Here is a 56675-nt window from a genome sequence, read left to right as displayed (position 1 = left end):
GTGGGCCGCATGCGGGGGCTGTCCCTGCCCGCGTTCGGGCGACTTCCCGTGCGGCACATTCACAGTGGCCCGCGACTGCCCGGAACCCCGGGCGGCTCGCTACCGCTGCGGCATCTGCTCGATGACGCGCCCGTCGCGAGCGATTCGGCGGAATCGGCCGCGGATCCGACCGCCGAAGCGCTGATCGTCTTCACCTCCGGCACCACCGCCGCCCCCAAAGCCGTTGTGCACACCCGGGGTTCGCTCGGCGCGGGCCTGGCCGCCATGGCCGGGCGCAGCAGCCTCGGACCCGGCACGCACCTGCACACCGAACAATTGATGATGGGACTGCCCGCGCTGCTGGCGGGTGCGCAGTGGTCCATGCCGCGCTACCCGCGCTTCGGCACCCATATCGAACCGATCGGATTCGCCCGGAACTTCCCCGGCGCGACACACGCCTTCTTCACCCCCGCGGATCTGGCCGTGGTGCTGACCGCCATCGAAACCGGGAAACTCACCGCGCCCAGCGGAATACGCGAAATATCCCTCGGCGGAGCACCCGTCACCACCGCACTGCTGCGCCGCGCCCGCGCGGCGCTCCCCGGCTGCGAATTGCTCGCCATCTACGGTATGACCGAAATCCTGCCGGTGGCAATAACTTCCGGCACCGACAAACTCGACTTCGACGGTGCGGGCGATCCCCTGGGCGCGCCGGTGCACGGCGTCACCGCCACCCTCGCCGAAGACGGTGAACTGATCCTGTCCGGCCCCAACCTCTGCCACGGCTACCTCGGCGAACCACCCCTGACCGAGATCCGCACCGGCGACCTGGCGCGCCTGGACGGCGACACCCTGATCCTCATGGGCCGCCAAAAAGACATGATGCTGCGCGGCAAAACCAATATCTACCCGGGCCTCTACGAACCAGCCATCAACGCCATCCCCGGCGTGCGGCAAGCCATCATGATCGGCCTCCCCGACGAAATCGGCGACGAACGCATCATTCTCGCCATAGTCCCCGATCCCGATGCGGCGGATATCGTTTCGCGCCTGCGCAAAGAACTCCCCACCCTGATCGACATCTCCGCCCTCCCCGACGACATAATCCTCGTCGACGAAATCCCGGTCTCCGGCCGCACCAGCAAACCCGACCGCGCCGCCCTGCGCACCCGACTAGCCGCCCGAATCAACTGAAATACGCTGCCAAGGAACCCTTTCCGCGCACCATCCCCTCGTCATCCCGGCGCGTTTTTGGCCGGGATCCACACCGATCAGCGCACCACCAAATGTGTGGATCCCGGCCAAAAGCATGCCGGGATGACGGGGAGGTAGCGCTATACCGCAGGGCGCGAAATGATTTCGGCGATGACGCGGTCGGCGAAGCGGTCGGCCTGCACGGCGTCCAGCACTCCATCGACGTAGCAGAAGGCGATCCGCATCTCCTCGTGGGCGGTCACGATCGCCACGGTGAGCGCGCTGACGCAGGAATTTGTGGCGGCCACGGTCAGGCCCGAAAGCCCCAGGCCATCAATCTCTTCCGGGAAATCCAGGCGGCCCAGGTTGGTGACCGATACATTCCATGGTGCGCGGCGATCCACCATTTCGACAATCCTGGTGCCTGTCTGCACGGTGCGCGGGGTGCCGAACCGCATTCCGGCCACGGTCGACAGGTGTCGCCGCTGCCGCACGCCGCGCGCAAGCTGTCTATTCACCGATCGCGCCGCCCGCCACGGTGAGTTCCGCGCCCCATACCGCACGAAGGTCGTGAGCACGGGCGCGTAATTGCCCAGCTCGTCCGGCTCCGGCTGCGGGTCCAGCAGGCCCCGAAAGTCCACCGGTGAGCCGATTCCCGCAATTCCGCGCGCGGATCCCGACGCTTCCCCGATCGCTCGTGCGACCGCCGCCGCCAGTACCCCGTGCACGGTCACTCCGGCACGGCGGCAGTCGTCCGCGAGCACCGCCAGGAGTTCGGCGGGCACCTTTCGATGGACTACCCGGGTCAGCCGATCCGGCAAGGCCACCGGAGCGCTGCCGCGCAGCCGTCGCGGGCGCAGGACGAGGGCCGCCGCCTGATCCAGCAGCGTCGTGTAGGCATACCGCCAGAATCCGCGTGCCGCAGCGGGAATCAGATCATCCGACGGCGCGATTGCGGGTCGGTCCGCGACCGGTCGGCCGATCTCGTCTCGCACGGCGTATTCGATGATCTTGCGCAGCACGGTCATCAGGGAGCGACCGTCGACGATGATGTGCGAGATCGTCAGGACGAGGTCGTGGTATTCACCGGAAGTGCCGGGGGCATAGGCGATATCGGTGAGGCGCGCGAAGCCCGCGGACACCTCGATCGGTGTGATCATTTCGGTGTCGATCTGGCGCTGCCAGGCGTCGTGCTCCGCGCAGCCGAACTGCCGCAGCGGAATTCGCGGCTCATCGAGAGGTTCGGCACGCGGGTGCCCGTCACCGGTGTCGACGACGCCCATGCGCAGTAGCGGGTATTCGGCGAGCACCGCCGCGGTCGCGCGTTCGATCTGCTCCGTGGTCAGCCGCCCGTGCACCCGGACCCTGCCGACGCAATTCGCCGGGGAGATGCGGTCGATGATCCAGAACCAGCGTTCCGAGGGGCTCAGTTCGCGGCCGGAATCGGTTGTCGTCGTTGCCGTTCTGCTCGCAACCACCGTAGAGCCTCTCGCCGCGCCTGTCCGGCGAGACTAGTGCGAGGTGGCGGGGTTCGCATCCCGTGCGGGCGAGCGGCCGCACCGGGCCCGGAAACGGGACAGCGCGGGCACTCGCATCGAGTGCCCGCGCCGTGCCGGTGAGCGTTGCGGTCAGCGACCGCCGGGAGCCTGTGGGGGGACGGGGGCGGCGGTCACCACGGGTGCCGGTTCGCCCTGGATGGCGGACATGGACTTCCAGGTGGCCCAGTCGATGGTCCAGTCGTAGAGGTCGCCGTCGGCGGCCGAGAGGTTGATGCGGGTGCCGGACACCTCCACCGGATCACCGTAGAGCGCGGTCGGGAAGTAGGACTGCGCGTCATTCGTGCTGAGGTTGATGCAGCCGTTGGTGACGTTGGTATTGCCCTGCGCGGCAGACGATTCCGGGTTGGCGTGAATGAATTCGCCATTGTTGGAGATGCGCACGGCCCAGCGTTCGCGGGCATTGGTGTAGAACGGCGGATTCGACATGACGAAGTCCTCGTACTTCTCCGTCACCACGTGCACGCCGGAGCGCGTCACATTGCGATCCTCGTTGCCTTCGCCGTAGCTGACCGGGAAGTCGAAGACGACCTGCCCGTCGCGGATCACCTGCATGCGGTGACTGGTGGCGACGGCCTTCACGATCTGCGAGCGGCCGATCTTGAAGTCCGAGGTGATATCCGCGGCGCCGAACGAGCCCGCACCCATATCGAGGCCGTAGAGCTTCGCGCCCACGTGCACGGCGGTGCCGGGCACCCAGTACTCGCGCGGCCGCCAGTGCGCGCGGGAGCCGCCGTTGTCATCCGGCAACCAGGCCCAGGAGCCTTCGGCGGCGGGCGTGGTGGTGACGGTGAGCGCCTTCTCGACCGCGGCCTTGTTGTCGATGTGCTTGTTGAATTGCAGGATGATCGGCGCGGCGATGCCGACCTCCTGACCGTCGGCGATATTGATCGTCGCGTTCACCTCGGTCTTGGGATTGACGGTGGTGAACTTCGCGTCGATCGGCACCGGCTTGTTGTCGGTGCCGGTGGCGGTGCCGGACCAGGTGTAGGTGATGCCGTAGCCCAGGGCCTCGTTGACGGTGAACTTACTGTGGTCCGGGCTGAATTCGCCGGTGACCTGCTTACCGTTCGGGTTGGTCAGGGCCACCTGGTCGATGCGGCCGCCGCTGACGGAGACCGATACGGGTGTGGTCGGGTTGACATTCTGTGCGCCATCGCCGGGTTCGGGGGTCACCTTGGCGGCCGGAGCGGCAGGTTTGTCGGGGGTTCCGCCCTTGTCGGACGTGCATCCGGCCACCAGCGCCACCGCGGCCAGTAGCGCGGCCAGTACAGCCGTCGCCCGCCGGACCGGGAATCCTCGTCTACTCACTTCCTCGACGTTACCCCCGCAAACCGAGTCCTCCAGCCGCCGAAACCGTGGTACCTGCCACCCCTACAGGGCGACTCCCACTGTGACAGGTTCGGGTTCGAGGTGGATTTCGAAGCGTTCAGCAACTCCCTGGCGAACTTCGCGGGCGAGTTCGGCGAGCTGCTCGGCAGTGGCAGCACCGCGATTGGTCAGAGCCAACGTGTGTTTGGTGGACAGTCGCGCGGGCGCGCCCGTACCCGGAAAACCCTTGGCGAAACCGGCGCGCTCGATCAACCAGCCCGCCGAGAACTTCACCCCGCCGGCCACCGGCCATGTGGGCACCGTCACATCCGCGCCGAGGTGCGCGGCGATGGCCGCCCGCACCGACTCGACCCGATTGTCCGGAACGATCGGATTGGTGAAGAACGAGCCCGCACTCCAGGTGTCGTGATCCGCGGCATCCAGCACCATGCCCTTGCTCGCGCGCAGCCGCAGCACCTCGGCGCGCACCAGCTCCGCCGGACGCGATTCCCCCTCCTGCGCGCCCAGCGCGACCGCCAATTCGCGATAGCCCAGGGGTGCGCTGGAACCGTCCGCGCGCAACGCGAATTCGACCGCAAGCACGACCGCGGCGTCACTGTGCTTCAACACCGAAGTGCGATAACCGAATCCGAGTTCGGCGGGTTCGGCCCAGCGGATCTCCCCGCTCGCCCGATCCAGCAGCCGCACCCGGCGCAGCAGCGACGCCACCTCGACGCCGTACGCGCCGACATTCTGCACCGGTGTCGCCCCGGCGGAACCCGGTATGCCGGAAAGGCATTCGAGGCCACCGCGCCCCGCCGCGACCGACTTCGCCACCACCGCATCCCAATTCGCGCCCGCCTCCGCGATCAGGAAGTCGTCACCGAGCTCGACGCCGTCATTGGCGATGCGCACCGCCACGCCCGGGAATCCCGCATCGGAGATGAGCAGATTCGAGCCGCCGGCGATGAGCAGCACCGGAATACCGGCCGCGTCCAGGGCCCGCACCGTCGCCACCAGCGCCTCCGTGGAGGCGCAATCGGCCACGATCGCCGGGCCGCCGACCCGCAGCGTGGTCAGTTCGGCCAGCGGCACCGCGGCCCGCAGGCTCGCGCCGGTCCCGGCCAACCGGTCCCGGACGTCGTCGAAGGACACCACCCCAGTAGTACGCACAGGCACAGACGGTAGCCTGTCCGACCATGGCGACACCTCTGGCCTTCACTGCGCACTCGACCCATTCCACCGCCGCCGTGCGCGCTGCCTTCGCCAACGAGCAGTACTGGAAGGACCGCATCGAAGCGGTCGGCGGCCCGAACGCGCGCATCGAATCGATCAGCATCAACGGCGATGACGTGCGCGTGGAGATGATCCAGGCGATCCCGGCGTCCGAGCTGCCCCCGCAGGTGACCGCGGTCCGCCCCGGCGATCTGGTCATTCCGCGCACCGAAACCTGGAACGGCCAGGGCGGCACCGTGGAAGCGCACGTGGACGGCGTTCCGGCCACCGTGAACGGCAGCCTCACCATGCGCGAGGCAGGCACCGGATCCGATTTCACCGTCGACGCCACCATCGAGGTGAAGATCCCGCTCTTCGGCAAGAAGATCGAAGCCGCCATCCAGGGGCATCTCACCGAACTGCTCGAGCGCGAAGCCGAATTCACCGACGGCTGGCTGAGCTCGCACTGAGCGATTCACCCCGACACCGCCCTCGGTTCCCGATGCGATTGCCACGAGTTCGCAGTGAGATTGCCCGAGTTCACACGGACATGTCCCGCACGGCAGTAGTCTGACCGATCGTGCCTCGTCGACTGGACTACTCCGCGCGCTATCCGCTGCACACCACCAAAGAGGTGTACGCGGCGCTGCAGAACCGCGACCTCTGGGACGCGCGGATCGAGGAGATGCGCAAACACTCCCCCAACGATCTCGTGCGCCTCGAAACCGGCGATAACGGCATCGAGGTGGAAACCCGGCACGTACTGCCGCGCGAAAGCCTGCCCGATCTCGCGCAGGCCGTCATGCGCAAGGACATGACGATCACCCGCACCGAGCGCTACAGCGCCTTCGGACCCGAGGTGACCGGCGAATACACCACATTCCTGCCCGGCGGCCCCGGCACCCTGGAGGGCACCATGCGGCTCTTCCCGACCGAGACCGGGTGCACCCTGCGCACCTCCTCGTACGCCACCGTGCAACTCCCGTTCCTCGGACGCAAGCTCGAACAGCTCATGCTGGTGAACCTGATCGACCTGTTCCGAGCCGAGGCCGAGGTGACACAGCGCTGGCTGGATCAACAGCATCGCGTCGCCTGATCAAACCGATCGGGGCGATCACCCGCGGCACCACCGGTATCAACCGGCTGCGCCGCGGGGACCGCTGGCTCATGCACGACCCGTTGGTCACTCGACGTTTGCTGGATGCCCCGAACCCCTTGGTCGTCGACCTCGGCTACGGGGCCAGCCCGGTCACCACCCTCGAAATGGCGCGGCGACTGCGCACCATCCGGCCGGATCTGCGCGTGACCGGACTCGAAATCGATCCGGCCCGCGTGGTGCCCGCGCAGGAGAATGTCACCTTCACCCGCGGCGGCTTCGAACTCGCGGGCCTGCGCCCGAACCTGGTGCGCGCCTTCAACGTACTGCGCCAATACCCGGAATCCGCTGTCCCCGAAGCCTGGTCGACCATCCTCGCGGGCCTCGCGCCCGACGGCCTGCTGCTCGACGGCACCTGCGATGAACTCGGCCGCCGTTGCGCCTGGGTCCTGCTCGACCGCACCGGACCGCTGTCATTGACCCTGGCCTGGGACCCCTTCACCGTCGACCAGCCCTCCGATATCGCCGAACGCCTCCCGAAAGCCCTGATCCACCGCAACATCCCCGGCGAACCCATCCACGCCCTGCTGACCGCCGCCGACCGCGCCTGGTCGCACGCCGCGCCCCTGGCCCCCTACGGCCCACGCGTCCGCTGGAGGCACGCCGCGAATCTCCTGCGTCAGGAGGGTTTTCCGCTCCGCCCCTACCGTCGCCGCCTCCGCGACAACCTCCTCACCATCCCCTGGTCGGCCGTCGCACCCCTGCCCGACTGATCTCTACGGGTTCCCGATGCCGAAGGCATTCGCCGCGCGATCCCGCAGTTCCTGCACGGTCCCGGATACCACCGCGGGCGCGACGAGCGAGCGCGGCGCGAACGGCTGCCGCCACAACCCGCCGTGCGCCGCACCCGCGGTGAACAGCGCCTCGGGATTCGCGGAAGGCTCGGGAACGGGGGCCATGAGATCGCCGACGAGCTTGGCGGCCAGCAGGATTCGCGCGGTCGCGGGATCGAAGACCTCCACGCCGAAATGGCCGACGGTGCGATGCGCGGCCGTGCGCAATGAGCTCCGGTGCACCGAGGTGGTCCACGCGGGCGGGGCGACCGTGTAGGAGACCGTGTGGCCGCCCGCGTGCGCCGAGACCGCGCGCCAGCGCGGCAGGCGTTGCGCCAGGGCGTAATCCGGGCCGCCGAGGTACGGCAGATTGTCGAACAGACCCCAGCGCGCGCCGTCGGCGTCGACGATCGGGCGCAGATAGTTCAAGCGGTACAGGGAGTTCGGCGAGAGCCGATGCAGGATGTCCTGCGCGGCACCGCGAATACCGCGCCGCGCCAATTGTTCCCGCGCCGCGAGCACCACCGATTCGGGAACGGCGTAGCAGTCCGCCGATGAACCGTGCAGCGCCAGTGCGGCATCGGGCCGCTCATGCAGCAGATGCTCGGCCAGCACGTCCGAGGCGGCCGCCAGGCGCAGTCCGGCGGCCCCCGGCAGTCCCGCGTACAGACCCAGCGCGAGCCGCGCGTCGGTGTGCGCGACCAGCCATTTCGCCAGGGTCGGAAAGAATCTGGTGATATCCACGCCCGGCCCGTCCGCGGCGACCGGAAATCGCATGGTCCCCGCACCGGCACTCGCCATGGCGCGCAATCGATCCCAGCGCGCCCGGCCCGGCCGGTCCACCGCGAGCACCTCCGCGCCCCAGGCCAGCAGCGGCCGCAGCGGGCTCAACTCCGCCGCCGCGCCGATGATCGACAGCCGGAATCCCGGCAGCCGCAACCACTCCGGATGGTCGATCACCCGACGCAGCACGGCAACGAATCCGGGTTCGAAGATCCCGCGCCGCTCCCAGTCCTCGAGCTGCCGCCGCAATTCGTCCTCGAACAGCACCTTGCCCTGCCACGGCAGCTCCAGTCGCGGCACCGCCGCACCGGTCCCGGAAACCTGTTCGGTCTCCAGTCGCGACCCCTGCGCCACCGCCGTCACATCGACCGCGTCGAGCGCGGTCACGGTGCGTCCGGCGGCGAATCGCAGCATGGTGCGCACCGAATGCAGCCCCGCCGCGGCGATTCCGAGTGAGGTTTCCGGCGCGCTCACCGCCAGCGCCGTCATGGCCCGGAACACGCGCCGATGATCATGCCGCCAGTCCCGGCACGTCTCCACCGACTGCGCCAGATCCGCGTCGTACTCGCGCACCGCGTCGGCGACGACCGCCGCCGAGAACATCTCGGCGATCCGCTCGGGCGGTCCGGGTGGAAAAGCCAGATCCCACATGCCATTACGGACCGTCCCCATACCGGTCACCCTGCCACGAAACCGGCGCGCGCAAAACTCGAATCAAGCCGAACGAACAGCGAATTCTGTAAAGCCCGCCCGGGCCCTCCCACCAGCTCGAACTTTCAGACGCGGATCAGGGCGCGGTGCAGGCGGGCGGCGGTGGGGGGTGGGAGAGCGTCGCTGGCGGAACGGATTTCGGCGCGGGCGCAGCGGTGAATGGCGACGGCGTCGGCGACGACTTCGTCGAGGGCGGCCTGGCCGATGCCCGCTTCGGCGAGATCCAGCACCGTGCGCAGCGGGGTGGTGACCAGGAAGGTGCCCGCGGATTCCACATCCTTGCGGGCGAAGGTGCGGCGCAGCACCACCAGGCGCGGGGAGAGCGGAAAACGGCCGATGCGCGCGGACATGTGCACGAACCGCGGGCGCAGGCGACCCAGACCGTGCAGTTCGGCGGCGCTGTGGTGCGAGACGGCGGCCGCGCCGTCGAACCACGCCGACCACATGGCGTATTCGTCGAGCGGCCCGTCCGGCCAGCGGCCCAGGCGGAGCAGTCCGACGCCCGCGCGGAGCACCGATCCGTCGCGGAGGCCGTCGCGTATGCGCGCCTCGCAGCCCGTTTGCAGCACCTGTCGGGTGGTGAAGTATCCGGCGTGCCGACCGGCCAGCTCTTGCAGCGCCTGCCAGCCGTGTTCGGGGTCCGGCTCCGCTGCGGGGTTCCCAGCCATGCACTCAGGCTACGCCGACCTCCTGTGTGTTACGTCACAATCAGCTCGGACTCCACCGACACCTCATCGGAAGCACAGAGCTCACACAGAAAGCTCGGGAAGAATCGGCCGCATGAGTTCGAACCCCACCTCGGACGACGCGAAGCGCCCGGAACCCGACACCGAGACCTCGCGCGCGAATGGCACCTCACCCGCACACCCGGGCGCGGCGAACTACGAGATCCCCTCCGGCGCAGCCGATTCCGGCGCACCGGCAGCCCGTCTCGACAAGCCCGAAACCGCCGAACCGCAGACCGAGATCCTAGGCGGCGCGCCCTATCCGGCGGGCGCGGGCGGCACCAACGACACCACCAAGGTGATCGGCGGCAACAACGCACCACAGGCCCCGGCGACCCCGGAGGGCGATGCCCCCACCACGGCTTTCAGCAAGCAGAGCGGCGAGGCCGAGCCCGCTGCCGGAGCGACCGAATGGTGGCATGAGGGCCAGGCCACCGAGCCTGCCACCGAGGTGATCGATCAGCGCACCCAGGTCATCAACGGTCAGGGCGGTGATCTCGCGAGCGGAGCGGCCCAGGGCGGTTACCCCGATGCCGGTCGGAGCGGCGCGAATCCGACCGAGGTGCTCGGAACCACCGGTTCACACCACACCCAGGTACTGGATCCGGGCGAGGCGGCCGCGTACGCGGCCGGTGCCGCCACCGTCGGCGGCACCCCGCCGCCACCGGGCACGCCGCCGCCCACCGCGAACAACACTGGCGGGGAAGGCGGTTCGCCGCGCAAGAGCCGGAAGAAGCGGACGCTGCTGATCGTCGGACTGGTGGCCGCGCTGATCGTGGTCGGCGGTCTGGCCGGTGGCGAGGCGTACGCCCGGCGCACCGTCGAGAACTGCATCAGCTCACAGTTCGAGGCGCAGATGGGCTCCAAGATCGACGTCTCGTTCGGCGCGAAACCCATGCTGCTCACCATGTTCGACAACAAGGTCGGCAAGGTGACCGTCGACAGCGACGACACCAAGTTCGGCCCGGCGGTCGGCATGGTCGTGCACGCCACCTTCCACGACATCGAGGTACAGGATCAGGGCCGCGCGGGCGGCACCATCGGCAGCTCCGAAGCCGAGGTGGACTGGAGCAATGACGGCATCGTGAAAACGCTGGGCGGCTTGGTATCCGGCGCGACCTCCGATCCGAGCGCGGGCACGCTGAGCTTCAATGTGCTCGGCGGCCTGGCGCAATTGCAGGTCAAGCCGAAGATCGTCGGCGACAAGGTGGAGGTGGAGACCATGTCCGCCTCACTGCTGGGCTTCGGCCTGCCCACCGATTTGGTCTCGGGCATCGTGGAACTCATGACCGAGAGCCTGCAGACCTACCCGATGGGCTTGCAGCCCACCAAGGTCGAGGTCACCTCGACGGGAATCCACGTGAGCCTCAAGGGTGGCAAAACCACCTTGGAGGCAACCGATTCCACCGGCAAGACCACCAATGTGACCTGCTGACAAGCACTTACCGCAACGCCCGGACGGCCCGACGCCGTCCGGGCGTTCGCGTCTTCAGACCGGAAAGCCTTGCAGGACTTCGCGGGAGCGTGAGAGACCCAGGCGGGTGGCTCCGGCGGCGATCATCTCGGCCGCCGCCTCCGAGGTGCGGATGCCGCCGCTGGCCTTCACACCCAGTCGCCCCCCGACGGTGTCGGCCATCAGCCGCACCGCGTGCGCGCTCGCGCCCCCGGCGGGGTGAAAACCCGTGGAGGTCTTCACGAAATCGGCTCCGGCCTTTTCCGCGGCCCGGCACACCTCGACGATCTGTGCATCGCTCAGCGCCGCCGATTCGATGATCACCTTCAGCACGGCCCGGTCCCCCACGGCCTCGCGCACGGTGATGATGTCGCCGAGCACCGCGTTGTAATCGCCCGCGCGGGCCGCGCCGACGTCGATCACCATATCGACCTCGTTCGCACCCTGCTCCACGGCGAGTCGCGCTTCCGCGCCCTTCACCAGCGAATGATGTTTGCCGGAGGGAAATCCCGCCACGGTCGCGACAATCAGCCCGGGTGCGCGCACCGGCAGCATGGACGGCGATACGCAAATCGCCAACACGCCTAGTTCCCGGGCCTCATCGATCAGCGCGTCGACGTCCTGAGCAGTCGCTTCTGGTGCGAGCAGGGTGTGGTCGATCATCGCGGCCACGTCTCGACGGGAAATCTCAGCCATGAGCATGGAGTTTGGCATATGCGTGGCGAATTTCATTGCGGGCCGCCACCGCGGTCGGCCACACTCGTACTTGTGCTGATCCGTCGTGAACGAACCGGCGACAACGCCGCGATCGACGCGGTACACCGCAGCGCCTTCGCACGCGAGTTCGCGAACGCCAATGGCGACCGCCCGCCGGGTTCCCCCGCCCCCACCGCCGACCCGGTCGAAGTCGGCCTGGTCCGGCAGCTGCGCGATAGTTCCGGCTGGATGCCGACCCTGTCCATGGTGGCCGAATCGCACGATGACATCGTCGGCCACGTCTGCCTCACCCGCGCCGGGGTCGGCCCGTTCCCGGTGCTCGCCCTCGGCCCCATCGGCGTCCGTGCGGACGCCCAGGCGCACGGCATAGGCTCGGCCCTCATGCACGCCGCCCTGGGCGCGGCGGACGCCCTGGACGAGCCCCTGGTGGGTCTGCTGGGCAGCCTCGACTACTACCCGCGCTTCGGCTTCGTGCCCGGCGTCCGGCTCGGCATCACACCCGACCAGGCGGACTGGACCTCGCATTTCCAGATCCGCGCCCTGGCCGCCTACGACCCGGAGATCAAGGGCGAATTCCGCTACGCCGACCCCTTCTACGAGCTGTAGCAGCGCTTACTGCGACTATTACCGGTATGAGTTCCACCCCGGCAAACCCTGATGACCGTCGCTACGTGCTGACCCTGGGCTGCCCGGACCGTCCGGGCATCATCGCCCGCATCACCTCGTTCATCGCCGATTTCGGCGGTTCGATCGTGGAGGCCGGATACCACTCCGACCTGGATACCGGCTGGTTCTTCACCCGGCAGGCCATCAAGGCCGCCACCGTCCCGTTCGATCTGGACGAACTGCGCGAGCGCTTCACCACCGTGGCCGCCGAACTCGGACCCGACACCGAATGGGATGTGCTGGACACCGGCGTGCGCCGCCGCGCGGTCCTGCTGGTCAGCAAGGACGCGCACTGCCTGCACGATCTACTGGGCCGCGCGGCCAGCGGGGAACTGCCCGCCACCATCGAGGCCGTCATCGGCAATCATCCGGATCTGGCGGCGATCACGGAGGCGCACGGCATCACCTTCCATCACGTGCCGTTCCCGAAGGATCCGGCCGAACGCGGCCCGGCCTTCGAGGAGGTCCGCAAACTGGTCGACGCGCATGAACCGGACGCGGTGGTGCTGGCCCGGTTCATGCAGGTGCTGCCCGCCGAACTGTGCGAGCACTGGGCGGGTAAGGCGCTCAATATCCATCACAGCTTCCTGCCGTCCTTCGTCGGCGCGCGCCCGTATCACCAGGCGTTCGCGCGCGGCGTCAAGCTGATCGGCGCGACCTGCCACTACGTGACCGCCGAACTCGATGCCGGGCCGATCCTGGAACAGGACGTCACCCGCATCGATCACGCCGACACCGTGCACGATATGGTCCGCCAGGGCCGCGATATCGAACGCGTGGTGCTGGCGCGCGGCCTGCGCTGGCATCTGGAGGGCCGGGTGCTGGTGCACGGCCGCCGCACAGTCGTGTTCTCCTGAAACGCTTTTCGCCCGGACATCACAATGCCCCCGCCACGCCGTTGTGGAGGGGGCATTGCTGCTATCCGGAAAAAGCCTGTCAGCCCGCGACCGCGACCAGCCCGCGGCGACCCATGCGAATGGTGCGCTGCAATTCGGCGTTGAATGCTTGCGGCGCTTCGATATTCACCAGGTGACCGGTGGGCAGAATGACGTAGCGGTCGAGGTAACCCGCATCGGCGAGGGTGTCGGCGATTTCACGAGAATGGATTTCGGGCAGCAGACGGTCCGCCGAACCGGCGATGACCGTGGTCGGCACCGTGAGATTGGCTGCCGCACCGTGCAAGTCGAGATGCAGCAGGCCACGCGCCACGGCGGCGCGCACCGACGGACGACAGGACCGCACGATGGACAGGCCGAAGTTGATCTCATCGGCGGTCGCGGCCGGAGTCATCAGGCGGTACTTGGCGATCGCGCCGACGGCGGAACCGCCGGGCAGCGGCAGCGGCGTTCCGAACATCAGCTTGGCCACCCAGCTCGGGGCGGGCACCAGATCGTTCAGGAACGGAATCACGGTGGCGCGGTTGGGAATCTGCCGCGCGGCGGTGGTGGCCAGCAGCACCGCCGAAGCGCGCTGGGCGACCTGCTCCGGGTAGTGCTTCGCCCACGCCTGGATGGTCATACCGCCCATGCTGTGCCCGACCAGGGTCGCGCGCTGGCCGGGGCGCAGCACCGCGTCCAGGATCTGCGCGAAGTCGTCGGCGAGCTGTTCGGCGCCGAAAGCCCGTGTGCCGCTCTCGCTCTCGCCGTGGCCGCGCTGATCGAAGGCGATCACGCGGTAGTCCCCGGCGAAGGCGTTGATCTGCGGGTTCCAGTATTCGAGGGCGCAGGACCAGCCGTGCGCCAGCACGATGACCTCGGCGTCGGCCGGGCCGTAGGCGTGTACGCGCAGGCGGGCGCCGTCGTGGGTGGTGACGGGGATGACCTCGGCCGGAACGGGCGTATTCAAGGTCTCGGTCGCGTAGGTGCGGGACCGTAGCGAGCTGCGGAAGGGCGCGGTCATCATGTCCGCACCGGCCTCAGGAAGCTTTACCAGCATGAGCACTCCTTTGTGTTCCAGGGCACAGTACCGCGCTAGCAGTGGTGCTTGCTAGAGCAAGCGGCGGGTTTTTTCGAACCCGCCGCATTGCGCCCCGTCTTTCCTGGGATACCCATCCGCCGCAACCACATTCGCCATTTCGGAGGCGGCGGACCGGAAATCTGCTGTTACCTAGAACACATCCTGGCGAGGTTTTGTGCCCGGATGAAGGGCCCCCAGGGGTGGGAAACCCACACCTGTCGCCTACGCGCCCACGACCGCCGCGGGAATTCCGAAGGCGGAGCGGGCAACCCGCGCGAGTTCGGCGTTGAACTCCTGGTACGCCTCGACATTGCCGAGATGACCGGTCGGCAGAATCAGGTAGCCGTCGAGACTGCCCGCCTCCCGGAGCATTTCGGCGATCCGATCCGAATGCACGACCGGGGTCATGTCATCGGCGGAGCCCGCGACGAGCGAGGTCGGCACGGTGAGATGCACCGCGCCGCGCCCCACATCCAGATGCGAGAGCAGCGTGCCGAACCGGCCGCGCACCCGCGCCGGGCAGGACCGCACGATGTCCTGCGCGAAGGTCGCCACATCGCCGGCCGTGGCCAGACTCATGATCTGCCGCCGGAACAGCCACTGCACCGGTGCGATCGGCGGGAACACGATCGGCAGGCTCAGGCCCAGCAGGCCCATCTTGAAGGGCAGTTTCAGGAAGCCGCGATTGAACAGCGGCACCACGGTGGTCTCGGCGATGAGCTGTCCGGCGGCGGTATTGGTGAGCAGCACCGCCGCGGCGCGCTTGCGCACCTGCTCGGGATGCCGTCCGGCCCACGCCTGCGTGGTCATACCGCCGAGGCTGTGGCCGACGATGACGGCGCGCTGGCCGGGCTTCAGGGACGCCTCCAGCACGGCCTGCAGATCATCGGCGAGCTGATCGGTGCTGAGCGGCGCGGTGCCCGCTTCGCTCTCACCGTGCCCGCGCACGTCGTAGGCGATCACGCGGTATTCGCCCGCGAAGGCGTTGATCTGGGGATTCCAGTATTCGAGGCAGCAGGTCCAGCCGTGCACCAGCACCAGCACATCGCCGTCGGCGGGGCCGTAGGCGTGTACGCGCAGGCGCGCGCCGTCGGTGGTGGTGACCGGAATGGTCTCGTACGGACCGGCCGGCGGGTTCAGGTCCGCGTTGGCATAGGTCCGGGTACGCAGGTTCGCCCGGTGCGCTCGCAGCATTGCTCGCATGGGGACACACTCCTTTGTGTTACTGCTAGATACAGTAACTCCGCGAGAGCGTGCTTGCTAGTGCAAGCACCCGGAAAAATAAAAAATCGGCCGCCCTCCCCTGACCAGGGAAGACGGCCGACGAAAGGCTCCGGGTACAGCTACCAGCGCGGCCCGCGCTGCACCTCATCCACCTTCGGCCGCACATCCGCCAGGTACACACCCGTCGCGATCACCGCCGCGAGGCTGAGGAAATTGACCGGATTCCGCGTGAGCAGCAACCCGCCCAGCGAAGCCACCAGAATCGCCAGCCACACCGGCTTGGTCAGCTTGTCGACCGCCGGGAACGCGTCCGAACGCTGCCGCAGCGCATGCACCAGGGCGAACACCACCATGCCGAACTCGAGCAGCAGTAACGCCGACAGAATCAACCCGGGAATTCCCATCACCCCACCCATCATACGAGGGCTGTCGCGCCCATTCCCGCTACTCGCGGCCGACACGACGACCGCGGCCCCCGCGCAATGAATGCGCGAGGGCCGCAGGTTGTTTCAGCGCCTGTTACTTCTTGGCGGCGGGCGCGGCCTTCTTGGCCGGAGCCTTCTTGGCCGGAGCCTTCTTCGCGGGGGCGACCGGCTCGGCGACCGGGGCCGGCTCGGACTCGGTGGTCACGCCGACGACCTCGGCCTCGACGGTCTCCTCGACCTCGGCGGCCGCTTCCTTCGCGCCACCCAGCAGCGGGGCGACCTGATCGGACACCTTGCCGATGACGTCCTGCGCCTGGTTCACCAGATCGGTGTACAGCGACTCGACCTGGCCGAAGCGCTCCTCGAAGGCCGGGTTGCTGGTCTTGATCTTCTCGACGGTCTCCTCGCCGCGGGCGGCCAGGTCGGCGTAGAGGTCCAGCAGCTGGTGGTAGTACTGGTCGACCAGCTTGCGCAGCTCTTCGGGGGTGGCCTTCTCGCGCAGTCCGGCGAGGTCCTCCGGCAGCTCGGACGGCAGGGCGGCGATGCGCTGGCGCACCACGTCGACCTGGCCCTTGGCATCGGCCGGCAGGTTCGCGAAGCGCTCGCGGGCCTCTTCGACGCGGCCGTTCACATCGGCGGCGGCCGCACGGGTGCGGACCTTGTCGATGGTGTCGAGCACGGAGGCGTAGATGGCGTCGCCGGCGCCGACCGTCGCGTAGATCGGCTTGGTCACGGTGGCGGTACGGGTGGGTTCAGTCATGATGTTTCGTTCTCCTGGCGTGGCGGAACTTCGGTAGTACGGATCGGAACCTCGTTGTCCCTGAGGGCATTCGCGCCCTCGATTCCCCCGGGAGCGCCCCCCAATTGGTTCGTCGCGTCCCCTCTGTCCTCGTTCTGCGCATTTTCTCGGCGGAACGATTCATAGATGTCCAGGAGGACCTGCTTCTGCCGCTCGGAGATTTCCGTATCGGCGAGCAGTGCGTCCCGGACCGGGCCGTGCGGCCTCTGTTCGAGGTACCCGGCCCGCATGTACAAGACCTCCGAGGACACCCGCAGACCCTTCGCGATCTGCGCGAGCACCTCGGCGGACGGGTTGCGCAGTCCGCGCTCGATCTGGCTGAGATACGGATTGCTCACCCCCGCCAGCTGGGCCAGCTGACGCAGGGAGACCTGAGCGGCCTCACGCTGCGCGCGGATGAAGCCCCCGATGTCGTGCGCCGCGTTGGCTACGCGGCCCGCTCGTTCGTCGGCGGCGGACGTCTCCGCCTGTGTGCCGTCGATCGATTCGGGAACCTCGGGATCGTGTGTCATCACTGACCTTCCGGCGGTTGTGCGGTCAATTCTAAAGGGGGGTGCTAACTCTTGCAAGCGCTCTGCTAGCACCGTTGCGGCAAACCGCCGGCGGTACCGGGATCAGCCATTGAACAGCAAATTTGAAACGGCGTAGATCGCAAGGCCCGCCAGGGAACCGACGACCGTGCCATTGATGCGGATGAATTGCAGATCGCGACCCGCCGCCAATTCGATCTTGCGGCTGGCCTCGTCGGCATCCCACCGGGCAACGGTATCGCTGACCAGCGTGGCGAATTCATCACCGTAGTTGGAGACCAGGTATCGGACACCGCGCTCCAGCCACCCGTCCACCTTGTCACGCATACCGTCATCCGACGACAAGCGCTGGCCCAGGTTCTGCACATTCTCCGAAACCTTGCGGCGCAGCGTGGAATTCGGGTCCTCGGCGGACTCCAGGATCATCCGCTTGGCCGCGCGCCAGGTCGCGTGTGCCAGGCCGGTGATCTCGGCGCGGCCCATGAGCTCGGCCTTGACCCGCTCGGCCTTCTTGATCATGACGTCGTCGTATTGCAGATCGTTCGCGAAATCCTCCAGGAAGCGATTCGCCGCCAGCCGGATCTCATGATCCGGTTGCGTGCGCACCTTCCAGGTGAACTCCACCAATTCGCGGTAAATGCGTTCGGCCAGCATCGAATTCACGAACTTCGGGGCCCACGAGGGCGCGTCCCGGTTCACGATGCGGTCCAGGGTCTCCTGCGAATCCAGGGCCCACTGGTGTGCGCGCTCGGCCAGCAGGTCCAGCAGCGGCGCCTGTCTGTTGTCCGCGATGAGCTCCTTGAGCACCTTGCCCAGCGGCGGACCCCACAGCGGTTCGGCGACGCGTTTGACGATGGTCTGGTCGATGATCTGCTCGACGTCCTCATCGCGCAGCACGCCGATGAACGCGCGCAGCATGGTGGCGCTCTCCTCGGCGACGCGTTCGGCGTGCTCCGGATCGGCCATCCAGCGGCCCAGCCGGAACGAGATCTGCGCGGAATTGAGTTTCGTCACAACCACATCGGGTGAGAGGAAATTGGTGCGCACGAAATCGCCCAGGCCCGCGCCGAGCTGATCCTTCTTCTTCCGGATGATGGCGGTGTGCGGGATCGGCAGGCCGAGTGGATGGCGGAACAGCGCCGTCACGGCGAACCAGTCGGCGAGCGCGCCGACCATGCCCGCCTCGGACGCGGCCCGCACATAGCCGACCCAGTCGCCGCCCGCGCCGCGTGATTCGGTCCAGCGGCAGAACAGGTAGATGACGGTGGCGGCGGCGAGGAACGCGGTGGCGATGGCCTTCATCCGCCACAGGTCCTTCGCTTTGCCTTCGTCACCCAGCAGGTCGGCGAAGGCGCCACCCGGTGCGGGGGCGGGCTGCGACGCACGCCCGCTCGATTCGAGGACCTCGGCGGTGCCGGCAGGTTGCTCCATATGTTCCATTCTGCTGCTTCCCGGAAATTACTCCCGGCCACCGGGCCGGTCCCGAACGTCGGCGATCCGGCGCGTGCGAGGCTTAAGCTGAATAGGCCCAGCCCACAACACGAACCACGGGAGTCACGCTGTCCACCCAAAGAGCCGTCGACGCCGGCGCCAGAGCCGACGGCGCCACCCCTCGACCGGGTCGAGAGGACGGACGCAAAAGGCGCTGGCAGCAACACAAGATCGACCGCCGGGAAGAGCTCGTCGACGGCACCCTCGCGGCCATTCGCGCCCGCGGCGGGGATGCCGGGATGGATGAGATCGCCGCGGAGATCGGCGTCTCCAAAACCGTGCTCTACCGGTATTTCTCCGATAAGCAGGATCTCACCCGGGCCACCATGGAACGGTTCATCGAGACCACGCTGATGCCACGCATCTACGAGGCGATCAGCGATGATCTGGATGAGTATCAGCTGGTCCGCAATACGCTCGCCGCGTACGTGCACACCGTCGACGCCGATACCGACGTCTACCGCTTCATCATGGGCAACGGCGCGTCGACCGACACCTCGACCCTCGCCGATTTCGAGAAATTGTTCGCGCAGGTGGTGTCGGCGGTCATCATCGACAAGGCCTTCGACCGCAAGGTGCAGACCGAGGGCGCGATGCTCTGGGCCTACGTCCTGGTCGGCGGCGTCCAGCTGGCCACGGACTGGTGGATCACCAACCGCACCATGTCCAGCGAGGAGATGCTCGACTACCTGACCATGATGGCGTGGAGCGCCATCGAGGGCATGGTGCGCGCGGGCGGCGACCGGAATTACTTCAACTCCAAGCCGCACGTACTACCCGATCCGGAGAACAAGGCCTGATCGGCCCGGAGCAAATCCGGCCGAATCGGGCCTGGGCTGGACGATCGAGATGTGGTTAGGCTGAGGCACGGCGGGCACATCGGGGTTTCCGCCGCTTCGGCACCAATGGGGGCGCCGGTTCAATGGAGGGTCACTGATGGCGAAAGAGCTGCCCACATCCAGGCTTGCGCGGGGAACCAAGCTGGGAATGGCCGTCGCCGGTAATGCCATACGAGCTCAGAAGACGCGGCGCTCGATGCGGGGGCGCTCGGAGGCGGTGCGCGAGCGCATGGCCGAGGAGTCGATGATCCGGGCCACCGAGCAGATGGTCATGGTGCTGGGCACCATGAAGGGCGTCGCCATGAAACTCGGGCAGATGCTCTCGGTGCTGGATCTGGATCTGGTGCCGCCCGAGCATCGGGAACGCTTCCAGCGCCGCCTGGCGGTGCTGCGCGACAGCGCGCCCTCGGTGTCGTTCGAGGTGATGCGCGCGGTCATCGAGGAGGATTTCGGTAAGACGCTGGAGGAGGTCTTCGCCGATTTCGAGCCCGAACCCATCGCGGCGGCCTCGATCGGGCAGGTCTATCGGGCGAAGCTGCATGACGGCCGCACGGTCGCGGTGAAGGTGCAGTATCCGGGCATCGATTCGGCGGTGCGCGCGGATCTGAAGAACCTGGCCATGTTCCGGCGCATTCTGCAATCGGCCATGCCGTGGGTTACCCCGGCGGTGCTCGATGAGCTGCGGCTGAATCTGGAGAGCGAACTCGATTACGTCGCCGAGGCGAATACGCAGTCGCAGATCGCGGCGCTGTATCGCGGGCATCCGTTCATCGTGGTGCCGGACACCATGCCGGAGCTGTCCACGCAGCGGGTGCTGGTGAGCGAGTATTTCCCGGGGCGCGGGTTCGAGGAGATCCGGGCGCTGCCCGCCGAGGAGCGCAATCGCATCGGCGAGATCATCTATCGGTTCTACGTGGGTTCGCTGTTCACCTTCAACGAGTTCTGCGGTGATCCGCATCCGGGCAATCTGCTGCTGGGCGCGGACGGCCGGGTGGCGTTCCTGGACTTCGGGCTCTACAACCGGATGGATCCCGAACACGTCGAATTCGAGGCCACCTGCATTCGCGCCGCCGCGGAGGATCACGCGGAAGAGTTGCGCGACTTGATGATTCAGCGCGGCGTCATCGATTCCCCGGACGAGATCACCCCGGAGGAATGTCTGGAGTACGTGCTGGCGGCCTGTGAATGGGCGCTGGTCGATGAGGATCTCACCATTACGCCCGAGCTCGCCTCGGGCGCTTTCATTCTCGCCGTCGACCCGCGGGCCAGCGAGTTCTCCGGTATGAAGCAGCAGAATCTGCCGCCGGAACATCTGTTCTCGCGGCGCGCGGACTTCCTGACCTTCGGCATGCTCGGGCAGCTGGAAGCGACCGGGAATTGGCATCGCATCTCCCGGGAGTGGCTGTACAAGGAGGACCCGGTCACCGAACTCGGTATCGCACACCGGGATTGGCTGGCCACCCGGCCCGCGCCGACCCCGACCACCGGACCCAAGAAGAAGACCACTCGCAAACGCGCCGCCAAGGCGTAACCCCACCGGACGGGAAAAATCATGGCAGACAGGGAATTCGACCTAGCGCTATTCGGCGCGACGGGTTTCGTCGGCAAACTGACCGCGGAATATCTGATCGGGGCCGCACCCGCCGGGGCACGCATCGCACTGGCCGGGCGCTCGCTGGACAAGCTGGCGGCGGTTCGCGCCGAACTCGGCCCGGGTGCCGCGGAATGGCCGCTGGTACAGGCGGATTCGACGGATCAGGCCAGTCTGAACGCGCTCGCGGCGCGCACCAAGGTCGTGGTGACCACGGTCGGGCCGTACCTGCGCTACGGGTTGCCGCTGGTGCAGGCGTGCGCCGAGAACGGCACGCACTACGCCGATCTCACCGGTGAGCCGCTGTTCATTCGCGAATGCATCGACCGGTTCGCCGATCGGGCCGCCGAAACCGGCGCGAAGATCGTGAATTCGGCGGGCTACGACTCGATTCCGTCGGATCTGAGCGTGTATCAGCTGTACAAGCGCAGTGTGGACGACAACACCGGTGAACTCACCGATGTCACCCTGGTGGCCTGGCTCAAGGGCGGCGTCTCGGGCGGCACGGTGGATTCCGGGCGCGCCATGATGGAGGCCATCGCCGCGGATCCGAAGAAGGGCGCGATCATGTCGCACCCGTATTCGCTGAGCCCGGACAAGTCCCTCGAGCCCGATGTCGGCCGGCAGAGCGATCAGGCGCTGGAGCGCGCGGCGAATATCGATCCGAGCCTGCGCGGCTGGGTCGCCACCTTCGTCATGGGCGCGCACAACACCAAGATCGTGCGCCGCAGCAATGGCCTGCTGGGCTGGCCGTACGGCAAGAACTTCCGCTACCGCGAGGTGATGAGCGCGGGCACTTCGGCCACCGCTCCCCTGGTGGCGGCGGGTATGGCGGGCGGAATCGTGGCGGGAATGGCGGCGGGCGCGGTGCTGTCCCGGGTCGCCGTCGGCCGTCGCCTGCTGGACCGCCTGGTGCCCAAGCCGGGTACCGGTCCGAGCGAAAAGGCCCGCAACAGCGGCTGGTTCACCATGAAGACGTTCGCGAACACCACCTCGGGCGCGAAGTACGTGTGCACCTTCGCCGGTAAGGGCGATCCGGGCTACGCCGCCACCTCGGTCATGCTCGGCCAGTCCGGCCTGGCCCTGGCCTTCGACCAATTGCCGGAGCTGGCAGGCATTCTCACCCCTGCCGCGGCGATGGGCGATGCCCTCACCGATCGACTTCGCAAGGCGGGCATGACAATCGACGTCGACGTCGCCTGAATCGACTGCGTGACAACGGGACCGGTGACAACACCGGTCCCGTTCGTCAGCTAACTGCCGTCGCGCAGCGAGATGAGGCCGCCGAGGACGCCGAGGTAGGCGGTGCCGTCCGGGCCGAGGGCCAGGCCCGCGTAGTTGTTGTTGAACTGCGGGCCGGAGCCGGATCGCCGCTGCCACACCAGGTTTCCGGTGCGGAAGTCCAGGGTCGTCCAGTACCAGGGGTCGGTCGGGTCGTTGCCCTTGGTGTAGGTGTAGATCAGTCCGGTGGCGAGCGAGAGTTTGGCGACCACGCTGGGCGCGGCGACGGTGGAGTTGGTCCAGACCAGGTGGCAGCCATTGCCGTCGGCGTCGATGTCGACGCGGGCGAAGCCGGGGGTGGTGTTGCGGCCCGCCAGGGTGGCTTCGGGTCCGGAGTAGCCGAAATTGTTCTCCACGATCAGCGAGCTGCCCGCGCCGATGAGCGAATTCTCGGTATTCCCAGCGCCTTTCGCGAAGACCGGGACGCTGCACACTTCACGCTGGGCGGTGTCGCGGGCGGTGTGGTAGACGACCACGTTCATGGGGTCGGCGTTATCGGTGATGGCGACGTAGCCGCCGGGCAGCACGGTGGGTGTGGTGCCGGTGCCGTCGTCGACCTGGCCGGGTTTGCGCTGGCCGCTGTTGGCGTAGGCGATGCGCCAGGTGACCTCGGGGCTGCCGCCGGGTCCGGCGTCGAAGCGCAGCATTTCGCGGTTGGTGGCGATGTAGACGTCGCCGTCATTGCCGACCGCGAAGGAGTTCTCGATCTCGCCCTCCGCGCCGTCGCCGAGCCGGATCACCTGTATCGCACCGGTTTCGGTGTCGAGGGTGCCGACGACGCCGTTGGTCTTGGTGACGAACCAGAGCAGGCCGTTGGAGTCGGGCAGCACCGAGTTCAGGGTTTCGCCGGGTCGCAGCGCGCCGGTGAGGTCGTAGTCGTGTTCGAGGGTGAAGCCGTCCGCCGCGGGGGTTTCCGCGAAGATCTGGACGTGCCCGCTGCTGGACCCGACCACCGCGCGGTCCTGATTGTCGAGGAAGAAGTACGCTCCGCCACCGAAATTGGAGAAGGCTCCGGGCTGGAGCATCGCCCCCGGGCCGCGACCCGGCAGCGCGTATTTGCCGAGCACCCGCATTCCGGCCGGATCGATCAGGTAGAGACCGGGATTGAGGCCGGGGCAGGTGGAGATGATGCGCCCGGCGCGGTCGAAGGCGACCGATCCGCATTCGCTGCCGAGCAGCAGCGAGTCAACCCGGGTGTCATGTCCGAGTGGGCCGGGCCGGGTGTAGGTGTCACTCATCCAGCCGTCGCCGTGGATGCCGGAGTTCCCGTTGGCGGCGAGTCCGGGGTGCTGCGGGACCGCGGGCACTCCGGTGACGGGTTGTGCAGTGGCGGGTGTGCCGAGGAAGTCCGGTCCGGGCAGGGCGGGAATGGGTGCGGCCCCGGCGGTTCCGGCGGTGAGTGCCAGGGTTCCGGCGGCGAGCAGGGCACTCACCAGGCTCGACGCCCGAGTGCGGCGCGCAGGTCGCGGAGTGGGCGCGGCCGCCGCCGGATATTCGATATGCATTTCTGCCTCCGGCTATCTGTTTGCGGCACAACGGCACACAGCTCTGGTCGTTCGACCAAGATGGGATGATCGCACACCGACGCGCCGAACCCTACCGTGCGGTACGTCACAGTAAGCCCCCTTACGCGAGGGGACGCGGCCGTCGAAACGCTCCGGTAGGGTCGCGATCGGGACGGAGGGTCGTACCGCAGGAAAGGGGGACGCCCGTATGTCCTTGACGGACAGCAGGCCGGACTCTGCATGAAATGGATGCTGACCCCGGACGAATTCGCGCTGGTCTGGACCCGCGAAACCGAGCTGGAACGCCGCCCCTATCCCCTCGACACCCTGACTCGCGGCACCGCGAGCGCCGCCACGCGCCCGCGGCACCGCTACCTGGGCCGCACCGATCCGGACCTGTCCGCAGCGCTCATGCTGTGCGCGCGCACCGACACCACCACCGTCACGCTGTACGGCGAATGCACCAATCCCGCGCCGCGCCGCATTCTCGCCTTCGCGGCGGTGGCGCAGCAGCGCGCGGGCATTCTGGTCGCGCTCCCGGACGCCGTCTCGGTGATGATCTGTCCCGCCGATCAACTCGGCCAGGAACTGGTGGAGATCATCGGCTCCGCGCCCGCCGGCCAGCAGGCCCAGATGAGCGAACCGCAGCACGCGGTACTGCTTCCGGCCGAACCGGGCGAGCATGCCGAAGATATTGCCGCCCAACCGGATTCGTCCGATCTGGCGGCCGATAATTTCCGCCGCAAATTGCGCGAGCCGGTGGACGGGCGCGGTTTCATCACCGTCACGGTGGAGCCCGCGAATCCGCTGTCCCCTCCCACCCGGCATCGCACCTGGCTGGATTTCACCGGTGACGGCCGCTATCTGCTCACCACCGCCACCGATCTCACCCTCACCCCGGTCGGCGATGCCGAACTGGCCGAACATCTGGTGCGCCTGGCCCGGGTGTAACCGGCCGGACACCCGGCGTACGGATGCGGATCACCTCGGGTTCACCGGGAGAATTTCGGCGTGCTTGCCCCCGCCGGGCCGCGCCGCGTGTTACGCATGACGGATGGCGAAGGCAACATCCTGGTCGAAACCGGTCACCAAAGCCCTGCGGGCCGACGGTGTGCAGGTCAGCGAACTGAACACATCCGCGACTCCCGGTTTCAAGGGTGACAAGAAGGCCGGGGAGCAATTGCTGGCCGAGCGCGCAGGCGTTTTGTCGGAGTTGCAGGAGAAGCTCTACGCGAACGGCAGGCACGGCGACAATCGCAGTGTGCTGCTGGTGTTGCAGGGCATGGACACCGCGGGCAAGGGCGGCATCGTCCGGCATGTGATCGGCTCGGTGGATCCGCAGGGTGTTGATCACGCGGCCTTCGGTGTGCCGACCGCCGAGGAGAAGAAGCACCACTACCTGTGGCGCATTCGCAAGCAACTGCCGCGCGGCGGTCAGATCGGCGTCTTCGACCGCTCGCACTACGAGGACGTACTGGTGGTGCGCGTGCACGATCTGGTGCCGCCGGAGGTGTGGGGCAAGCGCTATGACGAGATCAACAAGTTCGAGCGCAAACTCGTCGACGACGGCACCACGGTGGTCAAGGTCGCCATGTTCGTCTCCCTCGACGAGCAGAAGAAGCGCCTGTCCCAGCGGCTGGAGCGTCCGGACAAGTACTGGAAGTACAGCCCCAACGATCTCGCCGAGCGCGCCTACTGGCCCGCGTATCAGGAGGCGTACCAGGCGGTCCTGGATCGCACCAATACCGAATACGCGCCCTGGCACGTACTCCCCTGCGATTCCAAGTGGTACGCCCGCCTCGCGGTGACCGAACTGCTCATCGACGCCATGCAGGGCCTGAAACTCGATTGGCCCGCCGCCACTTTCGATGTGGAAGCCGAGAAGAAGAAGCTCGCCCAGGCGTGATTCGCGCCGCCCATACACCGCCGTTGCCGACAACGGCGGTGTTTCACCAGGAATCTCTCAGGTTCGCGGGTGAAGATGGGGCCGCAGCAGTCGTGACTACGAAAGGCGTGGTGAACGCGCGGTGAGCAAACCGGGTGATCGCAAGAATCCTCTGGCCAAGGCTCAACAGGCCGATCGCAATCGCAAGATCCTCATTCAGGTCGGCGTGGGTGTCGTCCTGGTGGGTTTGATCGCGGCCATCGGTATCGGCCTGGCGATGCGTAAGTCCGACGACAAGAACACCTCGTCGTTCGCTCCGGTCGTCACCCATGACTCGAGCACGGGCGCGACGCCGCCGAATCTGACCGAGGGCGGCGCGATCCGCATCGGCAAGTCGGACGCCAAGGTACGGGTGCAGGTCGTGGCCGATCTGCAGTGCCCGGCCTGCCAGATGTTCGAGAGCAATAACTCGGCCGTGCTCGAGGACGAGGTGAAGAACGGCACCGCGGTGGTGGAGTACAACATCATCTCGTTCCTGGACCGCGCCTCCAGCGGCAACCAGTTCTCCACGCGCGCGGCGAGCGCGGCCTACGTGGTCGCCTCGGCCGATCCGTCGAAGTTCCAGGCGTGGTTGTCCGCGATGTACAGCGCGCAGCCCAAGGAGGGCGGCAACGGCATGACCGACGATCAGCTGATTCAGATCGCCGCGTCGGTCGGTTACACCGATCCCGCTGTGGCACAGGGCATCAAGGATCAGAAGTACGCGGCGTTCGTGAAGGATGAGACCAAGGGCGTTTTCGACACCGGCATCAAGTCGACCCCCTCGGTGTACGTGAACGGTAAGCAGATCAGCGATCAGCAGTCGCTGATGAGCCCGAACGGCCTGAAGCCGGTCATCGAGGCCGCGGCGAAGTGATCATCTCGGCTCCACCCCGGTCCGCCTGGCCGCTGTTGATCGGCGCGTTGATCGGCTGGGGTGCGTCGGTGACGCTGCTGGTCGACAAGTTCAAGCTGTTCACCGAACCCGGTTTCAAACCGCTGTGCAGTATCGATTCGACGCTGTCCTGCACCACGATCATGGAGTCGGATCAGGCGGCGGCGTTCGGTTTCCCGAATCCGATCATCGGTGTGGTCGGGTTCTCGGTGGTGGTGACGCTCGGGGTGCTCGCGGTGGCCAATATCGGACTGCCGCGCTGGATTTGGGGCGGACTGTGGGCCGGGCTGGTGCTCGGCATGGGATTCATCGGCTGGCTGATCTATCAGGCGGTGTTCCAGATTCACGCGCTGTGCCCGTGGTGCATGGTGGTGTGGGCGGTGACGCCGCTGCTGCTGGCGGTGGTGACCGGGCAGCTGTGGGGTAAGTCCCGCGGACTGTTGCAGATCGTGGTGGAGTGGCGCTGGACCGTCGTCGCCATCTACTACGCGGTGGTGATTCTGATCCTGTACATCCAATTCCAGGATTACTGGCGCGATCACCTGTGAGCTAGTTGGGCGGCCCGACCGTGAGCGTCACGTTCACGGTCCGCTGCCCGCCACCGGGTGCGGTGAGATCCAGGCGCACCACATCATCGGGTTTGTGCAGATTCAGTGCGGCCTTGAGGGTTTGGGTGCTCGCGACGACCCGGCCGTCGATGGCCGTGATCACCTCTCCCTCGGCGAGTCCGGCCGCGAACGCCGGTTGCCCGTACACGGCCACATCGATGCGCGCGCCCGCCGGTTGCGCGTCGGAGGTGATGATGCCGAGGGTGGCGGTGGGCCCGATGTGCACGGTGTCCGTCGGTGTGCCGGAACGGATTTGGCGCACCACGGCCATGGCGGTGTCGATCGGCACGGCATAGCCCTCGGGTCCGCGGCCGAGTGCCGCCTGTAGATCTCCGGAGGCGGCGGTGACCACGCCGACGACCGCGCCGTAGCGATCCACCAGCGCCCCGCCGGATTGTCCGGCGGCGACGGCGGCCGCGACTTCGATCAAGCCGTGCAAGGACTTTCGCGACAGATCCGCCGAGTTGCGTGCCACGATGCTGCTGTCCAGACCGGTGATCGCACCGCCGACCGACGTCGGCGATCCGGTGCCGCCCGCATTGCCGATGGCCAAAAGCTGGTCGCCGAGCCGCAATCCGGCGGAGCTGCCGATGCGCGCGATCGGCAGGCCGTCCGCGCCGGTGAGCGCGATGAGCGCGATATCGGCCGAGGAGTCGTAGCCGAGCACGGTGGCCGGGAAGGTCGCACCGGTGCCGATATCCGAAACCGATACGGTGTCAGCGCCTTTGATGACGTGATGGCTGGTGAGCACCTCACCGTTCGCGGTCAGCACGATGCCGGAACCGGATGCGCCGAGACCGTACGGGCGCATGGCGGCGGTGATGTTCACCAGTACCGGATCCACCAGGTGTGACACCAGTTGGGTGTCCAGCGGCGGCAGCGGCGGTCCGATCAGGCTGGCGGTGGGCGGATCCTGCCGGAAGGGCCAGCGCGCCAGATCACCGTGATAGCCCAGGAACGCGGTGATTCCGACGACGGCCACGCAGAACAGCGCGAATAGTCGTCCGCCACCGGCATTGTTCGTGCGACGCGGGTGGTCGTACATCGGAATCCTCCGCTGCTGCGTCGGCTGCGAACTCTGTATCTATTGGTGTACCAGGTTTTCAGTGGCTCAGTGCGGCGATGACGAGCATGAAACCCAGTCCGAGCAGGGTGAGCAGCAGCGGGGCCTTGGACGGTTTGCCCGCGTGCGCCTCCGGGAGGATGTCCGCGGTCGCCAGATACAGCAGGAAACCCGCGAAGTAGCCGAGGTACATGCCGACGAATTGCGCGGGCACCTTCAGGAAAGTGCCTGCGACAGCACCGAATACCGGTGCTATGGCATCGGCGGCGAGCATGGTCAGCCCGCGTTTGCGGGCATTGCCGTACAGCGTGGTGAGGGTGAAGGTGTTGAAGCCGTCCGCGAAGTCGTGGCTGATCACCGCGATGGCGACGGCCGCCCCGGTGGCCGCGCCGACCTGGAAGCTGAGTCCGATACTGAGCCCGTCCAGGAAGCTGTGGAACACCAATCCGCCCGCTGCCACCAGGCCGATCGAGGCGAAATCGTGGTGGTGCGTACCGAATTCGTCCTCATGCCCGGTGTGCAGCGCCACCGTCTGCTCCACGATGTGCACGGTGAAGAAGCCGACAACCGCGGCCAGCAGCGGCACCGGAACGCCGAGTGCGACGCGGGTGTCGTGTTCGAGCGCCTCGGGCAGCAGGTCGAAGGCGACCACGCCGAGCATGACGCCCGCGGCCAGGCCGAGGACCAGGCGTTTGCGCTCACCGAGCCGGTCCGCGACCAGTCCGCCGATGAACGTGGAGCACATCGACACCAGTGCCAGCAGTATCGCCACGGGCTTCAGCATGCCGATCCGGCGGCGCGCCGTGAGCACGCCGCGCCGGAATGGTAGGCATGTACGCATGAGCACTGCTGCCGCCTATGCCGTTTCCGCGCCCGATGGCCGGTTCGAGAAGCTCGCCATCGAACGCCGCGAACTCGGACCCCGAGATGTGCTGATCGATGTGAAATTCGCGGGTATCTGCCACTCCGATATCCACACCGCCCGCGATGAATGGGGCGGCACCCGCTACCCCTGCGTACCGGGGCACGAGATCGCGGGCCTGGTCGCCGCGGTCGGTTCCGAGGTCACCCGGCACAAGGTCGGGGATCGGGTCGGGGTGGGCTGCATGGTGAATTCGTGCGGCGTCTGCGATCCGTGCGTGGCTGGCGAGGAGCAGTACTGCCAGCCGGGCGCGACCATGACCTACAACACCCCGGTTGCGACGCAGGATCAGGCCGGCGGGTACACCATGGGCGGATACTCCACGCAGATCGTGGTGACCGAGAGCTTCGTGGTCGGCATTCCGGAGGGCATCGGCCTGGACGAGGCCGCGCCGCTACTGTGCGCTGGCGTCACGCTCTTCTCGCCGCTGCGGCACTGGGGTGCGGGGCCCGGTAAGCGGGTAGCCATCATCGGTATGGGCGGGCTCGGGCATGTGGGCGTGAAGATCGCCGCCGCCATGGGCGCGGAGGTCACCGTGCTGAGCCATTCGCTGAGCAAGCAGGCCGACGGTGAGCGCTTCGGCGCGCACCACTACTACGCGACCAGCGATCGGCAGACCTTCCGCGGGCTGCGCGGGCGCTTCGACCTGATCCTCAATACGGTGTCGGCGGATCTGCCCATCGACGACTACATGAAACTGCTGGCCCTGGACGGCACCCTGGTAATCCTCGGCCTGCCCGAAAACCCGCTCAGCGTAAAGCCTTTCACCATCGCGGGCTACCGGCGCTCGCTGGCGGGCTCCATGATCGGCGGCATCGCGCAAACCCAGGAGATGCTGAACTTCTGCGCCGAACACGGTATCGGCGCGGAAATCGAGGTCATCTCCGCCGACCGCATCGATGAGGCCTACGACCGCGTCGTCGCCAGCGACGTCCGCTACCGCTTCGTCATCGACGCCGCCACCATGTAGCACAACACGCCGCTCCCACCGGGAAAGCTGCCGCGCCGCTACGTTTGCGGTGTGCCCGATGAGAGTGACGGCGCGCCCGGCGAGGCGGCCGAGAAGAACGACACACCCGCGCGGATCGATGCGAGCGGGGACGATGACACACCATTGCGGCTGACGGTGGCGATTCCGCCGTGGCTGCCGCGCGCGTACCTGCTCGCGGCAGCCACGGTGGCCGGGATCGTGGTCACCTTCTGGTCGTTGCAGAAGTTGCAGGGGCTGTTGACCGTGCTGGTGGTGTCGCTGTTCCTGGCGTTCGCCATCGAACCGGCGGTGAACAAGCTGGCCGCGCGCGGCTGGCGGCGCGGTCCGGCGACCGGTGCGGTATTCCTGATCGTGCTGGTGGCGATTGTCGGATTCGCCTGGGCCATGGGCGATCTGGTGATCGATCAGGTCACCGCGCTGGTGAAGAACGCACCGCATAATGCCGAGGATCTGGTCGCCTGGATCAACCGCACCTTCCACACCGAGCTCTCGGGTACCGATATCACCGAGCGCGCCTCGCAATTGAGTTCCAAGCTGGAGTCGTGGCTGGTAGGGCTGGCCGGTGATGTGTGGGGTATCGGCACCACCGCGATCGGCGTGCTGTTCCAGGCGCTGGGCGTGCTGCTGTTCACCTACTATTTCGCCGCCGACGGACCGCGTTTCCGCAATGCCGTGTGCTCGGTGCTGCCGCCCAAGCGGCAGCGACATGTGTTGCGCGCCTGGGATATCGCGGTCGAGAAGACCGGCGGCTACCTGTATTCCCGTGCGCTGCTGGCACTCTGCTCCACGATCGCGCATTTCGTGGCCATGCGGATACTCGATATCCCCTCCGCCATCGCGCTCGCGCTCTGGGTCGGCGTTGTCTCCCAATTCATTCCGACGGTCGGCACCTATCTGGCCGGGGCGCTGCCGGTGCTGGTGGCGCTGTCGCACAGCCCGCGCACCGCGCTCTGGATTCTCGGCTTCATCGTGATCTATCAGCAGTTCGAGAATTACGTGCTGCAACCGCGCATTACGGCGACCACCCTGGATATGCATCCGGCCGTGGCGTTCGGCGCGGTGCTCGCGGGCGCGGCCCTGTTCGGCGCGACCGGCGCGCTGCTGGCCATCCCGGTGACCGCGTCCGCGCAGGCGTTCATCGGCGCGTACATCCGCCGCTACGAAGTCGAGTCCCCGACCGAGACCGAACCCGCACCGCGCGAGCGCAAACCGCTCGCCGACCGCTTCCGGCGCGATAAGGGCACCACTCCCCCGGCCGAATGAACCCGATGTGCGCCGCGCCCGTAACTCCCGGGAGGGCGGGCAAACTCGGGTGACCCGGCCCGCCGTCACGGCATACTGTCGCTGGACGGCGAGCACGGCGCGGAGGGTGGGAGCCGAATGCGATTGCAGGCGGGCGCGGTTTTCGCTGGCTACACCATCGAACGGCAATTGGGCGCGGGCGGTATGGGCGTGGTGTATCTGGCGCGCCACCCCCGGCTGGAGCGGTCGGTCGCGCTCAAAGTCCTCAATGACACCTTCGCCGAGGATTACCGGGCGCGAGCGCGATTCGAGCGCGAGGCCGCGCTCATCACCACCCTCGACCACCCGAATATCGTGCCCATCTACGACCGCAATTCGCCGGGCGATCCCATGCTGTGGATCTCCATGAAATACATCGACGGCGGTGACGCCGCCGCCATGCTCGCCCGCGAAGGCGGCCGGGTATCCGCCGAATGGGCGGTGCGGATGATCGGCGATGCGGGCCGCGCGCTCGATCACGCGCATCGGCATCGGATTCTGCATCGCGATATCAAACCGGCGAATCTGTTGGTGGAGCGCGGTATCGGCGGTATCGAGCGCACCGTGGTCACCGATTTCGGGATCGCCCGCAGTATCGAGGACGCCGAAACCAATTCCCGGGTGAGCGCCACCCTCGCGTACGCCGCGCCCGAGCGTTTCGCGGGCGGCCCGACCGATCACCGCGCCGACCAGTATTCCTTGGGCTGCACGCTGTTCAAACTCCTCACCGGCGAACCGCCATATCCTCGCGCCGATGACGCGGCCGTGGTCGCGGCCCACCTGCACGCTCCGCCTCCACGCGCCACCCAGTACCGCCCGGACCTGCCACACGGCCTGGACGACGTGCTGGCCACCGTGCTCGCGAAACGTCCGGAGGACCGCTTCCCCGACTGCGCAACCTTCGCCGCGGCGGCCCGTGAGGCCGTGGACCGCTCCGGCTCCACCGTTGCGGGACAGTACTTTCCGACCGATTCCGGCCGCCGGGACCGCACCGAACCGCCGCTGATCTGGCAGGGCGAGGATGCGGAAACCGCACTCTCACCGCCCACGGCAACCGGGCAGCCGCGCCGATTCACCCGGCGGTGGGCGCTGTTCGGCGGTGCCGTGGTCATCGGCGGTGCCGTCGCCGCGGCGACCGGGATCGCACTGACCGGCGGCGGCGAGAACTCCGCGCCTACGGCCGCGCCGACGCAAACACCCGGTGTACCAAGTGAACTCACGCTGCCTACGCAGGTGATGACGATCGCGTTCAGTCCCGACGGCACCCTGCTGGCGGTGGGCGGCAAGGACAATACAACCCGGCTGATCGATGTGCACACCGGTGCCGAGAGTGGCAATTCGCTTACCGGGCACAGCAATTCGATTCGCGCGGTGGCGTTCAGCCCCAACGGCAAGCTGCTGGCCACCGGTGGCGACGATCGCACCGCGAGACTGTGGGACGCGCTTACGCGCCAGCCGATCGGCGGGCCGCTGACCGCGCATACCAACGCGGTGCGCGGCATAGCCTTCCACCCGGACGGCAGTCTCATGGTGACCTGCAGTGACGACAACACCGCGCAGCTCTGGACGGTGCAGACCCGCCAGCCAGCCGGTACCACCATGACCGGGCACACCGGCCCCGTGCGCGCGGTGGCCTTCCATCCGAAAGGCACGCTGATCGCCACCGGAAGCCAGGACGCCACGGCGCGACTGTGGCGCGGCGGAACGGGCATCGCCTCGGGCGCGGCTCTCGCGGGCCATCGCGGCGCTATACGGGCGGTGGCGTTCCACCCCGGCGGGACGCTGCTCGCCACCGCCGGTGACGATGCCTCGATTCGCCTGTGGGACACAGATACTCGCGCGGCGTCCGGCGATCCGCTGAGCGGTCACGCCGAACCGGTGCTGGCGGTCGCCTTCAGCCCGGACGGAAGCCTCATGGCGAGCAGCAGCCGGGACGGCACGGTTCGCCTGTGGGACAACAGAACTCGGACACCGATCGGCAATCCGCTGGGCGGTCATTCGGACGCGGTGCATTCGGTGGCGTTCAGCCCCGACGGCGCACTGCTGGCCACGGGCAGCGCCGACAACACCGTGCGGTTGTGGAAGGTCGCCGATCACCGCTAGGGCCCGCCCGGAAGTGTCGGCGCGGACACACTTCCAGTGTCCATGCGGCGACAGAGTATTCGGCCGCTGACCAGCACCATTGCATGCATCGGGAAATACCTCCCGGGACCAGGCAAGAGGAGCCGATCACATGACCACCACCGCGAAGCGCATCACCACCGCCCTGGCGGCCACCCTGTTCATTCTCCCGTTCGGCGCGGGCATCGCGTCCGCCGTGCCCGCCGGAACCGGCACCGCCGCAACCAATTACGACCGCGACGACTACCACTGGTACTGCGATCGCGACAGCCGCGGCTTCGACTGGAACTACTGCTGGGGCCACTACCGTGACCGCTACCAGCGCGACCACAACAGCGGCCACGACAGCCACAACGGCTGGTGACGCACTAGCGGATTACCGACGGCAGTGTGGCCGCCGGCAGCTCGACGCCGAGCGCGATCCACTACTGCCCCGCCGGAGGTCCCGCGCACTGGCGCGCGGGACCGGCCGAAACTACTTCTGCGCCTGCTCGTGCAGGGCCTTCTTGGCGGCGTCCTGCACCTTGTCGATGTGCTGGGCGTACTTGCCCTCGGTGCGCTCGTCGACCACGTCGCCGACCTTGTCGACCAGCGGGTCGAGCTTGTCCGCGTGCTCGCTCGCCAGTTCGGCCGCCTTGCCCGCCGCGTCCTTCAGATTGTCGAACAGACCCACCGTCGTACTCCTAATCTCGAATCAACCTCGGCCACAGGCTATCGGCCGCGCCGACCGGAACGGTGGAACGACGGGTGTGTGGTTGGCGACTAGTTCCCGCTCTTCCAGGGCTGATCCGGGTCCACCTGATCGCTCTTGTTCTGCGCGGATTCATTGAAGCTCTTGGTGTTCTCGGCCGGGTCCGGCTGATCCCCTTTACCCGTCGGATCCATATCCGCCTCCTGTCTCGAAAGAAGTGTGCCCGCAGGCTAATTCCTTCATCGTGACGGGATCGTGAATACGAAACAGCGCGGCGGCACGGAATCACATCCGGTGCCGCCGCGCTGTCGTGTCGCGTGCGGAAGTTACTTCGCCGCTTCGGCTTCCGCCGCCAGCGCGCGCCGCCGGACGCGGCGGGCGGCCGCGACCATATTGCGCAGTGACGGATCGAGCTGCCAGTGGTGCCGGGTCTTGAGCCCGCCGTCCGGATTGGCCCACAGCCGCTGCGGTGTCACGGCCGCGGCAGCGGCGGTGAGGGCCTCATCCAGTTCGTCGATATCCGGGATGCGCGCCGAACGGCTTTCGTACACACCGGGTCCGACGCCGTGGGTGAGCCCGCGGCCCTCGGCATTGTCTTCTTCCAGCGCCTTGAGCACCCATTCGATGGAGCGGGTGGCGACGATGGCCGTCACGTCGGCATCGAGTTCCTCGATGGCCTGCACCACGTCACCGCGACTGGAATAGCCGATATGCGTGTGGATCTGGGTTTCCGGCAGCACGCCCGAGGTGGCGAGCTTGAACGCGCCGACGGCCCAGCGCAGGTATTCGGCCCGCCCCTTGACCCGCAGCGGCAGCAGTTCGCGAATGGACGGTTCGTCCACCTGGATGATGGCGATACCCGCGCGCTCCAGATCCACCACTTCGTCCCGAATGGCAAGCGCCACTTGGTCGGCGGTCTCGAACAGCGGCTGGTCCTGGCGCACGAAGGAGCGCGCCAGCATGGTGACCGGTCCGGTGACCATGCCCTTGACCGGCTTCTCGGTGAGCGATTGCGCGTAGGCGGTCCATTCGACCGACATGGCCGCGGGCCGGGACACATCGCCGTACAGCACCGGCGGTCGCACACAACGCGATCCGTACACCTGCACCCAGCCGAAGTGGGTGGTGGCGAAGCCGTCCAGTTGTTCGGCGAAGAACTGGATCATGTCATTGCGTTCGTGCTCACCGTGCACGAAGACGTCGAGGCCGATGTCCTCCTGCAACCGGATGGTGCCTTCGATCTCGGCTTCGATGCGCTTGCGGTAGTCGTCGTAGGACAGCCGGCCCTGACCGAGTTCGTAGCGCGCCTGCCGTCCGGCATTGGTCTGCGGGAACGAGCCGAGCGTGGTGGCGGGCACCAGCGGCAGATTCAGCTTGGCCTGCTGCGCGACCCGGCGTTCGGCATACGGCGCGCGCTCGCGCATCTGCGGGGTGACGTTGTACACCCGTTGCCGCACAGCGTGTTTCTGCTTGAAGTGCACCGACGTGGGCCGTTTGCGCCACTTCTCCGAAGGCCCTTCGGTGAGCGCCTTGGCGAGCGAAACCACTTCCAGCACCTTCTGTTTCGCGAAGGCGAGGCGGTCGGCGACATGCTCTTCCAGGTCGTATTCCACCAGCAGGTCGTACGGCACGTGCAGCAGCGTCGCACCGGTGGAGACGACCATGTCCGGGCACACCTTGGCGAGCTCGTTCAGGTATTCCAGCGCGACCACGCGGTCCGCGCGCCACACATTGGTGCCGCTGATGACGCCCGCGTACAGCCGCTTGCGGCCGATGCCGGGAATCTTGGCCAGATCCTCGGGCCGGATTCGGAAGTTCGCCAGATCGAGTCCGATGGCCTCGACCTTGGTGCGCGCCAACGCTTCCAGGGCCTCACCGAAATCGCCGTACTGTCCGGTGACGAGCAGTCGCGGCCGCAGCGAGGCCTTGGAGAGCCGGTTGTACGCCTGCTCGAACACCTCGATGGTGGACGGCGAGCGGTCACTGGTGAAGCAGGGCTCGTCCAGCTGCACACAGGTGGCGCCGCGCTTGGCGAGCAGCTCGAACAGCTCCTCGTACACGGGTAGCAGCTTGTCCAGCAGCACCAGTTTGTCGAATTCGGTCTCGCCCGGAACGTGTCCGGTCTTCGACAGCAACAGCAGCGACAGCGGGCCGAGCACGACCGGCCGCAATTCGATGCCGCGCGCCTTGGCTCGATCGAATTCGTCGAGCAAAGCCTCGGGGTGCAAGGAGAATTCGGTATCGGTGTCGAGTTCGGGCTGCCGGTAGTGATACGGCGTATTGAAGAACCGCACCAATTCCAGCGGCGGCACATCCGGATTGCCGCGCGCCATCAGGAAATAGAAATCGAGCGGATCCAGCCCCTCGCGATACGGCTCGAACCGCTTGGGCACCGCGCCGAAGAGCAGCGCGTTGTCGAGCACGTGGTCGTAATAAGAGAAGGTGTTGCCGGGGACCTGCGTCAACCCGGTGGCAGCCAGCTCGAGGAACTGGGATTCCTGGATCTCGCGACCCACCTCGACCAGCTCTTCCCGAGAAAGCGTTCCATGCCAATAAGACTCGAGAGCACGCTTGAGTTCGCGGTGCGGTCCGATGCGGGGATAGCCCAGAATGCTTGATCCGAAGCCATCGGTGACGTTGGCCATGAGCGCGCCACTCCTCCTTAAGTCACCTGTGCGGCGCCCACCACCGAAGGTGAGCGCCGCACAGTTTGCGCCCTGATTTGGAATGGACTCGAGTCCACCCCGAGTGGGCTGGCCGGTGACACCAGCCCTTTATTGCAGCTTATGCCCACGCGGACGACGAAAGACTCGTACCCGCGTGCCAGTCGTCAGCGGTTGTACTGGTAGAAGCCCGCGCCGGACTTCTTACCCAGCAGACCCGCTTCGACCATGCGCATCAGCAGCGGAGGCGCGGAGTACAGCGGCTCCTTGAATTCGGCGTACATGGAGTCGGCGATGGACTTCACGGTGTCGAGGCCGACCAGGTCGGTCAGCGCCAGCGGGCCCATCGGGTGGGCACAGCCGAGCACCATGGCCTTGTCGACGTCTTCCTTGGTGGCGAAACCGGATTCGACCATGCGGATGGACGAGAGCAGGTACGGCACCAGCAGCGCGTTGACGACGAAGCCGGAGCGGTCGGCGGAGCGCACGACCTGCTTGCCGAGCACATCGGAGGCGAACTGCTCGGCGCGCTGCGAGACGGCCTCGGTGGTCTTGAGCGTGGTGACCAGTTCGACCAGCGGCAGCACCGGCACCGGGTTGAAGAAGTGCATGCCGACGACCCGCTCGGGGTTGTTGGTGGCGACGGCGATCTTCATGATCGGGATGGAGGAGGTGTTGGACGCGAGCACGGCGTTCGGGTCGGTGACGACCTTGTCCAGCTCGGCGAAGATGGCGGTCTTCACATCTTCGTTCTCCAGCACGGCCTCGACGACCAGCTGACGGTCCGCGAAATCGGCGAGGTCGGAGGTGAAGCGCAGCCGCCAGGCGGTCTGCTCGCGCTCCCGCTCGGAGATCTTGCCGCTGGAGACGGCGCGGTCCAGCGACCGCAGGATGCGGGCGCGACCGGCAGCGGCGAGTTCACGGGTCTGTTCGAACACGAGCACATCGACGTGTGCCCGAGCGCAAACCTCGGCGATACCCGCGCCCATCTGTCCGGCGCCGATGATTCCAACGCGCTGAATTTTCTCGCTGCTCACGTCCCGCTCCTGCTGTTAGTTAGCCGTCGTGGCTTTATGGGTGAAGGCGTCGGACTTAAAGGTGACCCTGCGCCTTCGTAAGGTCTTTCGATCAAAGCTATATGGAAATGCCCTCCCCGCCGGGGCTGTCGACGGGAAGGGCGGGTGAACACCGTCGAGGGGGACGAATCCCCCTCGACGGGTTCCAGGCCCCGGGGCGGCGGAAGGTGTGATGCGACTGCCGCCCCGAGGTGAGATCTCGAAACCCGTTGTCACACAGGGTGACAGCTGGTCACGGGATGGCTCAGTGGAACTGGCCCTCTTCGGTCGAGCCCTTCAGGGCCGCGGTGGAGGTGTTCGGGTCCACGGTGGTGGCGATGGTGTCGAAGTAGCCGGCGCCGACCTCACGCTGGTGCTTGACGGCGGTGAAGCCACGCTCGGAAGCGGCCTTGAACTCGCGCTCCTGCAGGTCGACGAAGGCGGTCATGCCCTCGCGGGCGTAGCCGTAGGCCAGGTCGAACATGCCGTAGTTCAGCGAGTGGAAGCCGGCCAGGGTGATGAACTGGAACTTGAAGCCCATCGCGCCGAGCTCACGCTGGAACTTCGCGATGGTCGCGTCGTCCAGGTGCGCCTTCCAGTTGAACGAAGGCGAGCAGTTGTAGGCCAGCAGCTGGTCCGGGAACTCGCTGCGAACCGACTCGGCGAACTTGCGCGCGACCTCGAGGTCCGGCACGCCGGTCTCCATCCAGATGAGGTCGGAGTACGGGGCGTAGGCCTTGGCACGCGCGATGCAGGGCTCGATGCCGTTCTTCACACCGAAGAAGCCCTCGGCGGTACGGGTGCCATCGAGGAACTCGCGGTCGCGCTCGTCCACATCGGAGGTGATCAGGGTGGCGGCCTCGGCGTCGGTGCGCGCGATGATGACCGACGGGACACCGGCGACGTCGGCCGCGAGGCGAGCCGAGGTCAGGGTGCGGATGTGCTGCTGGGTGGGGATCAGCACCTTGCCACCGAGGTGGCCGCACTTCTTCTCCGAGGCGAGCTGGTCTTCCCAGTGCACGCCCGCGGCGCCGGCCGCGATCATGGCCTTCTGCAGCTCGTAGGCGTTCAGCGCGCCACCGAAGCCGGCCTCGGCGTCGGCGACGATCGGGGCCAGCCAGTTGGCGACCGAGGTGTCACCCTCGACCTTGGCGATCTCGTCGGCGCGCAGCAGCGCGTTGTTGATGCGACGCACCACGGACGGAACCGAGTTCGCCGGGTACAGCGACTGGTCCGGGTAGGTGTGGCCGGACAGGTTCGCGTCACCGGCGACCTGCCAACCGGACAGGTAGATGGCCTTGAGGCCCGCGCGCACCTGCTGCACGGCCTGGTTGCCGGTGAGGGCGCCCAGGGAGTTGATGTAGTCCTCGTTGTTGACCAGATCCCAGAGGATCTCGGCACCACGGCGGGCGAGGGTGTGCTCCTCGACAACGGTGCCCTGCAGCTTCACAACCTGCTCGGCGGTGTAGCTACGGGTGATGCCCTTCCAACGGGGGTTGGTGTCCCAGTCGTTCTGGATCTCCGCAGCGGTCTTCGGGGTGCCGACAGTCGACATCTCTGACTCCACTTCTTCGTTCGGTCTCGGTTGCCCCGCCGGTCGAACCCTCTCGCGATGATTCGGACACTGCTGGAGCGGCAATTTGCAGGCTTGCTATGCCCGCGAGGTGTACTTCCACACGATGGCACAGGAAAAAATGTCCGTCTACCTGTTGCAAGTGTGAATCCCGGCTAGCTTTGGCCCTGCTTTTGCTAATGCTGCGAAATTTGCTTGTTAATTGCAGCCGGGAGATCTACTTGCGAGTAGCTCTGACGTGCAGTTTTGCATAACGCCCGTACTGTTTGGGTGACGACGGCCACCGGCACGCGACGCGCCGATGGACGGCGAGCTGTGAGGACCTTCACAATCGATTGTGATCTTGATGGCTGTGGGGCACACCACCCGGGGTACCCCAAAGGCCCTAATCTGGACACGCGTCCAGCGCAGGTGCGACGTCAGAGAACCTAAGGAGAGCTTCGATGCGGAAACGATGGCTGTGCACAACGGCCCTGGCCGCCACTTCGATCGCGGCGCTGGTCAGCGTGCCGAGCGCGATGGCAGCCCCTGCCACCGAGATCGGCGCGGTGAGTTCGGTGGAACCGCTCGCACCGGCCGCCGTACTGCCCGGCTCGGCCCGCGCGGAACGCATTCTCTACGGCAGCACCACCGTGGGCGACCGACCCACAACCACGAGTGCCGCGGTTTACTTCCCGCCCGGTGACGCGCCCGCCGGGGGCTGGCCGGTGATCGCCTGGGCGCACGGCACCATCGGCCTCGGCGACGAGTGCGCGTACTCCATCGCCGGTCCGGGTGCGCGCGAACGGGATTGGGCCTACCTGGGCACCTGGTTGAAGCAGGGCTACGCGATCGTGGCCGCCGACTACGCCGGATTGGGCACCCCGGGCGATCATCCGTACCTCAACGGCACGGTCGAGGCGCATAACGTGGTGGACGCGGTCAAGGCCGCGACCAGCCACTATTCCTCGCTGTCGCATAAGTGGGCGGTGGTCGGCCAGTCCCAGGGCGGCGGTGCGGCGGTCTTCACCGCGCGCTACGCGACCGAATTCGGTGCACCGGGACTCGATTACCGGGGTGCGGTCGGCACCGGCGTACCGGCCTATATCGAGGACATTCTGCTGCCGCTGGGCCCGGGCGTGCCACCGGCCAAGCTGCCGCCGCACAGCACCGGATATGTGCTGTACATCCTGAACGGCCTGCGTACGACGTATCCGGAGCTGAATATCGAGTCGTACCTGACCGATTCGGGCCGGTACTGGCTCGATCACGCGAACACCTCCTGCCTGGAGGCGCTCGGCGAGGAGTTGAGCGCGGGCAATGTGGTCGTCGGGGATCTGTTCTCGCGCCCGCTGTCACAGATCCCGGATCTGCCCGGTGTGCTGACCCGGGTGATGGGACTGCCCGAATCCGGTTATGACAAGCCGCTTTTCCTGGGCCAGGGCCTGCTGGACACCGATGTCATCACCCCGGCGACGCTGGCGTTCGCGGCGCGCTTGCAGGCGGGCGGGCAGCCGGTCACGCTGCACACCTATCCGACCAATCACGACGGCACCGTGAATGCCTCGCTGCCGGACTCGGTTCCGTTCGTGCGCAATCTCTTTGCCTGATCAACGCCGGTTTCCGGACTGAAATCTAGCAACGCTAGACAACATAGCTGAGCTACTGTTATGGTTGCTCCAGTTCCTAGCGTTGCTAGATATCAATCGGAAGAGGCACCCGACATGCTCACCACCACCGGCCAGATCCTCGCCATCGCCGCCATCCTCGCCAACGGGGCCGTCTACGGCACCGATATCTCCGCGACCGCCATCACCCGCTCGGTCAACAAGCACCTCGACGACGCGGCCGTGACGATCGCCGCCGGCTGGGGGCACTACTACGGCGATAAGCGGATGCCGATCTTCGGCGCGGGCGGCGTCGTCACCGCCGTGCTGACCACCGCGGCCGCCCTGCTGTCGGGCCATTTCGGCGCGGCCATCGCGGCGGGGATCGCGGTGCTGGCCCTGGTGAGCTGGCTCGGCTTCTACGTCCGCGTCGCCAAGCCGGTCAACACCGCACAGACCGCCGCCGCGAAATCCGGTGTCATTCCCGCGAATGCCCGTGCGCTGCAGGATCGCTGGGACAGCATCCTCCCCTACCGGGTCGGACTCCAGGCCGTGGCGCTGGCCGGACTGGGTATCGCGGTCGCCCTGTTCTGATCGGTCACGATCGCACCACGCTGATCAGTCACGATCGCACCGCATTGATCGGTCGGGGACCACACGGTCCCGGCCCGTCACGACCGCACGGTCATCAGCCCCGCACCCCCAGGTGCGGGGCCGCTGTCGTCCGGGCATCACGCAGCAGCCGCCAGATTCGATCCGCGGTCATCGGAAGCTGTTGCGGGCGAACGCCAATCGCGTCCCGGATGGCATTGGCGAGCGCCGGGGCCACCGGGTTGTACGGGGATTCGCTCATGGATTTCGCGCCCAGCGGGCCGAGCGGATCGGCGGTCTCCGCGAACAGCACCTCGGTGCGGGGCAGGTCGGAGAGCTGCGGAAGGTGGTAGTGCCGCAGGGTTTTCGTGCGGACCTCACCCTGTTCGACGCGGATCTCCTCATACAGCGCCGAGCCGATGGCCTGCGCCACCCCGCCCTCCACCTGACCGCGGCATTGCACCGGATTCAGGACCGTACCCGCGTCGGCGGCCTGCACCGAGTGCAGGATGCGCACCTCACCGGTATCCGGCTGCACCGCGACGCGGAAGGCGTGCACATTGAAGGAGACCGAGCGCGGGGTGCCGTCGTGGGTGGCGGTGGCGGTGAGTTCACCGTCCGCGACAAGTGTTGCGGCGGTGAGGAATCGGCCGTCGACGCGAATGCCACCGGGTTCGAAGATGTGCCGGTCGGCGTCCGCCCCGGTAAGGGCGACCGCCCTACGCAGGACGTGTTCGCGAAGTTGTGCACAGGCGGCGTGCACAGCGCGACCGGCGACGGTGATGCCGGTGGAACCGAAAGCGCCGGTGTCATGGGCGGTGACATCGGTATCGGCGTGCCGGATGACGATATGCGCGATATCGGTGCCCAATACGGTGGCGGCGATCTGGGCCAGGACGGTGGTGGTGCCATTGCCGAATTCGGCTGTGCCCGCGCGTAGTTCGACCGTTCCATCGGCGAGCAGGGTGGCATGCGCGGTGGAGGTGTGGCCGCGCGGCGGGACGGTGGCGATCATGGCGGGGGCCATACCCTCGCCGATCAGCCAGTCCGGGCCGGGGGCGGGTACGCCGTTACCGCGCCGCAGCGCCTGTTCGGCCAGGTCCAGGCATTGGTCGAGGCCGTAGCTGGCGATGGTGAGATCCGGTTCGGCGTGGCCCGCACCGCCGATGAGTTCGTCACCGGCCCGCACCAGATTGCGGCGGCGGAATTCGAAGGGGTCCATGCCGATTCGGCGGGCGAGTTCGTCGAGGGCGGATTCGACGCCGAACATGACCTGGCCGAGGCCGTAGCCGCGGAACGCGCCGGAGGGGACATTGTTGGTGTAGACCGCGTGCCCGTCGACGCGCTTGTTCGGGCAGCGGTAGATGGCGACGGATTCCCCGACGCCGTGGAAAAGCACTCCGGCGCTGTGGTTTCCGTAGGCTCCGGCATCGGCGAGCACATCGACCGCGAGTGCGGTGAGCAGGCCGTCGGCATCGGCCCCGGCGGTGACCCGCACGCGCATGGGATGGCGGCAGGTGGTCAGGAATTCATCGGATCTGGTCAGCTCGTACTGCACCGGCAGTCCGGTCTTCAATACGGCCAGGGCCACCAAGTCCTCGGTGAACATCTCCTGTTTCGCGCCGAAGCCGCTGCCCACGCGCGTGGCGAAAACCCTTATGCCCGAACGCTCGAGCCCGAACAACCGGCACAGTTCATCGCGCACCAGGAACGGCACCTGGGTGCTGGTGCGCAGTACCAGCCGCCCGTCCCGATCCAGCCAGCCGATGCTGCCGTGCGTCTCCAGGTGCACATGCTGCACCCGGTGCGTCCGCCACTCCCCCTGCACCACCTCGACGGCCGCGCTCAGCCCGGCGGTGACATCCCCGACCCGGCCCTGCGCGGCGGCGACCACATTGCGCCCGGGATCGGCTATCCGCGACTCCGGCCCCTTCTCGGCATGCAGCAGCGGCGCCTGCTCCGCGAGCGCCTCCTCCGGGTCGAAAACCGCTGGTAACAGCTCATATTCGACTCTGATCGCACGACACCCCGCCCGCGCGGCCGCCAGCGAATCCGCCACCACGGCCGCCACTCGCTGGCCCCGGAACCGCACGATCCGATCGAGCATCACCGTATCGTCCGGATCGTCCTCGCGGATCTCATGGCGCGCAGTGGAATACAACAGATCCGGCACATCGGCATGCGTGAATACCGCCCGCACCCCCGGAACAGCCTCCGCCCCAGCGGTATCGATCGACACGATCCGCGCATGCGCATGCGGACTCCGCACCACCTCCAGCCGCAACACCTCCCCCGGCGGCACCTTCCCCGAATCCTGCTCCCCCATATCGACATCCATCGTGAACGGCTCCACCCCGCGCACAATCCGCCCACCCGCGAGCGCCCCGACCCCGGCCCCCACCCCGTCCGACCGCGAGCCGCAAGGGACGGTCGCATCATTCGGGGCACAGCCGGGGCGGCCGGAGGTGAGCGCATCGGTGATGGCGCGGTAGCCGGTGCAGCGGCAGAGGTTGCCTTTGAGTTTTTCGGGGAGGGTGGCGGGGGTGAGGTCGCCCGTTCGCTCCAATTCGGTTGCGGTGACCAGCATTCCGGCGGTGCAGAAGCCGCATTGGAAGGCGGCGTTCTCGATGAATCGGCGTTGCAGGTCTGTTGGTTCAGCCGTGCCGAGTCCGGCGGCGGTGGTGATGGTGTGACCTTCCGCCCGGTGGGCGGGGTAGACGCAGGAGTGCACGGCCGCGCCGTCGACCAGGACGGTGCACGCGCCGCAGTCGCCGGCGTCGCAACCTTTCTTCGGGGCCTGGTGGCCGGTTTCGCGCAGGAGGGTGCGCAGGCATTGCCCCGGGCGAGCGGCGCGGTCCACCGCTTCGCCGTCGACCTGGAATCTCATGGCCGCCGGCCCAATTCGGCGAGCACCTCGGCGGCGAGGCGGCCGCTCATCTCCCGCCGCCAGTCGGGCGCACCGTGCGGATCGTCGTACCAGAGCGCGGAATTCAGCTCCGCGACCTTTGCCGACAGTTCGCCGATGGTCGGCAACGAGTAGAACTCGAGCACCACCGGCCGGGTGGTCCCGGCGCTGAGGGTGATCACGGACGCATCGTCGGCATCGCGGCGGCCCATGACCACCACTCCCGATCGGCCGAGCGGGGCGAGCGCGAGCTTGCGGAATGCGGTGCGCGAGCGCAGATTCGACTCCGGTATCCGAATGGCCCGCAGCATTTCACCGGGCATGAGGACGGTCTCCCCCACGCCGGTCACGAAGTGCGACAGCGGAATCCATTGATCGCCGCGCGGTCCCCAGACCAGCCCGAATCCGCCGAGTGCGGTCAAGGCCGCCGCCACCGCGCCCGCCGGGAGCGCCAGGCAGACATTCCCGCCGACCGTGGCCGTGCGCCGGATCTTGTGCGAGGCGACCAGCGCGCCGCAGGCCTGCTCGAACAGCCGCACCGCACCCCAGCGCGCGGGGTACTCCCCCGTGGCCAATTCATCGAGTGTGCAGGTGGCGGCGATTTCCAGCCCCGCGTCATCGATGGTGAGCGGTGGCCATCCCAGGCGCGTGATATCGATCAGCTTTTCCAGGTGATCCTGTGGTTCGGAGTACAGCCAGGTACCTCCGGCGAGCACCGCCGTGCCCGCGCCCAATCCCTTCAGATCCGCCCGTTCGCGGGCGATCAGCACCTCTCGGATCGTATCCAGATCCATTGTCATCACCTGCTCTCACCTGCGGGGCCGTCCCCGCGCCAGCTGGTAACGACTTCCCTTTCAGATTACGAGCCACGAGTTGCGCGGAGATTGCGACACCCCTCACACCTGTTTCGTGCGGGTAACTCTTCCCCATGATCCGATCATCCGACCATTCCGTCCCACCGCATACCCCGATCGCGGCGGCCGCGTACCGGGATCGCGGCCGAGTCTCCGAAGGTGGCGTCAGCCCGCCTTGGCCACCAGGGCGGCTTGAGCGCGGGCGACGTCACGACCGACCTGTTCTTCGTCGACGGTCCGAATTTCGCCGTGGCGCACCACGATTCGGCCGTTCACCAGCAGCGCGGCCAGCGGCGGAGCCGAACCCAGGATCAGCGCGGTGACCGGATCCTCGATGCCCGCGTGCGCGGGTGTCGACAGATCCCAGAGCGCGAGGTCCGCGAGTTTTCCGGGTTCGATGGAGCCGATTTCGGTTGCGCGGCCGAGGGTTCGGGCTCCGCCCATCGTGGCCATCGCCAGTGCGGTGCGTACCGACAGCGCCTGTGGACCGCCGCGCTGGCGGGCGAAGAACAGCGCGTTGCGGGGTTCCTCGATGAGCGAACTCGCCTCATTGCTGGCCGCGCCGTCCACACCGAGTCCGACGGGGACCCCGGCGGCGAGCAGGTCGGCGGTGCGGGCGATGCCCGCGCCGAGACGACCGTTGGAGGTGGGGCAGTGTGCGACGCCGGTGCCGGAGCGGGCCATGGTCGCGATGGCGCTGTCGTCGAGGTGAATGGCGTGCGCCCACCACACATCGGGCCCGACCCAGCCGAGTTTGTCCATGTATTCGGCGGGCGTGACGCCGTGCGTGGCGAGGCAGTACTCCTGCTCGTCCATGGTTTCGGCGACGTGCGTATGCAGCCGGACCCCGAGTTCCCTTGCCAGCAGCGCGGATTCGCGCAGCAGATCCGCGGATACGGAGAACGGCGAGCACGGTGCGAGCGCGATGCGCAGCATGGAGTCGAAGCCGGGGTCGTGGTATCGGGCGACCGCGTCCGCACTGGCCGCGAGAATGTCGTCCAGGGTCTCGACCACCGAATCCGGCGGCAGCCCGCCCGCGCTGCGGCCCAGATCCATCGAGCCCCGGCAGGGCTGGAAGCGCAACCCGACCTGTGCGGCTGCATCGATCTCGGCGGCCAGCAGATCACCAGCGTCACGCGGAAAGACGTAGTGATGATCGGTGGTCGTGGTGCAGCCGGTGCGCGCCAGCGAGGCGAGTCCACCGGTGGCGGCGATCCGGGTGGCGTCTGCGTCTATCCCCGCCCAGATCGGATAGAGCGCGGTGAGCCATTCGAACAGCGTGGCATCGGGCACCAGCCCGCGTGTGACCCATTGGTAGAGGTGATGGTGGGTATTGATCAGACCGGGCGTGAGCAGGCAGCCCCGCCCGTCGATGCGCGTGGCCCCCGGCACGTCGGGCGCGGGCCCCGCTCCCAGCACCTCGATGCGATTACCGCGCACGATGACATGCCCGTCCCGATATTCGGTTCCGGCCGCGTCGACGGTGGCGATGGCGCAGCCGTCGATAATCAGTACGCCGACGTCACCGGCCGATGCCGCCGCGTCACGGGCCGATGCCGCGCCACTGCCGACCCGCGCGTGCGCGCTCACCGGCGCTCCGTCATTGTGCTGTGCGGCAGCGGCATTCATGGGGCTCAGCTCCCTCGATAGGTGGAGTACGCGAAGGGTGAGAGCAGCAGTGGCACGTGGTAGTGCCGGTCCCCGGTGACGGTGAAGGCGATGATCACCTCAGGGTAGAACGCGTCGATGCCCTGCGCGGTGAAATAGCCACCGGTGTCGAAGCGCAGCCGATAGTCGCCGATCGGCAGTTCGGCGAGTGCGCCGACGCGCCCGTCGGCGTCGGTGCGGCCGGTGGCCAATTCGGTTCCGTCCCAGGCGAACAGCGTCACGGTGACGTCGGCGGCGGGTGTGCCGAGGACCGCGTCCAGGACGTGGGTGCTCAGTGTGCTCATGCGTCATCTCCCGCATCGAGCAACCGCCGCAGCCGGATTCGATTGATCTTCACCAATTCCTCTCGCACGATGCGCCTTTCGGTATCCGGGTCGTTTCCGAGCCGAGCGGTGAGCGTGGCCAGCAGTTCGGCAGGCGTCCGCCCGGTGGCGCACACCAGGTACACCTGCCCGAATTTTGCCTCGTAGTCGCGGTTCCCGGCGGCGATCGCGGCGCGCACGGCGGTGTCGGCGTCGGCCATTCCGGCTTGTTCGCGCGCGGAGGCGGCGCTGTCCGGGCGATCGCCGATGCGCGGGTGCCCGGACAGGGCACGTTCCATTTCACTTTGGGAGATCTCACGGAGTTCCGCATCGGCGGCGCGCAGCAGTTCGTCGATTCCGGCGAAGGGCCGCCGCGCGGCGACGGCGCGCGCCCAGGCGGGTGAGGAGCAGCAGGTCAGCAGTAATTCCACCGCCGCCGCCTCGGGTAGCGCGGTGAATTCGTCGAGGCCGATCGGGTTGTCCGTCATCGCCTCCAGCATCGGTGATGGCAACCGCGCCCGCCACTCGAGGGGCGAAGATCATCGCCCGGGGTTACCCTGCCCAGCATGACCCCCGAACGCTGTGACGGCATCGTGCTGGCGGCGGGCGCAGGCACCCGCTACGGCATGCCGAAAGCGCTGGCCGAGGATGGCGCGTGGTTGCGCACGGCGGTGCACGCACTGCGGGCGGGCGGGTGTGCGCGAGTCTTCGTGGTGCTGGGTGCGACCGGCCCGGCGCAGCGCGATGGCGAATCCGGTTCCGGCCCAGGCCGGCTCGTCTCGCAAACGCCCCGCATCCCGGTGCCCGCGGGCGCGTATCCGGTGTGGGCGTCGGATTGGGCGACCGGGGTGAGCGCCTCGATGAAGGCGGGTCTGGCGGCTGTATCGGCCGCGCCGAGTCTCGTGACCGCGCCCGCATCGCCTTCGGGAATCGCCTTTCCACCGGGCGAAATCACACCCGGCGAATTCATTGCGGCGCGGACTGCTGCCGACGGTATTACCTCTGCGGGGAATACTGCGAACGATAATTCCCGCACCGGGAGCATTAGCGTTCCGGACATGATTTCCGGCCCGCCGAGTCACGTCGCGATCATGCCGGTGGATACGCCCGATGTCGGCCCGGATGTGGTGCGCCGGGTGATCGAGGCGGCGCGCACCGCCGAGAGCGGTTTGGCGCGCGCCTTTTTCGGGAAGACTCCGGGACATCCGGTGGTATTGGGCCGCGCGCATTGGGCCGACGTGATGGTGAATGCCACAGGAAATTATGGGGCGGGGACTTATTTGCGAGGAAGAGCGGATATGGTGTGCGTCACGTGTGATGACCTAGCGACGGGGATCGACCGGGACTACCCGTGCGGCACACGGTGATCGGGAGCTAGTGATGCGCGATATCGTCGACGACCTGCTACGGGTGTGGCACAGCGGCCGGACGGGCGGGCTCGCCACGCTGGTGCGCACGATGGGTTCCACTCCGCTTCCGATCGGCGCGGCCATGGTGGTCGACGCGGAGGGCCGGGCCTTCGGGTCGGTATCGGCGGGTTGCGCCGAGGCGGCCGCGTACGAGGCGGCGGTGGAGGCGGCGCGCACCGGTCGCCGCGGTCTGCATCGTTTCGCCCCGGGCAGTGGCCTCGATGCCGGTATGGATTGCGGCGGCACCCTGGATGTCTTCACGGAACCGTTCTCGCGCAGGCATTTTCCGGAATTCCCGGATGTGGCGGCGGATATCGCGGCGCAGCGGCAGGTCACCGTTTTCACGGTGGTGTGGCATTCGGATCCGGATGTGATCGGGCAGCATCTGATCACCGATCGCAAGCACGGCACCGAGCTGGTGTCACTGCCGGATTCGGATGTGTTCGTCTCCTCGTTCACCCGGCCGCCGCGCCTGATCATCGTGGGGGCCAATGCGATTGCCGGTGCGCTGGCGATTCAGGCCCGGCTGCTCGGTTATCGGGTGACGGTGTGCGATGCCCGGCCCACCTTCGCCAATGCCGATGCCTATCCCGGCTGCGAGGTGGTGGTGGATTGGCCGCACCGCTATCTCAATACGCTCGCCGCGGCGGGTGAGATCAATTCCAGCACAGCGGTTGTGGTGCTCTCGCATGACGCGAAGTTCGAGATACCGCTGCTGACGATCGCTTTGCGACTACCCGAGCTCGGGTTCCTGGCAGCGCTGGGTTCCCGGGCCGCGAACGCGCATCGGATGGAGGCCCTGCAGGCGGGCGGTTTCGACGACGAGACGCTGTCCCGACTGCATGCCCCGGCGGGGCTGGATCTGGGTGCGCGCACCCCCGCCGAGACCGCGGTCTCGATCACCGCCGAACTGCTGGCGACCCGGAACAGCACCAGCGCGGAGCCGCTGTCGAGCCTGGGCGGCCCGCCGCAGCGGCACACGCTGGTGTCGTAACTCCCGGGATCCGAAATCCTCAGCCCTGCTTGAGTTCCGGATGTTCCGCGTAGACCTCTTTCAGAATCGACATATCGAACAGCTTGTCGGCCGTGATATCGATCTTGGCCTTGCCCAGCGCGGTGATGTTGTGCGCGATCAACGCGTCGCTCATGGTGAACAGTCCGTCGAACTGGGTTTCCGGTGACACCACCAGCGCATTCTGCGCGATCGCCTCTTTCTTCTGCTCTTCCAGATCCAGGCGCTGATCCTTGCCGTACACCTCGACGGCCAGTCGCGCGGATTCGGCCGGATTGGCCACCGCGTCCCGCCAGCCCTTGATGTCGGCGACCAGCCACGCCTTCAATTTCTCGCGCTCATTGTCGATGGTGTGCTGGCTGACGGTGAGCGTTTCCGCGGTGAGCGGCAGTCCGTAATCGGCGAACATGAAGTTGGAGTTCGCGAATCCCTTGGCGCTCAGGGTGATCGGCTCATTGGTGACGTAGCTGACCCAGCCGTCCACCTCACCGTTGGCGAGCGGGCTCGGATCGAATTGCGCGGGCACGATGGTGACATCGTTGGGCGTCATGCCGTTGGCGGTGAGCAGGGCGTTGAAAATCAGCTGATTGGTGTCCTGCACACCGATTTTGCGGCCCTTCATATCCTGGGGTGAGTTGATGGGTTTGGCGGCCGAGCTCACGATGCAGAACGGATTCTTCTGATAGGTCGCGCCGACGATCTTGGCGTTCAAGCCCTCCAAGACGGCAGGCGCGGTGGTCTGCGGCGCGGACATGCCGATCCAGATCTTCCCGGTGCCCAGGCCCGCCTCCACCGAGGTGCTGGCCGCGCCACCGGCGACCAGATTCACCGAGCCGAATCCGGCGTCCTTGAAATACCCCTTCGAATCCGCGAAGTACTCACCCGCGAATTCGATGTTCTTCAGCCAGGACAGCTGCACCGCGACGGTCCCGTACTTGGATCCGTCGGCGGTGCTGCCGTTACCCGAGCTCGACGAGTCCTTTCCGCACGCGGCGAGCAGGCCACCGCCGGCGACCAGTGCGCCGGTGAGCCCGGCGGCGCGAAGGAAGGATCGCCGATCCATGGACAAGGGAGAAACCGAACCCGGCTGACGCAAACGACTCATGTACCGAACCTAGGGCCATTCAGTTTCGATTATTTTGCTTTCGCCGACGTATTTGTGTGCGCCAGGTTAACTAACGCGCGATGGGCGACTCAGGGTTCGTCACCACACACCACCAATCGCGTGTTCGGCAGCAGCGCACCGGCGGTCAGCCCGAACATGGCGTGGAAGGTATCGCTGAAATGGCTCGGTGAGGCGAATCCGGCGTCGACGGCCGCGGTGGTGAAATCGGCTCCGCCCGCCACCGCGCGCATGACCTGCGCCATGCGCGCCCAGTTCCGGTAGCGGCGGAAGCTGGTGCCGGTCTCGGCGGAGAACAGGTGCAGGAATCGCGAGACCGAGAGATTGGCGTCGGCGGCCAGTTCGGCGGCGGCCGGGTTCATCGCGATATCGGCGCGAACCGTCTTCAGCGCGGCCGTGATTCGCGCGTCCATCGCGACCGGATCGATGTAGTGGAACAGCATGCGCTCACCGCCCGCGATCACCTGATGGGTGGTGCGCGGCGGGATCAGCGCACTGCGCAGCACCTGTTCGTCATCGCCGATGCGCAGCGTGAACGGCGCGTCGACACCGATGACGAGGCAGTGCACCGAACCGGAGTGCGGATCCAGGCGCAGCGACGGCCCGAGGTAGACCGCATACCCCGGCCCGAGCCACACCGTGGCCGGGTAGCACGTTTCCGGAAGCGGGTCGGCGGGCACAGCGCCGATCATCGCATGGTGACCGCAGCGGGCGGCGCATCGTTTCCGGGAGGTCCCATGGGCACCGTTCTGATCCTCGTCGTCGCGGCGTTCTTCCTGCTGATGGGCCTGTACGCGCTGGCCGTGCCCGCGGCGCTGGCGCAGCCGTTCGATATTCGCATCGAGTCGCCGGTGGCGCGTTCGGAGATCCGGGCCGTCTACGGCGGGTTCGGGCTGGCCATCGCGGCGCTGCTGGGCGCGGCCGCCGCCGACGTGGGCGATATCCGCCCGGGCGCGGTCGTCGCGGTGGCGGCGGCGCTGGGCGGAATGGCGTTGGGGCGCATCACCTCCCGGTTGCTGGGCGATGCCACCGGCTTCTATCCCAACTGGTTCTACTGCGGTGTGGAGATCGCCGCCGCGGGTCTGCTGATGCTCGCGCTGTGACTAATCACGGCCCTGTTGCGGAGCGAACCGCGCCAGCACGAGTTTCTCCAGCACGCCGACCACCGCGTACGCGAACACCGAGACCACGGTGACCAGCGCGATGGACGCCCACAGCCGGTTGTACTGGAACGTCGGGATGGCGCGGATCAGCCCCGCGCCCAATCCCGTTCCGCTGCCCAGCCATTCGCCGAGCAGCGCGCCGATGAGCGCACCCGGAACCGAGACCCGGGCGGCCGCGAACACCGAGGGCAGCGCCGCGGGCACGGACACCATGCGCATGGCGGTCCAGCGCGAACCGCCGTACGCGGCAACGAGTTCCATCGCCTGCTTCGGCGCTCCGCGCAACGCCGTCATGATCATGACGAGCGCCGGGAAGAACACCACGATGGCCGCCATGACGGTGACGCCGAGCAGCCCGCGCCCGAATACCAGCACGATGATCGGGGTCAGTGCGACCAGCGGCACCGATCGCAGCAGCATGGCCACCGGCAGGAACGCCTGCGATACCGCCGGAACGCCGACGAACAGCGCCGCCACCGCGAGCGCACCGCCGAGCCCGGCGATGAAGCCGATTCCCGCGTCGCGCAGCGTGATTCGCAGCTCCGCGAAGATGGCGTGCCGGGCGGTCCCGGAGGTGGGGCCGGTGACCAGGTACTTCCACACATCGCCCGGACTCTTGCCGACCAGCCCGACCTGTGGATAGAGCTGTAGGAAGCCGTACCAGAGCACGACCAGCAGAATCAGCGAAACCACCAGCGGCAGTAGGAATCCGGCAATGGGCCGCAGGATGTTCAGGGCTTTCATCGCACCTCTGCTCGGGTCCAGGGCAGGGCGGCGCGGGCGATCAGGGCGACCACCGCGTATCCGAGCCCGGCGAGTGCGGCGGCGGCCAGGGCCATGCCCCAGGTGCGCGGCACGTTATACGCGGTCTGCGCGGCGGTCAGCGCGACGCCGATACCGCTGTCCACCCCGCCCAGATATTCGCCGATGATCGCGCCGAGCACCGCCGAGGGTGCGGCGATCTTCAACGCCGCCAAGGTATTCGGCAGCGCCGACACCAATTGCACGCGCCGCATGCGCTGCCAGCGGCCGCCGCCGTAGGCGCGCACCAGGTCCAGGCTGGTGCCGTCGGCCGAGCGCAGACCGGAGACCGCGCCGACCATGGTCGGGAAGAAGCAGTACATGGCGGCCAGGAAGACGGTCGGCGTGCGCCCGCCGAAGACCACCAGGATGATCGGCCCGAGCGCGAGCAGCGGGGTGCAGTAGCTCAGGATGGCCAGCTGGGTGACGAGCATTTCGATCGGCGGGATCAGCACCACCAGCAGCGCCAGCACGATAGCGAGGGTGTTCCCCCAGACGAAACCTTGGAGCGCGCCCCAGGCGGTCACCTTGAAATTCGGCCCGTACAGCGACCAGCCGTCGGTGTACATGGTGTGCAGCACCTGCCACGGCCCGGGCACGGTGCCGTTGGCCACGTGCAGTGCGGCGAGCACCGCCCACACTCCCACCAGGATCACGATGCCCGCGAGGCCGCCGAGCGTGGAGATGCGCAGTTGCCCGCGCAGCACGCTCAGCGCACCGCGCGGCTCATCTCGCACCGATTCGGTTGCCGTACTTGTCATTCGGTCACCACCCCGCCCTGTCCGGTGCGCCCGAACAGCAGTTCGGAGAGATAGTCGCAGAGTTTGTGGAATTCGGTGGTGCGCATCATTTCCGGGGTGCGCGGGCGCGGCAGATCGATATCGACCACCTCGACCACGCGGCCCGGGCGCGGGCTCATCACCGCGACCACATCGGAGAGGAAGACGGCTTCGGCGATGCCGTGCGTGACCATCAGTGTGGTGGCGGGCTTTTCGGTCCAGATGCGCAGCAGTTCCAGGTTGAGCCGCTGCCGGGTCATATCGTCGAGTGCGCCGAAGGGTTCGTCCAGCAGCAGGATCTTGGGTTTCACCACCAGCGCGCGGGCGATCGAAACCCGTTGCCGCATACCGCCGGAGAGCTGCGCGGGTTTGGCCTTCTCGAAGCCCTCGAGTCCGACCAGGGCGATCAGGTCCGCGATCAGGCCGGGATCGGCGGGCAGTCCGGCGACCTGCAGCGGCAGTTTGATATTGGATTCCACGGTGCGCCAGGGCAGGAGCGCCGAATCCTGGAAGGCGATGCCGAATTCATGTCTGCGCCGCAGTTCGGCGGGTGTCTCACCATTGATGCGGGCGGTGCCCGCGCTCGGGGTGTCGAGTCCGGCGAGAATGCGCAGGATGGTGGATTTCCCGCAGCCGGACGGGCCGAGCAACGACAGGAACGCGCCCTCGTCGGTATGCAGGTCGACCGAATCCAGTGCGGCGACGCTGCGCCGCCCGGAGCGGAAGGTCTTGCTCAAACCGCTGATGTGTATGCCTGTTCCGCCCGAGCTCATAGGGTCACGATAGGAGCAGGGAATTGCACCGAGATTGCGAATCGGCAGACTGGATTTCGAGCCTGTTACGACTGACGCCCGAATCCGGTTACCGAACCCTCACCAGCCGGACGGTTCGAACCAGTCGCGGGCTTCCCGGCGAAACAGCAGCACTATCACCACGAGCGAGGTGATCGGCCCGAGCGGCCCCGGCGGATGCCCGTCGGTGATCGACGGCACCGTCCACAGCATATTGAGCACGGCCAGCAGAATCGCGCCGATGCGCACCGACTGCCCCTCGGACTGAAAGGTCAACGCCACCAGCCCGAGCAGCCACGCCGGTATGAATGGAATCGCGGTCTGGATGGCGGAACTACTTCCCAGCAACCAGCCGGAGGACGCCGTGCACAGCATTCCGACCAGGGCCATGAGCACCGCGATGAACTGTGCCGCGCGCACCGCCCGCGGCATCCGGTACGTCTCGTCCACTCCCTGTCCGTGGTCGGACGGGGTCCGCAGATCCGGCATCCCAGCGAATTTACCCCGCCGCGCCGGGCCGATCCGGTCACCACGCCGCCGCGCGAGAGTGCCGTGCGCCACCTGTCCACAGTCATGCACAGCCGCCGTGGGGATTACCCGCTAACTATGAGCGAGCGGCCACCGGCTCCAATTCGGTGACTCGAACGGTCGGCATCAAGCGGTCGCGCAGTACCCGGTCGATCTCCCCCGCGACCGGAATGACAACGGCGGCGGCCGAAGTGGCGACGGCGTCGGTGAGCAGGGCGGGCCAGTTGGGGGTGCGGGTGCCCGCGAGGCCCGCGATGATGGCCGCCACCGCGGCGTCGCCCGCGCCGGTGGGGTTGCCCGCGAGGGGTTCGGGCAGGGCGGCGGACCACGCGCGATTGGCGGTGACCGCGATCATGCCCGCACCGCCGCGGGTCACGATGACCGCGCCCGCGCCGTCGGCGATGAGCGGGTCGACCGCCGCCAGCACCTCCGGGACGGTGGTGGCGGGGCGGCCGGTGAGTCGTTCCAGCTCTTCGGTATTGGGGGTCAGGATGATCCCGGGTACCCGCGCGGAGAGTTCCAGCGCCGCCCCGTCGAGGTCGCAGATGGTAGGCACCCCGGCGTGCACGGCGGTGCGGGCGAGTTCGGCGGGCAGGCCGGGATCGACACCGCCGGGTAGTGATCCGGCGATGACCATGCCGCTCATATCCGAGAGCATGCCCGCGACCCGCACCCGCAGTTGATCGACCGCGTGCGGTTCGGAGATGCGCGGCCCGGGTTCCCAGAGCGCGGTGGCGGTACCGTCCCCGGATTCGCTGATCACCACGGTGCGCCGCACCCAGGGCAGGGCGTGCACGAAGTCGACGGGCATCTCCAATTCGGCCGCGGCGGCGAAGGAGTGGTCGGAGAATCCGGTGGCGCGGGCGTATTTGCCCAGCTGATTCAGTACCCGATTGACATTGATGCCGCGGCCGCCGAGCCGCTGATCCACCGAGCGCACCCGGTGTGCGCGGCCCCGTTCGAACTGCTCGACCCGATAGGTCATGTCGTAGGCGGGGTTCATGGTCACGGTGAGGATCACCCTGACAACTAGTTCATGTCAGCACAACGGGCGCAAGACCCAAACCTCGCGAATGGGCAGTGAAAGGGTTCGCAAAGGCGGCAGTCCGGGCCGATCAGTTCGGTACGGCCCGCAGGATTCTGGTGCCGAGTACGCGGAGGTGATGTTCCACATCGCGCTGTATGCCGATCCGCCCCGGGCCCAGATACTTTCGCGGATCGGAGCTGGCAGGGGCCGCCGCCAGCGCGGTGCGGACCGCTTCGGTGAGCGCGATATTCAGCCGGGTGCCGATATTGATCTTCACCATGCCGTGCCGCACGGCAGACCGCAGGCCATCATCGGGCACACCGGAGGAACCGTGCAAGACCAACGGGATATCCAGCGCCTTCGCCAACCTCGCAATGAGATCGGTGTCCAGGGTCGCGGCGCGGGTCTGCATGGCGTGCGTCGAACCGACCGCGACGGCGAGCGCGTCCACCCCGGTCGCGGCGGCGAA

The 56675-nt window shown here is 67.4% G+C and carries 56 protein-coding genes (2 of these 56 running past the window's edge); 23 read left to right on the top strand and 33 right to left on the bottom strand.

What is annotated here, in order from left to right:
* Window positions 1–1173, top strand: partial view of a class I adenylate-forming enzyme family protein gene (locus ACFC4D_RS23835; RefSeq protein ID WP_376066684.1) — the 3' portion only. The gene continues 369 nt to the left of window position 1, outside the view; only the last 1173 of its 1542 coding nucleotides appear in the window; its start codon lies beyond the left edge, outside the window; the stop codon is at window positions 1171–1173.
* 140 nt (window positions 1174–1313) lie between these two features.
* Here ACFC4D_RS23835 and ACFC4D_RS23830 read toward each other — a convergent pair whose 3' ends face one another.
* The 3 genes from ACFC4D_RS23830 to ACFC4D_RS23820 form a co-directional block, all read right to left on the bottom strand.
* The gene (locus tag ACFC4D_RS23830) at window positions 1314–2651 is read right to left on the bottom strand and encodes a hypothetical protein (RefSeq protein ID WP_376066682.1); all 1338 of its coding nucleotides are present in this window, start codon (window positions 2649–2651) and stop codon (window positions 1314–1316) included.
* Between the two features lie 150 nt (window positions 2652–2801).
* Window positions 2802–4040, bottom strand: coding sequence for an Ig-like domain-containing protein (locus ACFC4D_RS23825; protein ID WP_375964197.1), 1239 nt, complete (start codon window positions 4038–4040; stop codon window positions 2802–2804).
* 63 nt (window positions 4041–4103) lie between these two features.
* Window positions 4104–5147 (bottom strand): UDP-N-acetylmuramate dehydrogenase, encoded by a 1044-nt coding sequence (locus tag ACFC4D_RS23820; RefSeq protein WP_376066956.1) that lies wholly within the window; start codon window positions 5145–5147, stop codon window positions 4104–4106.
* A 92-nt stretch (window positions 5148–5239) separates the two neighbouring features.
* On the opposite strand from ACFC4D_RS23820, the gene ACFC4D_RS23815 reads away from it, so the two are divergent.
* The 3 genes from ACFC4D_RS23815 to ACFC4D_RS23805 all read left to right on the top strand — a co-directional run bounded on the left by ACFC4D_RS23815 (window position 5240) and on the right by ACFC4D_RS23805 (window position 7124).
* Window positions 5240–5725, top strand: coding sequence for a DUF2505 domain-containing protein (locus ACFC4D_RS23815; protein WP_376066679.1), 486 nt, complete (start codon window positions 5240–5242; stop codon window positions 5723–5725).
* 110 nt (window positions 5726–5835) lie between these two features.
* A complete protein-coding gene (locus ACFC4D_RS23810; protein ID WP_376066678.1) occupies window positions 5836–6351 on the top strand; it encodes a DUF2505 domain-containing protein in 516 nt (171 codons plus the stop codon).
* A 71-nt stretch (window positions 6352–6422) separates the two neighbouring features.
* On the top strand, window positions 6423–7124 hold the full coding sequence (locus ACFC4D_RS23805) for a class I SAM-dependent methyltransferase (RefSeq protein WP_376066676.1): 702 nt from the start codon (window positions 6423–6425) through the stop codon (window positions 7122–7124).
* A 3-nt stretch (window positions 7125–7127) separates the two neighbouring features.
* On the opposite strand, the gene ACFC4D_RS23800 is transcribed toward ACFC4D_RS23805, so the two are convergent.
* Both ACFC4D_RS23800 and ACFC4D_RS23795 read right to left on the bottom strand, forming a co-directional pair.
* Window positions 7128–8639 (bottom strand): hypothetical protein, encoded by a 1512-nt coding sequence (locus ACFC4D_RS23800; protein WP_376066673.1) that lies wholly within the window; start codon window positions 8637–8639, stop codon window positions 7128–7130.
* Between the two features lie 104 nt (window positions 8640–8743).
* Window positions 8744–9346 (bottom strand): type IV toxin-antitoxin system AbiEi family antitoxin domain-containing protein, encoded by a 603-nt coding sequence (locus ACFC4D_RS23795; protein ID WP_364649233.1) that lies wholly within the window; start codon window positions 9344–9346, stop codon window positions 8744–8746.
* A 112-nt stretch (window positions 9347–9458) separates the two neighbouring features.
* Here ACFC4D_RS23795 and ACFC4D_RS23790 point away from each other — a divergent pair, with 112 nt between their 5' ends.
* On the top strand, window positions 9459–10838 hold the full coding sequence (locus tag ACFC4D_RS23790) for an LmeA family phospholipid-binding protein (RefSeq protein WP_376066670.1): 1380 nt from the start codon (window positions 9459–9461) through the stop codon (window positions 10836–10838).
* A gap of 54 nt (window positions 10839–10892) precedes the next feature.
* On the opposite strand, the gene deoC is transcribed toward ACFC4D_RS23790, so the two are convergent.
* Window positions 10893–11552, bottom strand: coding sequence for a deoxyribose-phosphate aldolase (deoC, locus tag ACFC4D_RS23785; RefSeq protein ID WP_375964182.1), 660 nt, complete (start codon window positions 11550–11552; stop codon window positions 10893–10895).
* Window positions 11553–11624: 72 nt separating this feature from the next.
* On the opposite strand from deoC, the gene ACFC4D_RS23780 reads away from it, so the two are divergent.
* Both ACFC4D_RS23780 and purU read left to right on the top strand, forming a co-directional pair.
* The gene (locus ACFC4D_RS23780) at window positions 11625–12179 is read left to right on the top strand and encodes a GNAT family N-acetyltransferase (RefSeq protein ID WP_376066667.1); all 555 of its coding nucleotides are present in this window, start codon (window positions 11625–11627) and stop codon (window positions 12177–12179) included.
* Window positions 12180–12205: 26 nt separating this feature from the next.
* Window positions 12206–13096: a formyltetrahydrofolate deformylase gene (purU, locus tag ACFC4D_RS23775; protein ID WP_375964177.1), complete on the top strand. Its 891-nt coding sequence runs from the start codon at window positions 12206–12208 to the stop codon at window positions 13094–13096.
* Between the two features lie 79 nt (window positions 13097–13175).
* Here purU and ACFC4D_RS23770 read toward each other — a convergent pair whose 3' ends face one another.
* The 6 genes from ACFC4D_RS23770 to ACFC4D_RS23745 form a co-directional block, all read right to left on the bottom strand.
* Window positions 13176–14174, bottom strand: coding sequence for an alpha/beta hydrolase (locus ACFC4D_RS23770; RefSeq protein WP_364649246.1), 999 nt, complete (start codon window positions 14172–14174; stop codon window positions 13176–13178).
* A gap of 243 nt (window positions 14175–14417) precedes the next feature.
* On the bottom strand, window positions 14418–15398 hold the full coding sequence (locus ACFC4D_RS23765; RefSeq protein ID WP_376066665.1) for an alpha/beta hydrolase: 981 nt from the start codon (window positions 15396–15398) through the stop codon (window positions 14418–14420).
* Between the two features lie 140 nt (window positions 15399–15538).
* Window positions 15539–15835 carry a DUF2516 family protein gene (locus ACFC4D_RS23760; protein ID WP_364649252.1) on the bottom strand — a complete coding sequence of 99 codons (297 nt, stop codon included), beginning with the start codon at window positions 15833–15835 and terminating at the stop codon, window positions 15539–15541.
* Between the two features lie 103 nt (window positions 15836–15938).
* Complete coding sequence (locus tag ACFC4D_RS23755; RefSeq protein ID WP_376066662.1) at window positions 15939–16604, bottom strand: heparin-binding hemagglutinin; 666 nt, start codon at window positions 16602–16604, stop codon at window positions 15939–15941.
* A complete protein-coding gene (locus ACFC4D_RS23750; protein ID WP_364649258.1) occupies window positions 16601–17155 on the bottom strand; it encodes a helix-turn-helix transcriptional regulator in 555 nt (184 codons plus the stop codon). Before ACFC4D_RS23750 ends, ACFC4D_RS23755 begins: the two co-directional genes overlap by 4 nt.
* Before the next feature lie 102 nt (window positions 17156–17257).
* Window positions 17258–18604: a DUF445 family protein gene (locus ACFC4D_RS23745; protein WP_364649262.1), complete on the bottom strand. Its 1347-nt coding sequence runs from the start codon at window positions 18602–18604 to the stop codon at window positions 17258–17260.
* Between the two features lie 128 nt (window positions 18605–18732).
* On the opposite strand from ACFC4D_RS23745, the gene ACFC4D_RS23740 reads away from it, so the two are divergent.
* The 3 genes from ACFC4D_RS23740 to ACFC4D_RS23730 all read left to right on the top strand — a co-directional run bounded on the left by ACFC4D_RS23740 (window position 18733) and on the right by ACFC4D_RS23730 (window position 22297).
* Window positions 18733–19464 carry a TetR/AcrR family transcriptional regulator gene (locus tag ACFC4D_RS23740; protein WP_376066954.1) on the top strand — a complete coding sequence of 244 codons (732 nt, stop codon included), beginning with the start codon at window positions 18733–18735 and terminating at the stop codon, window positions 19462–19464.
* A gap of 136 nt (window positions 19465–19600) precedes the next feature.
* Window positions 19601–21034, top strand: coding sequence for an ABC1 kinase family protein (locus tag ACFC4D_RS23735; RefSeq protein WP_375964167.1), 1434 nt, complete (start codon window positions 19601–19603; stop codon window positions 21032–21034).
* A 21-nt stretch (window positions 21035–21055) separates the two neighbouring features.
* The gene (locus ACFC4D_RS23730; protein ID WP_376066659.1) at window positions 21056–22297 is read left to right on the top strand and encodes a saccharopine dehydrogenase family protein; all 1242 of its coding nucleotides are present in this window, start codon (window positions 21056–21058) and stop codon (window positions 22295–22297) included.
* Window positions 22298–22347: 50 nt separating this feature from the next.
* Here the strand turns inward: ACFC4D_RS23730 and ACFC4D_RS23725 are convergent, their stop codons facing one another.
* On the bottom strand, window positions 22348–23880 hold the full coding sequence (locus ACFC4D_RS23725) for a hypothetical protein (RefSeq protein WP_376066656.1): 1533 nt from the start codon (window positions 23878–23880) through the stop codon (window positions 22348–22350).
* 240 nt (window positions 23881–24120) lie between these two features.
* Between ACFC4D_RS23725 and ACFC4D_RS23720 the strand changes: the two genes are divergently transcribed.
* From ACFC4D_RS23720 to ACFC4D_RS23705, 4 genes are all read left to right on the top strand, one after another.
* Window positions 24121–24831, top strand: coding sequence for an ESX secretion-associated protein EspG (locus ACFC4D_RS23720; RefSeq protein WP_375964156.1), 711 nt, complete (start codon window positions 24121–24123; stop codon window positions 24829–24831).
* Between the two features lie 103 nt (window positions 24832–24934).
* Window positions 24935–25786, top strand: a complete 852-nt coding sequence (locus ACFC4D_RS23715; RefSeq protein ID WP_375964154.1) for a polyphosphate kinase 2 family protein — start codon at window positions 24935–24937, stop codon at window positions 25784–25786.
* 121 nt (window positions 25787–25907) lie between these two features.
* Window positions 25908–26681 (top strand): DsbA family protein, encoded by a 774-nt coding sequence (locus ACFC4D_RS23710; protein WP_375964152.1) that lies wholly within the window; start codon window positions 25908–25910, stop codon window positions 26679–26681.
* Window positions 26678–27247, top strand: a complete 570-nt coding sequence (locus ACFC4D_RS23705) for a vitamin K epoxide reductase family protein (protein WP_364649289.1) — start codon at window positions 26678–26680, stop codon at window positions 27245–27247. The genes ACFC4D_RS23710 and ACFC4D_RS23705 overlap by 4 nt, the downstream gene beginning before the upstream one ends.
* Before the next feature lies 1 nt (window position 27248).
* Here the strand turns inward: ACFC4D_RS23705 and ACFC4D_RS23700 are convergent, their stop codons facing one another.
* Window positions 27249–28352 carry a S1C family serine protease gene (locus ACFC4D_RS23700; RefSeq protein ID WP_376066653.1) on the bottom strand — a complete coding sequence of 368 codons (1104 nt, stop codon included), beginning with the start codon at window positions 28350–28352 and terminating at the stop codon, window positions 27249–27251.
* Window positions 28353–28410: 58 nt separating this feature from the next.
* Window positions 28411–29211, bottom strand: a complete 801-nt coding sequence (locus tag ACFC4D_RS23695; protein ID WP_376066652.1) for a ZIP family metal transporter — start codon at window positions 29209–29211, stop codon at window positions 28411–28413.
* Between ACFC4D_RS23695 and ACFC4D_RS23690 the strand changes: the two genes are divergently transcribed.
* From ACFC4D_RS23690 to ACFC4D_RS23675, 4 genes are all read left to right on the top strand, one after another.
* A complete protein-coding gene (locus ACFC4D_RS23690; RefSeq protein ID WP_376066649.1) occupies window positions 29210–30262 on the top strand; it encodes an NAD(P)-dependent alcohol dehydrogenase in 1053 nt (350 codons plus the stop codon). The two genes, ACFC4D_RS23695 and ACFC4D_RS23690, sit on opposite strands and share 2 nt — an antisense overlap.
* A 51-nt stretch (window positions 30263–30313) precedes the next feature.
* Window positions 30314–31546, top strand: coding sequence for an AI-2E family transporter (locus tag ACFC4D_RS23685; RefSeq protein WP_376066647.1), 1233 nt, complete (start codon window positions 30314–30316; stop codon window positions 31544–31546).
* A gap of 117 nt (window positions 31547–31663) precedes the next feature.
* The gene (locus ACFC4D_RS23680; RefSeq protein WP_376066644.1) at window positions 31664–33667 is read left to right on the top strand and encodes a WD40 repeat domain-containing serine/threonine protein kinase; all 2004 of its coding nucleotides are present in this window, start codon (window positions 31664–31666) and stop codon (window positions 33665–33667) included.
* Window positions 33668–33797: 130 nt separating this feature from the next.
* Window positions 33798–34049: a hypothetical protein gene (locus ACFC4D_RS23675; protein ID WP_364649307.1), complete on the top strand. Its 252-nt coding sequence runs from the start codon at window positions 33798–33800 to the stop codon at window positions 34047–34049.
* Between the two features lie 111 nt (window positions 34050–34160).
* Here ACFC4D_RS23675 and ACFC4D_RS23670 read toward each other — a convergent pair whose 3' ends face one another.
* From ACFC4D_RS23670 to aceA, 5 genes are all read right to left on the bottom strand, one after another.
* A complete protein-coding gene (locus ACFC4D_RS23670) occupies window positions 34161–34358 on the bottom strand; it encodes an antitoxin (protein WP_375964137.1) in 198 nt (65 codons plus the stop codon).
* A gap of 89 nt (window positions 34359–34447) precedes the next feature.
* A complete protein-coding gene (locus tag ACFC4D_RS23665; protein ID WP_364649313.1) occupies window positions 34448–34570 on the bottom strand; it encodes a hypothetical protein in 123 nt (40 codons plus the stop codon).
* A gap of 132 nt (window positions 34571–34702) precedes the next feature.
* Window positions 34703–37021 carry a 5-methyltetrahydropteroyltriglutamate--homocysteine S-methyltransferase gene (gene metE / locus ACFC4D_RS23660; RefSeq protein WP_376066642.1) on the bottom strand — a complete coding sequence of 773 codons (2319 nt, stop codon included), beginning with the start codon at window positions 37019–37021 and terminating at the stop codon, window positions 34703–34705.
* A gap of 185 nt (window positions 37022–37206) precedes the next feature.
* The gene (locus ACFC4D_RS23655; protein WP_364649319.1) at window positions 37207–38076 is read right to left on the bottom strand and encodes a 3-hydroxybutyryl-CoA dehydrogenase; all 870 of its coding nucleotides are present in this window, start codon (window positions 38074–38076) and stop codon (window positions 37207–37209) included.
* 283 nt (window positions 38077–38359) lie between these two features.
* Entirely contained in the window at window positions 38360–39649 is a 1290-nt protein-coding gene (aceA, locus tag ACFC4D_RS23650; protein WP_330184579.1) for an isocitrate lyase, read from the bottom strand.
* Between the two features lie 461 nt (window positions 39650–40110).
* Between aceA and ACFC4D_RS23645 the strand changes: the two genes are divergently transcribed.
* Both ACFC4D_RS23645 and ACFC4D_RS23640 read left to right on the top strand, forming a co-directional pair.
* Complete coding sequence (locus ACFC4D_RS23645) at window positions 40111–41256, top strand: lipase family protein (protein WP_376066639.1); 1146 nt, start codon at window positions 40111–40113, stop codon at window positions 41254–41256.
* A 114-nt stretch (window positions 41257–41370) separates the two neighbouring features.
* A complete protein-coding gene (locus ACFC4D_RS23640; RefSeq protein WP_375964128.1) occupies window positions 41371–41847 on the top strand; it encodes a DUF1772 domain-containing protein in 477 nt (158 codons plus the stop codon).
* Between the two features lie 94 nt (window positions 41848–41941).
* Here ACFC4D_RS23640 and ACFC4D_RS23635 read toward each other — a convergent pair whose 3' ends face one another.
* The 5 genes from ACFC4D_RS23635 to uraD form a co-directional block, all read right to left on the bottom strand.
* Window positions 41942–44731, bottom strand: coding sequence for a molybdopterin-dependent oxidoreductase (locus ACFC4D_RS23635; RefSeq protein WP_376066638.1), 2790 nt, complete (start codon window positions 44729–44731; stop codon window positions 41942–41944).
* Window positions 44728–45543: an FAD binding domain-containing protein gene (locus ACFC4D_RS23630; RefSeq protein ID WP_376066636.1), complete on the bottom strand. Its 816-nt coding sequence runs from the start codon at window positions 45541–45543 to the stop codon at window positions 44728–44730. The genes ACFC4D_RS23635 and ACFC4D_RS23630 overlap by 4 nt, the downstream gene beginning before the upstream one ends.
* A gap of 225 nt (window positions 45544–45768) precedes the next feature.
* Entirely contained in the window at window positions 45769–47232 is a 1464-nt protein-coding gene (locus tag ACFC4D_RS23625) for an 8-oxoguanine deaminase (RefSeq protein ID WP_376066633.1), read from the bottom strand.
* Between the two features lie 5 nt (window positions 47233–47237).
* A complete protein-coding gene (gene uraH, locus ACFC4D_RS23620) occupies window positions 47238–47555 on the bottom strand; it encodes a hydroxyisourate hydrolase (RefSeq protein WP_375964118.1) in 318 nt (105 codons plus the stop codon).
* Entirely contained in the window at window positions 47552–48061 is a 510-nt protein-coding gene (gene uraD, locus ACFC4D_RS23615; RefSeq protein WP_376066632.1) for a 2-oxo-4-hydroxy-4-carboxy-5-ureidoimidazoline decarboxylase, read from the bottom strand. Before uraD ends, uraH begins: the two co-directional genes overlap by 4 nt.
* Window positions 48062–48139: 78 nt before the next feature.
* Here uraD and ACFC4D_RS23610 point away from each other — a divergent pair, with 78 nt between their 5' ends.
* Complete coding sequence (locus ACFC4D_RS23610; RefSeq protein ID WP_376066630.1) at window positions 48140–48940, top strand: NTP transferase domain-containing protein; 801 nt, start codon at window positions 48140–48142, stop codon at window positions 48938–48940.
* Between the two features lie 13 nt (window positions 48941–48953).
* On the top strand, window positions 48954–49976 hold the full coding sequence (locus ACFC4D_RS23605) for an XdhC family protein (protein ID WP_375964114.1): 1023 nt from the start codon (window positions 48954–48956) through the stop codon (window positions 49974–49976).
* A gap of 19 nt (window positions 49977–49995) precedes the next feature.
* On the opposite strand, the gene ACFC4D_RS23600 is transcribed toward ACFC4D_RS23605, so the two are convergent.
* Window positions 49996–51099, bottom strand: a complete 1104-nt coding sequence (locus ACFC4D_RS23600) for an ABC transporter substrate-binding protein (protein ID WP_376066629.1) — start codon at window positions 51097–51099, stop codon at window positions 49996–49998.
* Window positions 51100–51188: 89 nt separating this feature from the next.
* Window positions 51189–51797: a helix-turn-helix domain-containing protein gene (locus ACFC4D_RS23595; RefSeq protein ID WP_376066628.1), complete on the bottom strand. Its 609-nt coding sequence runs from the start codon at window positions 51795–51797 to the stop codon at window positions 51189–51191.
* Between the two features lie 57 nt (window positions 51798–51854).
* On the opposite strand from ACFC4D_RS23595, the gene ACFC4D_RS23590 reads away from it, so the two are divergent.
* A complete protein-coding gene (locus ACFC4D_RS23590) occupies window positions 51855–52220 on the top strand; it encodes a DUF4345 family protein (protein ID WP_376066627.1) in 366 nt (121 codons plus the stop codon).
* On the opposite strand, the gene ACFC4D_RS23585 is transcribed toward ACFC4D_RS23590, so the two are convergent.
* The 6 genes from ACFC4D_RS23585 to ACFC4D_RS23560 form a co-directional block, all read right to left on the bottom strand.
* The gene (locus ACFC4D_RS23585; protein WP_375964105.1) at window positions 52221–53024 is read right to left on the bottom strand and encodes an ABC transporter permease; all 804 of its coding nucleotides are present in this window, start codon (window positions 53022–53024) and stop codon (window positions 52221–52223) included.
* Entirely contained in the window at window positions 53021–53842 is an 822-nt protein-coding gene (locus ACFC4D_RS23580; protein ID WP_376066624.1) for an ABC transporter permease, read from the bottom strand. Before ACFC4D_RS23580 ends, ACFC4D_RS23585 begins: the two co-directional genes overlap by 4 nt.
* Window positions 53839–54633: an ABC transporter ATP-binding protein gene (locus ACFC4D_RS23575; RefSeq protein ID WP_375964101.1), complete on the bottom strand. Its 795-nt coding sequence runs from the start codon at window positions 54631–54633 to the stop codon at window positions 53839–53841. The genes ACFC4D_RS23580 and ACFC4D_RS23575 overlap by 4 nt, the downstream gene beginning before the upstream one ends.
* 99 nt (window positions 54634–54732) lie before the next feature.
* The gene (locus tag ACFC4D_RS23570; RefSeq protein WP_376066622.1) at window positions 54733–55140 is read right to left on the bottom strand and encodes a hypothetical protein; all 408 of its coding nucleotides are present in this window, start codon (window positions 55138–55140) and stop codon (window positions 54733–54735) included.
* Between the two features lie 115 nt (window positions 55141–55255).
* A complete protein-coding gene (locus tag ACFC4D_RS23565; protein ID WP_375964097.1) occupies window positions 55256–56188 on the bottom strand; it encodes a hexose kinase in 933 nt (310 codons plus the stop codon).
* A 106-nt stretch (window positions 56189–56294) separates the two neighbouring features.
* Window positions 56295–56675: the final stretch of a class II fructose-bisphosphate aldolase gene (locus ACFC4D_RS23560; protein WP_364649375.1), read on the bottom strand. 468 nt of this gene lie beyond the right edge of the window; 381 of the gene's 849 nt are visible here — the last part of the coding sequence; the start codon falls outside the window, past its right edge — the gene reads right to left on this strand; the stop codon is at window positions 56295–56297.

The organism is Nocardia sp. NPDC056000 (genome assembly GCF_042269265.1).
Lineage (GTDB): Bacteria > Actinomycetota > Actinomycetes > Mycobacteriales > Mycobacteriaceae > Nocardia.
The sequence above is the reverse complement of the archived record's forward strand: the minus strand, read 5'-3'. Positions and strand labels throughout refer to the sequence as shown.

Coding starts and splice junctions, on each gene's coding strand:
- ACFC4D_RS23815 (WP_376066679.1), top strand. CDS start 5,240: ATGGCGACACCTCTGGCCTTCACTGCGCACTCGACCCATTCCACCGCC.
- ACFC4D_RS23805 (WP_376066676.1), top strand. CDS start 6,423: ATGCACGACCCGTTGGTCACTCGACGTTTGCTGGATGCCCCGAACCCC.
- ACFC4D_RS23800 (WP_376066673.1), bottom strand. CDS start 8,639: ATGGGGACGGTCCGTAATGGCATGTGGGATCTGGCTTTTCCACCCGGA.
- ACFC4D_RS23795 (WP_364649233.1), bottom strand. CDS start 9,346: ATGGCTGGGAACCCCGCAGCGGAGCCGGACCCCGAACACGGCTGGCAG.
- ACFC4D_RS23790 (WP_376066670.1), top strand. CDS start 9,459: ATGAGTTCGAACCCCACCTCGGACGACGCGAAGCGCCCGGAACCCGAC.
- deoC (WP_375964182.1), bottom strand. CDS start 11,552: ATGGCTGAGATTTCCCGTCGAGACGTGGCCGCGATGATCGACCACACC.
- purU (WP_375964177.1), top strand. CDS start 12,206: ATGAGTTCCACCCCGGCAAACCCTGATGACCGTCGCTACGTGCTGACC.
- ACFC4D_RS23770 (WP_364649246.1), bottom strand. CDS start 14,174: ATGCTGGTAAAGCTTCCTGAGGCCGGTGCGGACATGATGACCGCGCCC.
- ACFC4D_RS23765 (WP_376066665.1), bottom strand. CDS start 15,398: ATGCGAGCAATGCTGCGAGCGCACCGGGCGAACCTGCGTACCCGGACC.
- ACFC4D_RS23760 (WP_364649252.1), bottom strand. CDS start 15,835: ATGGGTGGGGTGATGGGAATTCCCGGGTTGATTCTGTCGGCGTTACTG.
- ACFC4D_RS23755 (WP_376066662.1), bottom strand. CDS start 16,604: ATGACTGAACCCACCCGTACCGCCACCGTGACCAAGCCGATCTACGCG.
- ACFC4D_RS23750 (WP_364649258.1), bottom strand. CDS start 17,155: ATGACACACGATCCCGAGGTTCCCGAATCGATCGACGGCACACAGGCG.
- ACFC4D_RS23745 (WP_364649262.1), bottom strand. CDS start 18,604: ATGGAGCAACCTGCCGGCACCGCCGAGGTCCTCGAATCGAGCGGGCGT.
- ACFC4D_RS23735 (WP_375964167.1), top strand. CDS start 19,601: ATGGCGAAAGAGCTGCCCACATCCAGGCTTGCGCGGGGAACCAAGCTG.
- ACFC4D_RS23730 (WP_376066659.1), top strand. CDS start 21,056: ATGGCAGACAGGGAATTCGACCTAGCGCTATTCGGCGCGACGGGTTTC.
- ACFC4D_RS23725 (WP_376066656.1), bottom strand. CDS start 23,880: ATGCATATCGAATATCCGGCGGCGGCCGCGCCCACTCCGCGACCTGCG.
- ACFC4D_RS23720 (WP_375964156.1), top strand. CDS start 24,121: ATGAAATGGATGCTGACCCCGGACGAATTCGCGCTGGTCTGGACCCGC.
- ACFC4D_RS23715 (WP_375964154.1), top strand. CDS start 24,935: ATGGCGAAGGCAACATCCTGGTCGAAACCGGTCACCAAAGCCCTGCGG.
- ACFC4D_RS23700 (WP_376066653.1), bottom strand. CDS start 28,352: ATGTACGACCACCCGCGTCGCACGAACAATGCCGGTGGCGGACGACTA.
- ACFC4D_RS23690 (WP_376066649.1), top strand. CDS start 29,210: ATGAGCACTGCTGCCGCCTATGCCGTTTCCGCGCCCGATGGCCGGTTC.
- ACFC4D_RS23695 (WP_376066652.1), bottom strand. CDS start 29,211: ATGCGTACATGCCTACCATTCCGGCGCGGCGTGCTCACGGCGCGCCGC.
- ACFC4D_RS23680 (WP_376066644.1), top strand. CDS start 31,664: ATGCGATTGCAGGCGGGCGCGGTTTTCGCTGGCTACACCATCGAACGG.
- ACFC4D_RS23675 (WP_364649307.1), top strand. CDS start 33,798: ATGACCACCACCGCGAAGCGCATCACCACCGCCCTGGCGGCCACCCTG.
- ACFC4D_RS23665 (WP_364649313.1), bottom strand. CDS start 34,570: ATGGATCCGACGGGTAAAGGGGATCAGCCGGACCCGGCCGAGAACACC.
- metE (WP_376066642.1), bottom strand. CDS start 37,021: ATGGCCAACGTCACCGATGGCTTCGGATCAAGCATTCTGGGCTATCCC.
- aceA (WP_330184579.1), bottom strand. CDS start 39,649: ATGTCGACTGTCGGCACCCCGAAGACCGCTGCGGAGATCCAGAACGAC.
- ACFC4D_RS23645 (WP_376066639.1), top strand. CDS start 40,111: ATGCGGAAACGATGGCTGTGCACAACGGCCCTGGCCGCCACTTCGATC.
- ACFC4D_RS23640 (WP_375964128.1), top strand. CDS start 41,371: ATGCTCACCACCACCGGCCAGATCCTCGCCATCGCCGCCATCCTCGCC.
- ACFC4D_RS23635 (WP_376066638.1), bottom strand. CDS start 44,731: ATGAGATTCCAGGTCGACGGCGAAGCGGTGGACCGCGCCGCTCGCCCG.
- ACFC4D_RS23630 (WP_376066636.1), bottom strand. CDS start 45,543: ATGGATCTGGATACGATCCGAGAGGTGCTGATCGCCCGCGAACGGGCG.
- ACFC4D_RS23625 (WP_376066633.1), bottom strand. CDS start 47,232: ATGAATGCCGCTGCCGCACAGCACAATGACGGAGCGCCGGTGAGCGCG.
- uraH (WP_375964118.1), bottom strand. CDS start 47,555: ATGAGCACACTGAGCACCCACGTCCTGGACGCGGTCCTCGGCACACCC.
- uraD (WP_376066632.1), bottom strand. CDS start 48,061: ATGACGGACAACCCGATCGGCCTCGACGAATTCACCGCGCTACCCGAG.
- ACFC4D_RS23610 (WP_376066630.1), top strand. CDS start 48,140: ATGACCCCCGAACGCTGTGACGGCATCGTGCTGGCGGCGGGCGCAGGC.
- ACFC4D_RS23605 (WP_375964114.1), top strand. CDS start 48,954: ATGCGCGATATCGTCGACGACCTGCTACGGGTGTGGCACAGCGGCCGG.
- ACFC4D_RS23600 (WP_376066629.1), bottom strand. CDS start 51,099: ATGAGTCGTTTGCGTCAGCCGGGTTCGGTTTCTCCCTTGTCCATGGAT.
- ACFC4D_RS23590 (WP_376066627.1), top strand. CDS start 51,855: ATGGGCACCGTTCTGATCCTCGTCGTCGCGGCGTTCTTCCTGCTGATG.
- ACFC4D_RS23585 (WP_375964105.1), bottom strand. CDS start 53,024: ATGAAAGCCCTGAACATCCTGCGGCCCATTGCCGGATTCCTACTGCCG.
- ACFC4D_RS23580 (WP_376066624.1), bottom strand. CDS start 53,842: ATGACAAGTACGGCAACCGAATCGGTGCGAGATGAGCCGCGCGGTGCG.
- ACFC4D_RS23575 (WP_375964101.1), bottom strand. CDS start 54,633: ATGAGCTCGGGCGGAACAGGCATACACATCAGCGGTTTGAGCAAGACC.
- ACFC4D_RS23570 (WP_376066622.1), bottom strand. CDS start 55,140: ATGCCGGATCTGCGGACCCCGTCCGACCACGGACAGGGAGTGGACGAG.